Origin of the sequence: Corynebacterium incognita (genome assembly GCF_014217255.1) — a bacterium.
In the GTDB taxonomy this organism is placed as follows: Bacteria; Actinomycetota; Actinomycetes; order Mycobacteriales; family Mycobacteriaceae; genus Corynebacterium; species Corynebacterium incognitum.
The window spans coordinates 344,197-401,867 of the sequence record NZ_CP059404.1 but is presented as its reverse complement, the minus strand read 5'-3'; the positions used below and the strand labels follow the sequence as shown (position 1 = coordinate 401,867).

Genomic DNA, 57,671 nt, shown 5'->3' with positions numbered 1-57,671 from the left:
CGACGTCCGCAGCTACAAAATCCGCGGCGCACTGTATTCCATCGGCAACCTCAGCGAAGAGGCCAAGGCTGCGGGCATCGTCACGGCGTCGGCCGGCAACCACGCCCAAGGCGTGGCCTATGCCTGCAACACCATGGGGATCCGCGGCAAGATCTTCGTGCCCGGCCCTACGCCGAAACAAAAGCGCGACCGGATCCGTGCCCACGGCCGCAACGCCATCGAGCTCGTCGTGACCGGCTCCAACTTCGATGACGCCGCCCGCGCCGCCCATGAAGAAGCCACCCGCACCGGCGCGACGTTCATCGAGCCTTTCGACGCCCCCGACACCGTCACTGGCCAGGGCACCGTTGGCGCCGAAATCTATTCCCACATCCAGGCGCACAACCTCGCGGTGGAGCACGTGGTGGTGCCCGTCGGCGGTGGGGGACTGCTCTCCGGGATCGCCTCATATTTCGCCGAGGTCTCGCCCGCGACGCGGTTGCTCGGCGTCGAACCCGCGGGGGCGGCATCGCTCAGCGCGGCCTTCGCCGCCGGCGAGCCGGTGGCCCTCGACGCCGTGGACCCCTTCGTCGACGGTGCCGCCGTAGGCACGATCGGTGCATTGCCCTTTGAGATCCTCTCCGAGCTCAAACGCCGCAACCCCGCCATGCTGTCCACTAAAGTCATCTCCGAGGGTGCGGTGTGTACTGCGCTGCTGGACCTCTATCAAAACGAAGGCATCATCACCGAGCCCGCCGGGGCGCTGTCCGTGGCCGGTCTCGCGCACCTGGATGCGGCGCCCGGTTCCGTGGTCGTGTGTGTCATCTCCGGCGGCAACAATGACGTCCTGCGCTACGCCGAAATCATGGAGCGCTCCCTGGTACACCGCGGCCTCAAACACTACTTCCTCGTGGACTTCCCGCAGGAACCTGGGCAGCTGCGCCACTTCGTCGAGGACATCCTGGGTCCCGATGATGACATCACGCTGTTCGAGTATCTCAAGCGCAACAACCGGGAGACGGGAACCGCATTGGTGGGCATCGAGCTTGGCACGGCCAGTGACCTCGCCCCGCTGCTCGATCGCATGGCAGGTTCCGCCATCGCCACCCAGCGCCTGCGTCCAGGAACCCCGGAGTACCAGTACCTCGTGGCCTAAATCCCGCATCCGGTAAGGTTAAGCGGCGTTATGCCTGATAGTTACCAGTTGCCGCCCGCGGGCCGCACCTTCATGTACGAGGAAGAGATCAAGCGCTCGCGGTTTATCGCCCTGGCGCGCCGGGCTCACGATGAGGGGCAGGCGCGCGCCTTCATCGACGAGATGCGGGCGGGCTATCCGGACGCGCGTCATCATTGCTCGGCATACTACTTTCAGGTGCCCGGGTCGAACCCCGTGGAGCGCTCCTCAGATGATGGTGAACCTTCCGGTACGGCGGGCAAACCCATGCTGGACGTCGTGAAAGGTTCGGGGCTTTCCGACGTCGTGGTGGTGGTCGTCCGCTATTTCGGCGGCGTCAAGTTGGGTGCCGGCGGGCTCGTGCATGCGTATTCGGGCGCGACCTCGGGCGTGCTCGACACCATCGTTCCGGTCACCCGCAGCCTCAGGGAGCTATACGCCGTCGAGGTCCCGCACGCGGAGGCGGGAAAGGTGGAGGCGGAACTGCGCAACCGCGGGGTCGTGGTAGTGGATACCGCCTACGCGGCGGCCGTGACACTGACGGTGGCAGTGGCCCCAGGGGGCGTCGACAAGCTCAAGGACACTCTTGCTGCGCTGACCCAGGGGCGAGTGGAAGCCCGCCGCGCGGGGGAGTCCTGGATCGAAAGCGATAAACTACAATAATCCCCATGAGCATGCAACGACGCCCCAATAACCCTATCGAGGTGCGCAAACAGCAGGTGCGCACGTATTCCCGCAACGCCGTGGTCTGGACCGCCGGTGGCGTACTGGGTGGCCTGGCGGCGGGCCTGTTGTTGGAGGGCTTCGCGCTCTACCTCATCATCGGCCTCGTGGTGGCGGTGGCCGGCGGCGGTTACAACTACATGAAGGTGCAGCAGATCGTTAACCACAAGGACGAGTACTAGTTAAATTTATGGCAGGTGCAGGTTCCGGCCCGCAGCCCGACGGGCGTCCCGTCCGCATTGACGCCTGGGTGTGGGCCGTGCGCATTTACAAGACCCGCAACGACGCCGCGGACGCGGTCAAGGCGGGGCACGTCAAGCTCAATGGGGAATCGGTGAAGCCCTCGCAACAGGTCGTTCCTGGCGACCGGGTGCGGGTGTGGAAGAACCACCACGAGCATGACTTCGAGGTGCTGGCCACTGTGCGCAAGCGGGTGGGCGCACCGGTGGCGCGCACGTGCTATCGCGACCACGCGCCGCCCCCGCCGCCGCGGGAGCTCATCCCCGTGTGGGGCCAGCGCGACCGCGGGGCCGGGCGGCCCACGAAAAAGGAGCGCCGCCAGATGGAGAAATTCCGCCGAATGAACTAGCGGGGTCGCTAGGAATTCCCGGACTTCCGGTGATCCTGCATCATTATCAGGCGCTTCTTGAGCCGTCTTGGACGGTCCGCGCGGTCGCCGGAATCCCCAGTCAGTTCAATGTGCTTTTTGCCGAACTTGCACAAGAGCAGGTCGTCGATGAGGCGGACTTGGCCGGGGCGGAAGCGGTAACTCATCGCGCCGTGCACGAAGGCGATGGCACCTTCGTCCAGCAGCTCCTCGAGCTGGCTCATGGTGGTGACGCCGTGGGCGTCGAGAAGCTCCATGAGCCACCGGTGATGCTCCACGCGGGAGCGCGGGAAGCGATCCCCGAGCGACACGGCGAGCACGCCCGGAAGGGTCTCGGCGGTCAAGGTGACATCCGAACCCGCGTCCGTGTGCGGGTCCTTGAGAGCGGCGATCTCATCGAATTGCTGATCCGCGAGTTCGATGAGGCCGGCGGCCAGGGTGAACAAACGATCCACCTGGGGGTCTAGCGGGTTGCCGCCCTGTTTGTAGCGGATATCATGCTCGAATTCCGCCCAGGCGTGCTGCAGGACGGTGCGGATCTGAACCTCGAAGGTCATGCCCGTGAAATCGTGCAGCTCTTCAATAGCCTCGGTAACGCGCAGCACCAGGTGGTGCGAGCCGTAGCCGAAGCCGCCGGAAATACGAGTCTCAGCCGCCTTGTCCACGGATCGCACGACGTCAAAGGACTCGCCCAGAACCTCGATGGCCTGCGGAATATCCGTGGAGTGGAACACCGTAATGCGCACGCCGATCAGATCGTTGATGTCATTCCACGGATCGGGGTACATCGGCTCGCCGTTCGGGCGGCGCTTCTTCGCCTTGGCCTTATACGAGGGCCAGCCTTTGACCCGCGAAGCTACGCGGTCAAAGATCACGCCGGCGTCATTGAGAAGGTCCTCGATTTCGTCGCCAAAAGTCGTCGCCGCATCCGGGTAGGTGCGCACCCATTCGTGGTAGCGGTTGCTCAACTTTGCCATGGGGGAACCGGCCATGGGGTGCCTCCTTTCGCAGTGAGACGACAATGTATGCGGCGCTAACCAGTAGCGCGCGGGTTAAAGGTTACGAACAAATCCGTTGTCCAATAGTAGCGGGGTTGCGCTCAATGGTGGGTACCCTGCGCGGAATTGTCGTGCCGCAACGCGTGCCCAGCGCGACGCATTGATAGCGGAATCGTCAGGGAGCGCGAGGAGCACCCCGGGTGCCGGTGCGAGAAAAACTGGATTCTCGGAACCAGTAAGGTTCACGGCACACCGCAGTACGATGTCAGCGGTAAGAGGGTGCGCGAGCCACCCGGTTGCCGCCCCACCGCGCGGCAACAGCTGAACCCCAACGGGGCAGCCTGCTCCCAACACCCACGACGCGGGGCGGCTCAACAACCAATGGTCCCGCCGGCGCCTCCGGGCGTTAGCGATGTGGTTGGCAGCCGCGGCGTCCCATGCCTGCCGGATGCTGAGCCCTGCATGGTCCAAGGCATCAAACGACACAGGTTGCCCGCGGTGCACGAGACCTGCCATCCAGTGGCGGCTGAGCGGCAGCGCCGCCAACTCTCGTGATGGTCGTCCTAGCGTTGCCTCCCCGGGGGCGGCAGCGTTGGCTGGCCGCAGCTGCAGTTCCAGGAGGCTTGTGGCAAGCCACCGCCCCGAGGCAGCTGCACGCGCAGGGGAGCCTTGAGCAGGTGGGGCAAGAACAGGCGAGCTGAGAGTGGGGGTACTGAGCGCGAGAGTCATATCTCATTGGACTCTCACTTACCCCGGTTCGGTTCCTTGTCAGCAAGCAGGAAAGCATAGCTGCAGAGAAGGTTGGTGCCCGCCGCAACGGGGAGAGAACTAGAACGGCGGCTGCTCGTCCAAGCCCACAGCGGAGTAGAGCTGCGCTGCGGGCCAGATCTGGATCTCTTGTCCCTTGTCTCGCAGCTCCTCGGCGCGCTTTTCCTTGGACGTCTTCGTAGCCCACGTGCCGGTGACCAAGACGGTGGTCTTCTTGGTGACGTTCTTGCCCACCGTAGCGCCGCGGGAAGCGATGAGATCCCACAGCTGTCCCTTGTCGTAGGGCTCAAAATCCCCGGTGAGGGTGACATTGTGCCCGAACAGCGGGTTGTTTGGATCCGCGCCTTCGTTCGTCACGGGGACGGCATCCGGAGTCGCCACCGCCTGCCACGGCGCAGCGGCGCCGGGCTTCTGCCCGGCCTTATTCTGCCCGGCCTTATTTTGCTTAGTCTGCGTCTGCTCGCCAGTCTTCTTGGCGCGGGTCGCACCGCGGGAGACTGCGGATTCTCCGTAGATGGCCAAGATGGGAACGACGCTATCGGAAGACATGGTCGAGGTATGGAAACCTCTGGAGGTGCACAATTCGCTAGCGCTTCCTTCGACGCCGTGCACGCGGGCGAGTTGTGCCGCGATGATTCCCGCCGCGCGGGCGTCAGCACCGGCGTCGTGGTGGCTATCAAGCGAAAAGCCCAGTGCCTGCGCTACGGTCGGGAGGCGGTGGTTGCGGGTGGACAGTACGCCGCTGCGGGAGGCCTCGCGGGCCAGGGCGAGGGTGCAGATAAACGTCCACGTCGGCACCTCGGCTCCGGCGGCGCGTGCGGCGTAGCGCAACGCGGAGGCGTCGAATTTAGCGTTGTGGGCAACCAGGGCGTCCGCGCCCACGAAGTCGCGGAACTCAGCGAAAGCCGTAGCGAACTCCGGTGCCGAAGCCACGTCTGCGGCGGTGATGCCGTGGATGGACACGTTGTGCGGGGCGAAACTATCCAGCCCGGCCGGCGGGCGGCACAACCACGTGCGGTGTTCGGTCTCGATCCCGGCGACGAAACGCACGGCGCCGATCTGGCACACCGAGCCCCAGTTGTCGTTGGCGGTTTCCACGTCGACGGCCACGAAATTCAGTCCCGTCACTGGAGTACTCGCATCTGGCGCCGTGGATGGAATTGCTGTGGGCGCCGCGCCGAAGTCGTGGGTGAGCTCTCCTGCGCGGGCGGCCTCCAGGGCGTCGAGAAGCTCCGAGTCAACGCTGCGCGAAGGCGCTAGGGGGATGGTGATCGCTGGGGCGCCGCCACGCAGCACGCGCAAGGAACCCGGCAACGTTGCGGTGGGGTGCACCACCTCAATGTCGGTGATGTCCGCCACCGGGATGGGGCTGGTAGCGGCGTTGCCGAGGGAGGCGCCGAGGAAGGAAGGGGTGATGGTGACCTCCGTTGCAGTCACCGAAACCTGCATAGCGTTTGCGTTCACCAACAACCCTTTCCTACGTCGATCCGACGTTACTTAAGCCGCGTCATCGAACTCCGGCGGCTCTACCTGCTTGAGCACCATGGTGGTGCGTCCTGGAACAGTAATGGTACCCGCCGCGTCAATAAAGGTTTCCTCGGTGGGGTAGCCGTCCTTGTCCGCGGTATCGATGAGCAGCTTCCAACGCTTGCCCAGATCCTTGGTGGGCAACGTGAATTCGATGCCTTCGCTGTGCGCGTTGAACATCATGATGAACGAGTCGTCGCGGATCTCCTCGCCGCGCTCGTTGACCTCGGTGATGGCGTTGCCGTTGAGGTAGACCATCAAGGACTTGCCGAAGTCGTCGTCCCAGTTGTCCTGGGTCATCAGTTTGCCGGACGGGACCAGCCAGGCGATGTCACGATCGCGGACATCGGACCCCAGCGGGCCACCGGCAAGGAAGCGCTCGCGGCGGAATACCGGATGCCGGTGGCGGATGTTGATGAGGCGCTTGGTAAAGCCGTGCAACGAAGGGTTCTTCTCCAGCAGGCTCCAGTCCATCCACGCAATCTCATTGTCCTGGCAGTAGACGTTATTGTTACCGCCCTGGGTGCGCCCGAACTCGTCGCCGTGCGCGATCATCGGGGTGCCCTGGGACAGCAGCAAGGTGGTGAGGAAGTTGCGCTGCTGGCGGAAACGCAGCTTGAGAATATCTTCGTTGTCCGTCGGACCTTCCTCGCCGTGGTTCCAGGAGCGGTTGAAGGACTCACCGTCGCGGTTGTCCTCGCCGTTGGCCTCGTTGTGCTTGTCGTTGTAGCTCACCAGGTCGGCCAGAGTGAAGCCATCGTGGGCGGTGATGAAGTTGACCGAGGCAGTGGGGCGGCGGTCGTTGTTGGCATAAAGATCCGAGGAGCCGGTGAGGCGGGAGGCGAACTCGCCCAGGGTGGCGGGCTCGCCGCGCCAGAAGTCGCGAACCGTGTCGCGGTACTTGCCGTTCCACTCCATCCAGATCGGCGGGAAGTTACCCACCTGGTAACCATTGTGTCCGACGTCCCACGGCTCGGCGATGAGCTTGACCTGGCTGACCACCGGGTCCTGCTGTACGAGGTCGAAGAAGGTGGCGAGCTTATCGACGTCGTCGAGCTCGCGCGCCAGCGTGGACGCGAGGTCGAAGCGGAAACCGTCCACGCGCATCTCCGTCACCCAGTAGCGCAGCGAGTCCATGATGAGCTGCAGGGAGTGCGGGTGGCGCACGTTCAGCGAGTTGCCCGTGCCCGTGTAGTCCATGTAGTGCATCGGCTCGTCATCGACCAAGCGGTAGTACGCGCCGTTATCGATGCCGCGGAAGGCGAACGTTGGTCCCATGTGGTTACCTTCGGCGGTGTGGTTGTACACCACATCCAGGATGATTTCGATACCCGCGGCATGGTAGGCGCGCACCATAGCCTTGAACTCGTTGACGGCGTCGCCCGTGTGGGTGGCCGCGGCGTAGTCGCGGTGCGGCGCGAAGAAGCCGAAGGTGTTGTAGCCCCAGTAGTTACGCAGCCCCAGTTCCTGCAGACGGAAGTCCTGCAAGAACTGGTGGACCGGCAGCAGCTCCACTGCGGTGACGCCCAGATCTTTGAAGTAGTCGATGATGACCGGGTGCGCCATGCCGGCGTAGGTGCCGCGCAGCTCCTCCGGAACCCCGGGGTGGGTCATGGTCATGCCCTTAACGTGGGCCTCGTAGATAACCGTTTCGTTGTCCGGGGTGTGCGGGCGACGGTCGCGTTGCCAGTCGAAGTAAGGGTTGACCACGACAGACAGCATCGTGTGGCCGAGCGAGTCCTCCTCGTTGCGGCCGGTACCGGGTTCGTCGGCGTTGATGTCGTAAGAGTACGTGGAGGCGTGTCCATCGAAATCGCCGTCGAAGATGCGGGCGTAGGGATCGACGAGGATCTTGTTGGGATCGCAGCGCAGGCCCTGCGCCGGATCGTAGGGGCCGTGGACTCGGTAGCCGTAGCGCTGGCGCGGACCAACTTCGGGGAGGTAGCAGTGCCAGACGTGAGCGTGAACTTCGGTAAGCTCAATGCGTTCTTCTTCGCCGTGGCGGTTGATGAGGCACAGCTCAACTTTTTCCGCCACATCAGAGAAGATGGCGAAGTTGGTGCCGGAGCCGTCGTAGTGCGAACCAAGCGGATAAGGCTTGCCCGGCCATACTCGACGCGGTCGATCGGAGGAGGATGCAGGCTGTGCGGACTCAGGATGAAGTTCAGGGCTCATAGCTAGACAGCTTAGTGAAAACCTGGACATCTCACCGCGCAAGAAGATTCGGTGAGAATTTCTCCCTGGCCCCGGGGCGCTCGTGCAGAGAACGCCTGTCTCGCGCGGTGGGCACTGGTAATCTACTCGGGACTATTGAAGCCGCGGAGGATCATCGCCACGCCTTCAGTAATGATGGAGTGTGACCCAGGCGCCGCGTCGGCGGGGGCTGCGTCGGAATCGCCAAGAGCCGTTGCCGCGGCGAACTGCGTGCGGGATTGTTCAAGCATCGTGGCTCCCAGAATGAAATGCACGACTGTCTCGGCAGCCACGTCGGCTTCACGCTCGTCGGAGGCGTGAGGTGACGTAGAGACAGAAGTGAGGAGTGCGCGGAGATCTGCAAGCAAAGCCGACAACAGCTCGGACCCCGGCTGGGCTAGGGCGGCGGATACCACCTCGGCGCCATCCCGGTGCGCCAGCAGCGTGCGGTGTAAGGCTGCGGCAAAATCTTCTGGAGAGGCAAAGTCGGAGGTATTGTCGCCATCGCCCGGGACGAGCGGGCGGACGATCTCCTCGGCGATGGCGTGAATGAGTGCCTGTTTATTGGCCACATGCCAATACAGTGCGCCGGGCGCAACCGACAACGAAGTGGCGACACGACGCATGGTCATATCCGCGAGGCCGTAGCGATCGAGGATATCGAGTGCGGCGGAGATAATCGAGGGGCGACTTAGTTGCACAAGCTCAGAGTCTAGCGTGACGGGCAGACACAGAATGGAGCGGGGGAGCGCAGCGCTATACCTCACAGCTTTTTACAAGGACTCATTTATCTTGTGGGAACCTCCCACCTGATAGGATCGTCATGCTGTTATAACGACAAGCCTGCGGGTGAACTTCGCCCGAGGTGGCTAACGCGACAGGAGCCTTGATGACACAGCCGAGAACCCTTTCGAAGACTTGCATGGCCGCGCTGCTGGTGCTTCCACTGGCATTGACAGCCTGTGGGCCACAATCTGAAGAGGCCCCGGAGGGTGCAGAAGCAACCCCTTCGGTCTCTGGTGCATCCAAGAGCACTACCTCTGCGGACGACGAGGATGCCAAGGAGAGTGCCTCGGAGACGGAGACCTCCAAGAAGAAGGACTCCAACAAGAAGTCCGATTCTGACAAAGATGATGGTAAAAAGGTTGAGGCTAAGGAAGGTTCCGATAAGTCCGGTTCCGACAAATCCGGCTCCGATAAGTCTTCCGACGGTGGCAACAGTGCTGGAGGGGCAGGCGCTGCAGGTGGGGCCGCCGCCGGCGATGAGCAGCTGGAGGAGCAGCTGAGCCAGCCAACGCCGACACAGGCGGATCTGACTGAGGTTGCTGACGGTAAGGGTGCTGACGCTGCCACCAAGAAAGAAATCAAGGCTTTGGTGAACGGTCTGTACCAGACCAAGACGGTGCGCGACTTGGTGACCTACATACCAGACCACACCTGCAAATCCGTGGTGGATCAGCAGGGCGGTAAGGCCGCAATGGACGTTGGTGGCATGCAGGACCCTGTCTTGGATATGCCAGCTGAGACCATGATTGGCGACAACGGCGTCAAGTCCATCAAGGACATCAAGGTCAACGGCAACAAGGCTTCCGCGGTGGTGACTGTTTCCACCGCCAACGGTGATGACACCAAGGTGCAGCAGTACCTCAAGGAAAACGGTGCCTGGACCTTCTGTGCGTTCTAGTTCTTCCTCACAGCCCGCCCGCTCAGCCCCGCAGGTCTCGAGTGAGGCGGGCTTAGTCGCGGCTGAGCCGTCCAAGCCGTCCAAGTCGGCCAAGTCTGTCCGATTCCCCCGGATCAGTCCGGTGGTGGGACATGTCGCGGGGTATGTGGCCGTATCGATTGCCGTCTTTGCAGTAGCCGGTGCGCTCTGGGGCTGGTGGCGCCCCATGGTCGCGGGGGTGGTCAGCGAGGGCGGACTAAAGTTGGATTCTTTGTCTACTGCGGCCGCCGATTCTTATTTCAGCTTCGCCGCGTGGACCGCGGTGTTGGCACTGCCGTTGTCGTTGCGTTTCTTTCACAAATTCCCTACACCTGACCCGGGGATAGGCGCCATCATGGGTGCGGGAGTCGGCGCCGGGGTGGGATCCATTGCGTTTTATCTGGCTGGCGCCGCGGTGGCGGGGTTCCGGGGAACTCGAGATTTTCACGCCGCTGAGCTGGGGCAGCGCATTGAGCTGGTGCCGCCGTTGGAGCCGGGCCTCGGGTTCACGATGGCGCCGTTGATTGCAACGATGGCTGTGTGGGCAGCCGTATTTGTCTATGGAACGTTGCCCGACGAGGCGTCGGAAAGCGAAGGCGTGGACTCGTAGAAAATGCCGTGTGCCTCAAGCGTGTGGGGTCCCTCTCGTACATCCGGCATAAAATGTGAGGAAAAACCCGTGTTAATAAATTGAACATCGGGGTGCCATTGGGAATACTAATTCGTATAGCGCTTTTAGCTCACACACGCTCGTTCTCACATGAAATGAGGCACCACAATGCAACCAATGGACTTTGTTGTCGCCATGGGCGACAACCCCGACTTCCCGCTCTGGCTGCGTGCCACGCACCTCATCAACTTCATCCTCATCGGCATGCTCCTGCGCTCCGGCGTGGAGATGCTCGCTTCCATGCCACGGCTGTGGTGGCGCAATGACTGCGCCCCCGGCTCGGAGTGGCTGAAGTTTACTAAGCGTGAGCTTCCCAAGGAGCGTGGCGTATATACCTCATTGATGGATGAGCTCTCCGTGAGCCCAGTCCTGGCGCTCCCAGGCCGCGAAAATATTGGCCTCGCCCGCCACTGGCACGGCGCTACAGTGATGTTCTGGGTGCTCAACGGCCTCGTCTACGTCGTGTTGCTGTTCGCCACCGGCCTGTGGCGCCGCATTGTCCCCACCAGCTGGGATGTCTTCGCCGAGGCATGGGAGTCCGCCAAGATCTACATGGGCTTCGGCGTGCCAGGCATTGAGCACTTCACACCCTACGACGCGCTGCAACAGTTGGCATATTCCTTCGTCATCTTCATCCTGGCCCCGTTCATGATGCTCACCGGCGTGGCCATGGCCCCAGCCGTGCGCGTGCGGTTCCCGCGCTTGGTGAAGATCCTCGGCGGCCACCAAGGCGCGCGTTCCCTGCACTTCATCGGCATGGTGCTCATGTCCGGATTCATCGTCATCCACGTCTTCCTTGTCTTCTTCGTCCACCGCGAACACAACATGGTGCACATGGTCTTCGGCGACGTGGAGACCACTCGCTACGCCCAGGCCTTCATCATCATGGTGACCACCGTCGTAGTGGTCCTCGTCCTTTGGATTGCGCTGTCCTACTGGTCCCTGTCCGACCGCGCCCGCACACATCGAATTCTGGTGGCCATCACCGAGGTTGGCCGCAAGATCTTCCTCAACTGGATGCGCCCGGTGCCCAAGACCCAGGAGGTCTACACCGACAAGGACCTCTCCGACTGGCACTGGACCAATGGTCTGCCGCCGACCGCGGACGAGTCCCCGGAGTGGACCGACTTTGCCAAGAACGACTTCGCCGATTACACGATCCGCGTCATCGACGACATCAACGGTGTGGAAAAGACCATCACCTTGGACGATCTGAAGAAGCTGCCGCAGCGCTCGTTCATTGCCACCCATACCTGCATGCAGGGTTGGTCCGCCACCTCGCGCTGGTCCGGCCCCGCGCTTGTCGACGTCCTGGGGCTGCTCGGCCCGCGCCCGGAAGGCGCCAACTACGTCATGATCGAGTCTTATGGCTTGGCACAGAAGATGTACGACAACCGCCCGCGCGAGCCGTTCTACGCCTGCTTCGACGTAGAAACCGCCGAAGAGGAGCAGTCCATCCTGGCGCTGCAGCGCAATGACCACGACATTGAGAGCTACCTCGGCGCCCCCGTTCGTGCTCGCGTCGAATCCAACCACGGTTATAAGGCCGTGAAGTGGGTATCCACCATCCGCTGGATTCACGACTATGCGGACTACGGCGACGGCCGCGGCGGAACGCGCGAAGATTCCGCGCTGCAGGCTTTCAACGGTCGCATTTAGTTCCTGCCCCCCATCTCTACTACCAAGACGCCCCCTGGCTCCAGCTGCTGAAGTGCAGCACAGGCCAGGGGGTAGACTTTTGCCCATGACTATTTTGGTTTCCACGAAGTACCACGTCCGCGGCGTGAAAGACGACAACGACGTCCGCAAGGCACTGCAAGCGTTGTTCGACATCTTCGCCTCGGAAGGAATTGGCCAGGCCACGTTCGAAATCACGGAACCTGACGTCGCCGATCTCTTCGTTAAACACAAGGACGACGTGATCCCCAGCGTGGAGAAGATGAACGCGGCGCTGGCCACGGCGGGCCCCTACGAGATCGTCGAGTAACCCATGAATTTCTTCGTCGTCGTGATGTTCCTCGTCGCGGGCCTCTTGGTGGGCGGCGCGTACGCGGCCTACCAGGCAGCGAACAAACTGGCCTTCTGGGTACTGGCGGCGCTGGCAATTATTTCCTTGGCTGCCGCCGTCGCGTGGTTGATAAGCGGCATCCAAAGTGTTTAGGTAGAGGGGTTGTAGTGCAGTTCTAAAACTTAGCGTGGTGTATGCCGGACGGTATCGGTCTGTTTGGTGTGGGAAGAAGGGGTGATTCACGGTGTCGAAGTCGGTAGATAAATTCAGCCTGAAGGAGACACCGGGGTTTATCCCGACGATGGTGGCTGTGGCCTCTGCCTTCGGCGCCTGGTCTATTCTCTTGCCGGTGGTCCCACTATTTGTGATGGACTCCGGCGGTTCACCATCCCTGGCGGGCTGGTCCACGGGTGCCTTTATGGCCGCCACCGTGGCCACTCAGATCATGACGCCGCGCATGCTGCGCGCCTGGGGCTACCGGCCCGTCATGGCGGTCGCGGCGTTCATGCTCGGTATTCCCGCCTTAGGGCACATGTTGGGCGCTGAGGCGTGGGTGACCATTCTGTTTTCTGCGCTGCGCGGCATTGGCTTTGGAGCGATCTGCGTCGCCGAATCTGCCCTGATCGCTGAGCTCGTCCCGCAACGCGCCCTGGGCCGCGCAACGGCCATGCTTGGCGTGGCCGTCGGCGTCGCGCAGATGCTCTTCCTGCCGGCTGGCCTGGCTCTGGCGGGCGCTACTAGCTTCAACGTCGTCTTCATCACCGCGGCGGTGATCGCGCTGATCGCGGCAATCATGTGCCTGCGCATCCCGAGCGTGTCAGCGGACGCGGCAGCAGATAGCGCGGATGATGACGTCCAGCGCGCCGCCATGTGGAAGCTCGTCCTGGTCCCCGCGTTGGCGCTGACCACAATCTCCATGAGCTTCGGCGTGGTTTCCTCCTTCCTTCCCGCCACTGTGCGGGAAACGGATCCGGAAACCGGGGCGCTGTTGGGTGGCATCATGCTGTCTTTGGTGGGCGGCGCCTGTATCGTCGGTCGTTACTTCGCGGGATCCATCGCTGACCGTACCGGCGTGGCCGGCGCGATGATGATCCCGTCCCAGCTCTTCGCTTTCTTCGGCATTGCGCTCATCACCTTCGGCATCATGTGGCAGTGGCCCGTGTGGGTATTTGTTCTCGGCGCCATCGTCTTTGGCCTCGGCTTCGGCTCGGTACAAAACGAATCCCTCCTGAGCATGTTTTCCCGCCTGCCGCGACGTCGGGTCTCGGAGGCCTCGGCAGTATGGAACATCTTCTACGACGGCGGCACCGGCATCGGTTCAGTGCTGTTGGGGTCCCTGGTTTCGGGCTATGGCTACGCGGGCGCTTATGGCGCGGGTGCTGGCGTTATCATCGCCGGCGTGTTCATGACCGCCATGGACTGGAGCCTCGGCCGCAACCGCGTCAGCGAATTCGATAACATCAAGACCCGACTCAAGAGGCTGCGCAAGGTCTAGACGGCTGCGGAAGTTTAATGCGAACCAGCGCTCAAAACGATAGGCACTAGTGGTGTATGAATAAGGACGGTAACCAGGCAATGCACGCGGCAGACAACGGCGCCCCGACGGTAGTGGTATTCGCGCCAGGCGATAAACTCCCGGCCTCCTCGGCGGCGGCGCGGGGCACGGTCGACGCCTTGGAGAAGGCGAGGGTACCTGCGGTGTTGAGCCGCGACCCCCAGGAAGCGGCCGAGGCCGCAGCGTTCGTCGTGGTGAGCGACGATCCTTTCGCGGAGTTTATGGCCGACTTCCAAGCGTCTTTCGGCCCTCGCGTGATTGGGCAGCGGCTTTCCGGCGGCCGCCCGGTGTTGGCGTTGGGCACCGCCTTCGCCGCGCTTTTCGACGCCGCGATCGTGGACGGCCGCGAGATCCCCGGCTGTGGGGAGTGGCCCGGCACCGTCGGCCGCATGAGCGCGTCGTCGACGGCGATCACCACCTACGCGACGGTGACTCCCGCGGAAGGTCATCGCTTAGCTTTCCTGCCGGACGAGGCACGGTTTGCCTTCACCGTCACCGAGGCGGCCACGGGCTTTGCCCTCACTGACTCCGAGATCACCCAGCCACCACAGGTGGCGTGGGCGAATATCGGCGCCGCGACCATCGTGGCGGCCGTGGACAACGGCCCGCTGTGCGGCTGCGCGTTCTTGCCGCATGACTCCCGTGACGCCGGGATTGCGCTTCTTCAGCGCTGGGCAGAAGGTATCATCTAGGCCATGACTTTTAACGTGGTGGAGGCAGTAGCTACAGATCAACGCGCGGTCGCTAGCTTTGATCAAGTCCAGGAGCTCCTGGCGTCTGGCGCGCCGCGGGCCATTGCGGTACCGGGCGTTTGGCCCATCGCTGACTTGACCGCTGCGATTGCCGAAGCGCAGGACGCCGACGCGGCGGCTGCAGGCAGCGCCGTCGAGAAGCTGTGGGTGGCGTTACCCGTCGTCGATAACGGCGATGTGCAGACCCTGGGCCACACCGATGGCGAGGACCTGTGGGAGACGCTGGAGGCGCTCGACGAGGCCGGGGTACAGCGAATTCTCGTGGCGTTCGTCGCGGGCGAGGGGACCAGCGGTGCAGCGGCACCCGCCATGGGGCCGATCGATATGGAACTGCTGCGTGAGATTTCCGCCGCCACCGATGCCGACGTGGCCGTCGCCGGTAAGTTCACGGCACCGGAGCAAGTAGCGGAGGTCGCCTCCTACCAGGTAGAGGGGATCGATACCATGCTCCTCGGGTGGCAAGGCGCTCCGGCGCTGCCCGTTGATGAAGCACAAACGGCCGCAGACGGCGCCGAGCAGGCCGCCGACGCCGCGCCCTTTGACGGCACCGAAATTTCGGCCGCCGACGAGGATTTGTAGGCGGAGTAGATGGCATCTGTTGGTGAGTTGCTCCCGGTGGCTGAAGCCGTGGTGGACGAGGCGGAAGCGATTTTTCACGCGGGCTTCGGGGCACCGGACCTGGCCCTGCACGACAAGGGCAACGGTGACTTTGCCACCACCGCTGATCTCGCGATTGAGCAGCGGGTACGCCAGCTGCTGGTGCAGATGACCGGCGTCGAGGTCTACGGCGAAGAAAGTACTCACGCTTCCGCTTCCTCGACCGGACGCAGCGAGCTGCCCCGCACCGGTGCGGTGTGGGTCGTGGACCCGATTGACGGCACGAGCAACTTCGCGGCCCAGAACCCCAACTGCGGGATCCTCGTGGCGTTGGTGCACGATCTCCAGCCGGTGGCGGCAGTGGTGTCGTTTCCGAAGCTGAGGCTGCGCATGGCCGCAACCGACGGCGGCGGGGTACGCGGACTTCCTGCCACGGCTCCGCATCCGCAGCGCCACGTTGGCGTCTTTTCGCAGACCCGACCGGAACTCTACACAGCGATTCGCCACCGCGGGCTGCGCCCCCGAGTGTCGGGTTCCGTGGGCCTGGACCTCGCTTATGCCGCGCGCGGCGTGCTCAGCGGGGCTATCAATTATTCGCCGCACCCATGGGACAACGCAGCTGGGGCGTTGCTCGTCCGCGAAGCCGGGGGTACTGTGACTACCCCAGAAGGTGACGACTGGGACTGCACAAGCCGCGGCATCATCGTTGGTGACGCCGCCACGCACGCTCAGCTGCTGGGTGCAGCGCAGTCTTTGAACCGTAAGATATAGGAGCTTTTGGGTGTCCACACCGCATTCCACGCACAACCCGCACACCCCTGATGCGCCGGACCAGGCGGCGGGGTCGAAGAAGCACTCGCGTCTGGCCGCGCTGGGTCTCGCGCTGAGCTCGCTGATTTTGTGGCTGGCTGGGCGCATGTCCTGGGTGACGGCGGTGAGTGAGGACGACAAGGCCGGCCGCGCGATCAACGACGTTCCGGGCGCGACGTGGTCGGTCGAACTCATCGCGCTGGCCGCCGCATTCCTGGCCGGTGCCTTGGCAGTGCTAGTGCTGCGCCGCCAGGCCCGCCGTATCATCGGCGTGGTGTGTGCGATAGCCGCGATTGCAGGCAGCATTGGTCCGACACTGTTGCTAGTCCAGGGCGCGGACCCAGAGCGCGCGAAGGCTTTGCTGACCGCTGGCGCGACGAGCGGCAAGGCGAACGCGCCGGTGTCCATCAGTGAGTGGGCCGTCGTGACGGAGGCGACCGTTAACCCACTCGGAGTGGCCCTCGCGTTGCTGGGCTTCGCCGTCGCGTTAGTGGCGGCGGTGGTGGTCGTCATTCGCCCGGGCCATGATTCGCCGCGGGTCTCGAAATACGAGCGGGCCGCCACCCGGCGGGAGAAGCTGGAGGAAGAGCTGGAGACCAGCCCGGACTCCCAGCGGGTGATGTGGGATGCGTTGGACGCCGGCCTGGACCCCACCGACTCAGGGGAGAAGGGGCGTCGCTAAGCCACCTCGGCGCAGGTAGTGGACGTAGCACCTAAAATTGCGATTTTCTTTTGAATCCGCCTTAGCGGTATTCTATGCAGTGTCACTCAAGCATTACAGAGTTCGACCATGAGCAATTCGGAGCCCCTATGGAAGCGACCTTCGCCGTAGACCACATCGTCAACGGTGTATTAGAGGACGTCGCCGTACGTGAGGCCCAGGTCTCCTTTAAGGAAGTCAAAGCCCGCTCGCGCGCGATGGATGCTCCGCGTGACGTTTGCGCCGCGCTAGTGCGCACTGGCTGCTCCGTCATCACCGAGATCAAACGCGCCACGCCGATTCAAGGGCCCGTCACCGAGCTCGTCGGGCCGGACGCGGTGGCGGCGATGGCGCGCAACCTCGAAGCCTCCGGCGTGCATCTCATGGCCGTGCAAACCGAGGCACGACGTTTCCGCGGGTCGTTGGATGATATGCAGGCCGCGCGGGAGGCCACCGCGGTGCCCATGATCTGCCGCGACATCATCGTGGATCCGTACCAGATCCACGAGGCGCGCTGCTACGGCGCTGACATGGTGCCGCTACAGGTCGAACTGCTAGACAACGCCCGCATGGCGGCGCTGCTGGATCGTATCGAGTCCCTCGGGATGACCGCGCTCGCCGAGGTCCGCACCCCGGAGGAAGCGGACCGCGCGCTCAAGGTCGGCGCCAAGGTCATCGGCGTCAACGCCTGGTCCTTGGCCAGCGACACCATCAACCGCGACGCCTTCCACGACATCGTGCCGGGCCTGCCCACGGAAGTCCTGCGCATCGCAGTAGGAGGCGTGGCTAACCCGCGTAACGTGCTCGCCTTCGCCTCCGCGGGGGCTGATGCCGTGCTCATCGGTCAATCGGTCATGTCCACCGCAGACCCAGCCGCCGCCACCCGCAGGTTCGTGGCTGCGGGCCAGCACCCCGCCTGCCCGTCGCGAAAGCACTAGCGCACCCCGGTAGGATTGGCCGGGTGCATGAGATGATTCTGGCTACTATCCCGTCCCCACCCCAAGGCGTGTGGCACCTCGGCCCCATCCCGATCCGCGCCTACGCCCTGTGCATCGTCACCGGTATCTTGGTGGCGCTGTGGATGACCATGAAGCGCTACACCGCGCGCGGCGGCAACCCGGACACGGTCTGGGACGCCGCCATCGTCATCATCCCGGCCGGCATCATCGGCGGTCGTTTGTACCACGTGGCCACGGACTACGACAAGTACTTCTGCGAAACCTGCAACCCGGCCGACGCGCTGAAGATATCCAACGGTGGCCTCGGCATCTGGGGCGCGGTGGCTCTCGGCGCGTTCGCCATTTGGATCATGTTCAAGGTGAAGAAGATCCCCATGGGGCCCTTCGCCGACGCCGTCGCGCCCGGCCTCATTCTGGCACAGGCCATCGGTCGCCTGGGCAACTGGTTCAACCAGGAGCTATACGGTCGGCCCACTGACGTGCCGTGGGCACTCGACATCTTCTACCGTGTGGACGGCAACGGCGAGTTTGCACCCATCTCCGGCACCTCCACCGGCGAGGTCATCACCTCCGTGCACCCGACCTTCCTTTACGAGCTGCTGTGGAACGTACTGGTCTGCTTGTTCCTCCTGTGGGCACAGCGCGCCTGGAAGCTAGGCTACGGACGCGTGTTCGCACTCTATGTGGCGGGCTATACCGCGGGCCGGTTCTGGATCGAGCAGATGCGCGCGGACGAGGCCACCATGGTCTTTGGCATGCGCATCAATGTCATTGTCTCCGCAGTGGTTTTCCTCATCGCCCTCCTCGTATTCTTCCGCCTCCGCAAGGGACAGGAAACCCCGGAGGAAGTCGATCCGCAATACCACGCAGCGGTGGCTGAAGAATCCCGTGGCGAGTAGGTTGGGAGACGATCCGCAACAAACAATTTGAGTAGGCTGGTGAACCGTGGATAGAAGAACAAAAATCGTCTGTACTCTCGGTCCTGCAGTAGCAAGCAAGGACAAAATTCTAGGCCTCGTCCGTGACGGAATGGACGTGGCGCGTTTGAACTTCTCTCATGGTGAGCACGCCGACCACGAGCAGAACTACAACTGGGTCCGCGAGGCCACTGACGAGTCCGGCCGCGCCGTCGGCGTGCTTGCCGACCTCCAGGGCCCGAAGATCCGCCTGGGCCGCTTCAAGGAGGACAAGACCTACTGGGAGACCGGTGAGGTTGTCCGCATCACCGTCGACGACTGCGAGGGCACCCACGACCGCGTCTCCACCACCTACAAGGGCCTGGCGCGCGATGCGAAGCCGGGCGACCGCCTGCTCGTCGACGACGGCAAGGTAGCCCTGGTGTGCAAGGACGTCGAAGGCAGCGACGTCATCTGTGAGGTCACCGAAGGCGGCCCGGTGTCCAACAACAAGGGCGTGTCTCTGCCGGGCATGGACATCTCCGTGCCGGCGCTGTCTGAAAAGGACATCGCGGACCTGCGCTTCGCGCTGCGCCTGGGCGTGGACTTCATCGCGCTGTCGTTCGTGCGTTCCCCGGCGGATATCGACCTGGTGCACGAGGTTATGGACGAGGTCGGCCGCCGCGTGCCGGTCATCGCCAAGCTGGAGAAGCCGGAGGCCGTGGACGCGCTCGAGTCCATCATCCTGGCTTTCGACGCCGTCATGGTCGCCCGCGGCGACCTCGGCGTCGAAGTTGAGCTGGAGCAGGTGCCGCTGGTGCAGAAGCGCGCGGTACAGATTGCCCGCGAGAACGCCAAGCCGGTCATCGTGGCCACCCAGATGCTGGACTCCATGATTGAGAACTCCCGACCGACACGCGCAGAGGCCTCCGACGTGGCCAACGCGGTGCTCGACGGCGCGGACGCTGTCATGCTTTCCGGTGAGACCTCCGTGGGCGTGGATCCGCACAACGTGGTGCGCACCATGTCGCGCATCGTCTCCCGCGCGGAGTCTGAGGGCACCGTTCCGCCGCTGGCGCACATCCCGCGCACCAAGCGTGGCGTGATTTCCTATTCCGCTCGCGACATCGCGGAGCGCCTGCACGCCAAGGCCCTGGTGGCGTTCACCACCTCCGGCGACACGGCTAAGCGCATGGCTCGCCTGCACTCCTCGCTGCCACTGCTGGTGTTCACCCCGAACCAGGCCGTGCGTTCCCAGTTGGCGCTGACGTGGGGTGCGCGCACTTTCCTCTGCACAGAGGTGCAATCCACCGATGACATGATGCGTGTGCTCGACCAGCAGCTCCTCAATCTCCCCGAGTACGAAGAGGGTGACATGGTCGTCGTCGTCGCCGGCACTCCACCGGGAATCTCCGGCAACACCAACATGATCCAGGTCCACCGCATCGGCGAGTCCAACCAGGGCTAGCACGAGGACGTCGCCACGGCGAAACGCCGTAACGTCGCACTAAGGCGCCCGCTGCCTCCACGAGGAAGGCAGCGGGCGCCTTTGGTATTACCGCTAAGGTGAGGGGGTTAGAGGGCGTCGTCCACGGAGTGGTCGGTCACCGGGGTGGGCTCGATTTTCCATACGTCGTGGGCGTAGTCGGCGATGGTGCGGTCGGAGGAGAAGCGGCCGGAGTAGCAAATGTTGTACCAGCACTTGCGGGCCCAGTTGAGCTCGGAGTCCATGTAGTCCTGTGCCATGCGGTCGCGGGCCTCGCGGTAGGAGGCGAAGTCGCCGAGGACGTAGTAGGTGTCGTTGGCGTGCTCGCCGTAGCCGTCGACCAGCGAGGAGCGCAGGTCGCCGAATATGTGGTTGTTCTCCTGGCCCAGCAGCCCGGAGGTCATGGCGTCCAGCACGCGGCGAAGCCCCGGCACGGTCTGGGCGAGCTCGCCCGGGTTGTAGTGTGCGCGCAGCTCCGGCAGCTCTTCTTCCTTGGCGCCGAAGATGTAGGCGTTGTCCTCGCCAACGGCCTCAACGATTTCCACGTTGGCGCCGTCCAGGGTACCCAGGGTCAGCGCGCCGTTCATCATGAACTTCATGTTGGAGGTGCCAGAGGCCTCCTTACCGGCCACGGAGATCTGCTCCGAGACGTCGGCCGCCGGGATGATGTGCTCAGCGGGGGAGACGTTGTAGTTCTCCACGAAGACCACGCGGATGGTGTCCCTGGTATCCGGGTGGTTGTTCACCAGATCGCCCACGGAGTTGATGAATTTGATGATCGCCTTCGCGCGCGTGTAGCCCGGCGCGGCCTTCGCACCAAAGATGAAGGTGCGCGGCGGCACCTTCTCGCCGTCCTCTGTGATGCGGAAGTACAGGTCCAGGATGTAGAGCGCGTTGAGCAGCTGGCGCTTGTACTCGTGCAGGCGCTTGATCTGAACGTCGAAGATGGAGTTCGGGTCCACCTTGGCGCCCTGATGCGCGTCGATCCATTCGGCGAAGGCCTTCTTGTTGGCGTACTTGATGTCCATGAGCTCACGCATGACGGTGGCGTCCTTGGCCAGCGGTGCCAGCGACTTGAGCTGGGAGAGGTCCGTCACCCAGGCGTCGGAGCCGAGCTTGGCGGTGAGCAGGCCGGACAGCTGCGGGTTGCACATCTTCAGCCAGCGGCGCGGGGTGACGCCGTTGGTCTTATTGTTGAACTTCTCCGGCCACAGCTCAAACCAGTCGCGTAGGGTCTCGCGCTTGATGATCTCCGTGTGCAGCGCAGCCACGCCGTTGATGGAGTACGCGGCGTAGCAGGCGATCCACGCCATGTGGACGCGGCCGTCGTGGACCGGGGACATGTAGTTCACGCGGGACTCGTCTAGCCCACGGGCGAACATGTCCTCGCGGAAGCGGCGGTTGATCTCTTCCACGATCTCCCAGATGCGCCAAAACAGCTGCTGGAAGATGGACACGTCCCACTGCTCCAGGGCCTCGGCCAGCACGGTGTGGTTGGTGTAGGCGAAGGTTTCGCAGGTGACCTTCCAAGCCTCGTCCCAGCCGAAGCCGTGCTCGTCGAGCAGGATGCGCATGAGTTCCGGGATGGCCAGCACCGGGTGGGTGTCGTTGAGCTGGATGCTGTTGTACTCGGCGAAGCCGCGCAGGTCGTCGCCGTGGTTGGCGAGGTAGTTGTCCACCATCATCTGCAGGGAAGCGGAGACGAAGAAGTACTGCTGGCGAACGCGCAGTACCTTGCCCTCGTAGGTGGTGTCATTCGGGTAAAGCACGCGGCAGATGTCCATGACTCGCTCGCGGTTGATGATGGCTTCGGTGAAGCGCTGTGAGTTGAACGCGTCGTAGTCGAAGTCCTCGATGGGCTCGGACTTCCACAGGCGCAGCGTGCCCACGTTATCGGTGCCGTAGCCGACGATCGGCATGTCATAAGGGATGGCGCGCACGTCCATGTCGTCGAAGTGAACGCGGCGCTGCTCACCGGCATGGCGGACAACGAACGGGTAGCCGTTTTCCATCCACGGGTCCGGCTTCTCGTGCTGGTGGCCCTCCCAGAAAAACTGGCGGAACAGGCCGTAGCGGTAGAGCAGGCCGTAGCCGGTGACGGGGTAGTTCTGCGTCACGGCAGAGTCGAGGAAACACGCTGCCAGGCGGCCCAGGCCACCGTTACCCAGTGCGGCGTCGTGTTCTTCGTCCAGGACGTCGACAAGCTCGCGGCCGCTGTCCTGAGACACTGCCTGTGCCTCTTCCACCAGGTCCAGGTTGGTGAGGTTGTTCAGCAGGGCACGGCCCATGAGGAATTCCGCGGAGAAGTAGTGCTGCTGGCGGGTCGCGTTGTACGCGTCTTCGGTGGCCTGCCACCGGTCCGCGATCTGCTCCATGACGGCCGTTGACAGGCCGTACCAGAACTTGCGGTCGGTGGCCGCGGTGGGGGTGGTGCCAGACGCGGCGCGGACGTGGCCCGGAACGGTGGATTCAAAGGGGTGACGCGTGCTGCTTGCCATGATGAAAAGACTTATCCTCGTGTGTTTTTTGTGCCCGGGTGAAGCCCCGGGCGCTCGCGATTAAAGCGGTTCCCAGCATAGCCCGGCACGCCGATTGCTGCCGGGTAGAACGATGCTGTGCCGAGGAGGAGCGATGCTGCATCGCGGATTCGGGAGAGTGCGCGCCCCTAGGCGGTGCGTGGCGACGTCGCGTGTGCCTTGCGCAGGTAGGTCAACGCGGCCGCGGCGCCGGCGCGGGTGGCGGCGTCCACGGTGGGCGCGTAGTCCGGAAGGAAGTTGGGCTGGTGGTTGACCGGCGGGTTGTCCAGCAGCGCGTCCGGGGTGGAGCCGATGAACCAGAACAGGTACGGCACGCCGAAGGCCTGCGGGATATAGCAAAAGTCCTCCGAGGCGGTCGAGCGCTCGGCGTCGATGGAGGCGTCGCCGAAGACAGCGTCGAAATGCTCGCGCACGGTGTCGAAGGCGACTGGGTCGTTGTCTATTACCTCGCCGTGGGCGAAGAACTCAAAGGTGGGCTCGAGCGGGGAGCCGGACGCGGCACATTCGGCGTCGACTACCTTGCGCACGGAGGCGTAGACCTGGTCCGCCAGTTCCGGCTTATAGAAGCGGGTGTTGAGCACAATCTCGGCGGAGGAAGGGATGATGTTGTTTTTGTCTCCGGAATGCAGCTCGCCGACGGAGATGACGAAGAAGTCCTCCGGGGAGACCTCGCGGCCCACGATGGCCTGGAGGCGCACCACGATCATCGCCGCGATGAATGTGGGGTCAATGGCGCGGTGCGGCATGGAGGCGTGTGCCCCGGAGCCGTGGACGGTAATGCGCAGGGAGTCGCAGCCGGCCATAATCGCCCCGGCCTTAGTGGCCACGGTTCCCGCCTTGCCCGGCATAACGTGCTGCCCCAGACAGATATCCGGTGTGGGGATGCGGTTGACTAGGTCGTTGGCCAGCATGTACTTCGCGCCCACCGAGGTTTCCTCCGCGGGCTGGAACAGCGCGATAAAGGTCCCGGTCCACTCATCACGGGTGGCGCCGAGGATATCCAGGGCGCCGAGTAACGCAGTGGCGTGCATGTCGTGGCCACAGGCATGCATCTTCCCGTTGGTCGCGGCGAAGCTCGCACCGGATTCGTCGGCCATCGGCAGGGCATCGAAGTCCGCGCGCATCAACACCGTGGGGCCCGCGTCTTGATGAGGGTCCGTGTCCGCAGGGGTGGTTGCGCTGTTGCGCAGCGTGGCGACGATCCCGTGCCCGCCAATGCCGGTCTGGATCTCCAGGGCGGTGGCGTAGCGCTCCTCCCACGCGTGGAGAGCCTCGAGGATCTTCGCGGCTGTGCGCTCCTCTTCGTGGGAGAGCTCCGGGTGTCGGTGCAGGTCCTCGTAGAAGTCCTGCTGCCAGGACAGGTCGGCGCCGTGGCGGGAAAGGATGTCAGCCACAGGAGAGGTGGACAAGGTAGGGGCTCCTTCAGCGGTACACTATCGGGCATGCCGATGATCACTTTTGATGTTCTTGTGCCTCATGATAACGCCGACCGTGTGGCCGAAGTCTTCACTACCGCCGTGGACAAACTTGTGGCTGCGAGCAAGCTGAGCGCTGCTACCGTGCACCACGACGCCGCGCCGAAGGTCATGGAAGGGCTCGAGGAACAGCTGCGCCAGACCTACCGGGACGAGCACGAGGAGCGCGAGCTCGAGGACGCCGGGGTGCATCGCTACGCCATCTCGGTCGAGGGCGTTACTGGCTCCGTCAACGACCTCACCATGACGCTCGGACGCCTGCTCACGCCGCATTCCGCTCTGCCCAAGGACCACGTATTGCTCGAAGATGAGCGCAGCTTCGAGGTGCCGGCGATCTACCCGTGGGCCGTGGATGTTCGGCCTTAAAACTGGGCGCGAATCCTAGGCCGGGCGCGCCGGGGGTACCGGGCGAATACTGACCCGGGAGCCGTCGCCGTGGAGCAGCGTGGACAGCCAGGTTAGCGCCATGGGGACGCCGCCGCCTGCGCCGCAGAACTCGGCGTGGGGATCTGAATGAAAAACGTCCGCCGCGCGCAGCATGGCGCCCGTGAGCAGTGCGGTATGTTCTGCTGACAGCTCCAGGCTGGTCGACGCCGCGGACGGTGCCGCGGCCGGGGTGGGGGCGCTGTCCGGATCCACGACGAGCACCCAGTTGAGGGCCGCGGCCGGGATGTTGAGCTGTGCCGTGTCCACCTGGTCGAGGGCGACGAGCGGCGCGCCGCCTTTGGGCAGGGCGAAGCCGCGGGCGTCGTACGGTGCCGCGCCAAGTGCGACGAGGATGCCCATACCGGCGTCGAGCGCGACGATGTCGTCCGTACCGCCGAGGTCCAGCACCACCGTGGTCGCGCCCTTAGTCTGCGCATCCGCGATGAGCACACCGGTGCCGTAACTATCGCCGTGCAGGACGTCCCACGCGCCGTCGGCACGCACGGGGCCTGGGATATAGGCGACCTCGCCGTCCAAGTAGTACTGCAGATCCACCAACCTGCCCGCCACGTCGGTGGACGGCAACGTGATGGCGGTGGCGGATTTGCTGGGGGTCAGCTCGGGAGCAGGATCGGAGGCTGGGGGCGGTGTGTGCATGGATGTAGATTCTACTGCCCGGCACGTCGTCGGCGGGCGTGGAGTGTAATTGTGGGGCGTTTAAGGGGGCGGCGTTTGGGGGAAGGCCGTGACGCACAGAGGTGGGGCGGCAGTGTACCGTGGTGATTCGTGACGGGGGCTAGGTGGGATTAGCTTTAGTGACCTGGATAATATTATATTTTTCATGGAGGTTAACAATATGAACGTAGATGCCCAGATTTCTGAATATTATGACAAGCTCCTCAAGCGCAACGCCGGAGAACCGGAGTTCCACCAGGCGGTGGCAGAGATTCTGCACTCGCTGAGGTTCGTGCTGGAGAAGGACCCGCACTACGCGGACTTTGGCCTTATCGAGCGCCTCTGCGAGCCTGAGCGCCAGCTCATCTTCCGAGTGCCGTGGATTGCTGACGGCGGTGAGATCCGCGTCAACCGCGGCTTTCGCGTGCAGTTCAACTCGGCGCTGGGGCCGTACAAGGGTGGCTTGCGTTTCCACCCCTCGGTCAACCTGGGCATCATTAAATTCTTGGGCTTCGAGCAGATCTTCAAAAACTCGCTGACCGGCTTGCCCATCGGCGGCGGCAAGGGCGGTTCGGACTTCGACCCCAAGGGTAAGTCCGAGGGCGAGATCATGCGCTTTTGCCAGTCGTTTATGACTGAGCTGCACCGCCACATCGGCGAATACCGCGACGTTCCCGCCGGTGACATCGGCGTGGGTGGGCGCGAGATCGGCTTCCTGTTTGGTCAGTACCGCCGCCTGACGGATAACCACGAGTCCGGCGTTCTTACTGGCAAGGGGCTGGCGTGGGGCGGCTCCCTGGTGCGCAAGGAGGCCACTGGCTTCGGCTCGGTGTATATCACCGAGGAGATGATGGCCTCGCAGGGTGAGTCCCTCTCCGGCGCCAAGGTTATCGTCTCCGGCTCCGGCAACGTGGCCATCTACGCCGCGCACAAGGCGCAGGAGCTTGGCGCGACCGTGGTTGCCATGAGCGACTCATCGGGCTACGTCCACACGCCGCAGGGCGTGGACATTGAACTATTGCGCGACGTCAAGGAGGTGCGCCGCGAGCGCATGTCCACCTACGCCGCTGAGGCGGGCGAGGGCGTTTCTTACGTCGACGGCGGCAATATCTGGGAGGTGGCTGCGGACGTCGCGCTGCCGTGCGCGACCCAGAACGAGCTCGACGGCGAATCCGCGCAGCTGCTCGTGGACAATGGTTTGCGCTATGTGGCAGAAGGGGCCAACATGCCGTCCACTCCGGAAGCCATCCGGGTATTCGAGCAGTCCGGCGTGCACTTCGCCCCAGGTAAGGCAGCCAACGCAGGTGGCGTGGCCACCTCCGCGCTGGAGATGCAGCAGAACGCCTCGCGTGATTCCTGGTCCTTCGACTACACCGACGAGCGGCTGCGCACCATCATGAGCAACATTTTCAAAAACGTGGACGCCACTGCCAAGGAGTACGGCCGCGAAGGGGACTACGTCCTCGGCGCCAACATCCACGGCTTCAAGAAGGTCGCCGACGCGATGCTGGCGCAGGGAGTGATTTAGTTTCCTTGCTTGGCACGTCGGTAGTGGACATTGCGGGAGGTTAAGGTCTAGGGCGCTCGATAACCTGCGTCCATGAGCGCAGAGAATCGGATTCAGCCACCTCGTATCCGCCTCCCGTTGTCTACCGACGGTGCAGTGTATTTCCTCGATGAGGCTGGAAGTAAGGGGACCTTAGGCAAATATTGTGTGACCGGTGGGGTGCGCACCAGTAATCCTGACACACTATCTCGAGCGATAAAGTCTTGTAGAGAGTGCAACAGTTTCACCGAAGCGGATGAGAGCAGGTTTTCAAGGACCAACAAAAATTCGGCACCTGTTTTAGCGGAAATTTTCTCTGAAGCGGTGTCTGTACTTATCACGACGCCCCGTTGTGACGGGGTGTTTGCATGAGCTGCTCAAGGGGAGACCTCCTCATGCTCATGCCTGCAACACTCCCTTTTTAGCTGATGAAATTTTTGCAGGTAGCAATGTAACCTGAAGTCATGTATCGCGTCTTTGAATCCTTAGATGACCTCGTCCGTAACGTTGAACAGGGCTATGGCGTGCCCATGACGTCGAATTGTATGGTGCCGCGCAATGAGATGCTGGCGCTCTTAGACGATCTGCGCAATGCGCTGCCCGTAGAGATTGATGATGCGCAGGACGTCCTGGACAAGCAGGACGAGATTATCCGGGGTGCTGAGGAACGCGCGGACCAGACCATCGCGGACGCGGACGTCGAGGCCAACGACATTGTGGCCCGCGCCCAGGCGGAGGCGGACCGTATTATCCACGACGCCGAGGCCCGCGCCGACGAGACCTTGGCACGTGCTGACGCCGATGCCACGGCAATGGTAGATAGCGCGCGTTCGGAGTCGGACCGCACCATCGCGTCCGCCAACGAGACCTACGAGCGCACCGTGGCCGAGGGGCAGGCAGAGCAGGACCGCCTTGTATCCGAATCTGAGGTGGTGCGCCGTGCCAACGACGAAGCGCACCGCATCGTCGATACCGCGCACGCGGAGTCCACGAAGCTGCGCACGGACTGCGACGAGTTCGTTGACGGCAAGCTTGGTGAGTTTGAGGAGACGCTGTCCACGGTCCTGCGCACCATCTCCAGCGACCGTGCCGCGCTGCGCCGCGGCGCGGGCGTGCGGGGTAGTGACCGCGGTGACCGTGGTGAACGCAGCGACTGGGCCGCAGAGGATGAGGGCTACGGCCGTTACCGCGGCTAGGGTCCGATTTGCACCGCAAGGGTAGTGTGGGAGGCGTTATGAATTCTCCTTTTGTATTTAACGTCGCGCAGTTGCTGCGCGGTGAGACCATGCCAGAGCAGCGCACCCAAACCGGGCCAGCGCCCGCGCGTATTGGCGTGGAAATGATCGCCATCAAAAAGGGCGATGACGTCACCGTGGACGCCACGCTGACCCCGCTGGGCACCGGCATCCTGGTGGATGCGGATGTCACCGGCACCCTGACCGGCGAGTGCTCGCGGTGCCTGGCGGAGCTACACCCGCCACTTGACGTGCACGTGAGCCAGTTTTTTGCTGCGGATGAGGACTCCATCACCGGAGATCCCGAGGACGAGGCCGACGCCGGTTCGGGTGACGAGACCCCAATCATCAACATTGATGAGCTGGATCTGCTGCAGACCGTCATTGACGAGGTCGGCCTGACGTTGCCTTTCAACCCCACGTGCGAAGGCGAATGTGTCAACGAGGTACCCACCGCCGAGGGCGTCACCACGGGGATCAGTGGCGAGGAGGAGCGCGTCGATCCGCGATGGAGCGGACTGGAGAAGTTCCTGTGAGTAAGAAGAACAAGCTCACCGGCGAAGAAGCCCTCGCCGCAGAATTTGCGGCCGTCGACCACGCACCGCTTCTCGACGCCCTCGGGGTCCAGCTCAGCGATGAAGGCTTGCGGTTGGCGCTGACGCACCGTTCGTTTGCGAACGAGCATGGTCACCTACCCAACAACGAGCGCCTGGAGTTTTTGGGCGACGCCGTGCTGGGGCTCTCGGTGGCCCATAAGCTGTATGAGGTTTACCCATCGCGCCCAGAGTCTGACATTTCGAAAATGCGCGCGTCCATCGTGTCCCGTTACGGGCTTGCCGACGTCGCCCGTGACATTGGGCTGGGCGAGCACATCTTGCTGGGTAAGGGCGAGATCGCCACGGACGGCCGCAACAAGGACTCGATTCTGGCCGACACTACCGAGGCACTGTTCGGCGCGATCTACCTGGAACACGGCTTCGAGCCGGCGCGTGGGGTGATCCTGCGACTGTTCCAGCACAAGATTGATACCGCGACGGTGACCGGCTTCCACACCGACTGGAAGACGATCCTGCAGGAGCGCTGCGCAGAGCTCAAGGCTGAGATGCCGGTGTACTCCGCGTCCGTGGAGGGCCCGCAACACGACCAAACGTTTACGGCTTTCGTCACGGTGGCAGGCCACGAGCTGGGCAAGGGCGTGGGCCAGAACAAGAAGCTCGCGGAACAACAGGCCGCGCAGGCCGCCATCACTGTGCTGAAAGAAAAACCGCAGCTGGTGGCCAATACCGCCAGCGCGGGCGCGTAACGCGGCGTCGCGATGCCGGAGTTACCTGAAGTCGAGGTGGTGCGCCGCGGGCTCGAGCCCTTCGTCCGCGGCACGACGTTCGGCGCCGTAAACATCCTGCACCCGCGCGCGGCCCGCGGCAACGAGCTTCCTTTAGAGACAGTGCTGCCCGGGCGCACCATCACCGGCGTCTCGCGGCGGGGCAAGTTTATGTGGCTCGACCTTGCGCCAGAACGCGGCGTCGATAAGCACGCCGATCGGCTCTATATCCATCTGGGGATGTCGGGGCAGCTGCGCATCGGTGAGGTCAATTCGCGCCACATCCGTGCCCAGGCGGAGCTGATTCCAGACCCCATAACGGCGGGAGCAGAAAGTGCGGTCTCGGCAGACGCGGCCCCAGCAGATGTGACCTCGGTTGATGTGACCTCGGCCGAGCCGCAGTCGCCTGAGGTGTTGAGCTTCGTGGACCAGCGGACGTTCGGGTATTGGAAACTCGCGGGCGCAGAGCACATTGCGCACATCGCGGCGGACCCGTTGGAGGAGGTTTTTGACGCCGTAGCGACATCGCGGCGCATCCGGGCGAAGAAGGCGCCGATCAAGGCGGTGCTGCTGGACCAGACGGTGGTGTCGGGGGTAGGAAACATTTACGCCGATGAGGCGTTGTGGGCCGCAGGCATCGTACCCTCGCGCCCAGCATCCCGGTTGCGGCACCGGGACGTGCTGCGGCTTCTCGACGCCGCGAGGCAGGTCATGGTGCAGGCGTTACAACAGGGCGGCACCAGTTTCGACGCACTGTACGTGAACGTCAATGGCGAATCCGGCTATTTCTCGCGCTCGCTGCACGTGTACGGCCGCGCGGGACAAGACTGTGACCGCTGCGGCGCTGAGATCCTGCGCACAGTCATCCGCGGGCGCTCTAGTCACCACTGTGCCAACTGCCAGGTGATTTAGCGTGGTTTAAGGATTAATCGCGCCCTCGGAGGTGGCGGGTGGGCGGACGTTGCCGGTGCAAGGCGGCTTAATGTCCGCGTTGTGAGTATGACAAGTCACACTCGTCGCGATAGGGTTACGCGCATGGAATTATTGAATACCGTCGTGGGGACGGTTAATGATTTTTTGTGGACCTAGATTGTCCCGTGGCTGCTGATTGCAGCGGGCGTCTACTTCGGCGGCCGCACTGCGCTGGTGCAGCTGCGCATGGTGCCGGATATGTTCAAGGCCGTCGTCGAGCGACCAAGCGGCAAGGGCCGCGACGAGGACCCCGACTTCGGCGGCATCTCCGCGTTTAAGGCTTTCACAATTTCCGCCGCGTCGCGTGTGGGCACCGGCAACGTTGCCGGCGTGGCCGTGGCAATCTCTGTTGGTGGCCCCGGCGCGGTGTTCTGGATGTGGATCATCGCCCTCCTCGGCGGCGCAACCGCCTTCGTGGAATCCACCCTGGCGCAGCTGTGGAAGGTACGCGACGGCGATTCCTTCCGCGGTGGCCCGGCGTACTACATGCGCCGCGGCCTGGGTTGGACCCCGCTGTCCGTGTTGTTCTCCGTGGCCATCGCGTTTACCTTCGGCTTCGTCTACAACGCCTTCCAGACCAACGCCATCGTGGACTCCCTGGGTACCTCCTTCAATCAAGATTCCATGACGTTCAAGTGGACCGTCTCCGCGATCATCGCGGCGTTCTCTGCAGTGGTGGTGTTTGGTGGCGTTAAGCGCATCGCGAACCTCACCCAGGTCATCGTGCCGTTCATGGCGCTGGCCTACATCTTTATCGGCCTCTGGGTCATCATCGTCAACATCGACGAAGTCCCAGGCATGATTTCCCTGATTGTGAGCCACGCTCTGGGGTTCAAGGAGATTGCCGGTGCCACCGTGGGCATGGCCATGCTCAAGGGCATTCAGCGCGGCCTGTTCTCGAATGAGGCCGGCGAGGGTTCCGCACCGAATGCCGCGGCAACCGCGTCTGTGTCCCACCCGGTCAAGCAGGGCCTGGTGCAGACCCTGGGCGTCTACTTTGACACCCTCGTGGTGTGTACCATCACCGCCTTCATCATCCTGCTCGGCCCGATTACCGAGTTCGGTGTTGAGCCGGAAGGCGTGTCCCTGACTCAGACCGCACTGGCTGACTCCGTGGGTAGCTGGGGTATCCACTTCATCACCTTCATCCTCTTCTTCCTCGCGTTCTCCTCCATCCTGGGTAACTACTACTTGGCGGAAGCCAACGTCACCTACCTGAGCGACAGTAAGCTGTGGCTGACCATCTTCCGCCTCGTCGTTGTGTTCTTCGTGTGGTTCGGTGGCGTGGGCTCCCTGCCGCTGGTTTTCGCACTGGCCGATACCGGCGCCGCGACCATGGTTCTGCTCAACGTTGCCGCCATCGTGCCGCTCGCTGGCGTAGCCATCAAGCTGCTCAAGAACTTCAACGACCAGCGTCGCCAGGGCGTAGACCCGGTCTTCCACCGCGACATGCTGCCGGAGCTGAAGAACGTGGAGTGCTGGGATGGCACGGACCCGGTGACCCGCCGCAGCGACGAAGATCGCCTGCACCTGGACAACACCAACCAGCGCGACATCGCTGTGCTGGAGTCCGACCCGGACGCTGGGGTCTCCGATACTGGCAACAATCCGTGGACCTATCGCTAAGGACCAGCCGCTAAGATAGCGGGGCATGGACCCACAGGATTCGTCGACAAGCGCGGACTCCACCCGCCTCACCGCCTTCGTGCACGGTCACGTGCAAGGCGTGGGGTTTCGGTGGTGGACGCGCTCTCGTGCTTTAGAGCTCGGATTACACGGTCACGCCACTAACTTGTCCGACGGCCGCGTCCAGATCGTTGCCGAGGGACCACCCGAGCACTGCGTGCGTCTGCTGGAGTTATTGGGGGAGCAGCCGAGCAGCGCAGGCCGGCCGGGTGAGGTGACGCTAGTGGTGGAGCAGTGGGCCGAGCCTAAGGGGGAAGGCGGCTTCGTCGAGCGCTAAAAGGCGCGTTAGTTTAGGTCTGCGCACGCAGCCTCGCTACACTGTCACCGATGTATTTGAAATCGCTGACGCTCAAAGGATTCAAGTCCTTCGCGTCTGCGACGACCCTAAAATTTGAACCCGGCATCTGTGCCGTCGTCGGCCCCAACGGCTCCGGAAAGTCCAACGTTGTGGACGCCCTGGCGTGGGTCATGGGTGAGCAAGGCGCAAAGACCCTGCGCGGCGGCAAGATGGAAGATGTCATCTTCGCGGGTGCGGGCGATCGCAAGCCTTTGGGGCGCGCCGAGGTTACGCTGACCATAGACAACGCGGACGGTGCCCTGCCCATCGAATACTCCGAGGTGTCCGTCACCCGCCGCATGTACCGTGACGGCGCGAGCGAATACGAAATCAACGGCGCCAAGGCCCGCCTGATGGATATCCAAGAGCTGCTGTCGGATTCCGGCATCGGCCGCGAGATGCACATCATCGTCGGGCAGGGCAAGCTCGCGGAGATCCTCGAGTCCCGCCCGGAGGACCGGCGCGCCTATATCGAAGAGGCCGCGGGCGTGCTCAAGCACCGCCGCCGCCGGGAGAAAGCGCACCGCAAGCTGGGCGGCATGCAGGCCAACCTGGATCGCCTCACTGACCTCACTGACGAGTTGGGAAAACAGCTCAAACCGCTGGCGCGCCAGGCCGAGGCAGCGCAGCGCGCGGCGACCGTGCAGGCGGACCTGCGCGACGCTCGGTTGCGATTGGCGGGCGACAACATTGTGCGCGTGCGCCGCAAGGCCGAGGAAGCGGAACGGCGCGCGGAGCAGCTGCGGGAGCAGCTCGCCGAGGTCTCGGAGCAGCTGGAAGAAGCCTCCGGCGTGCAGCTGGAGCTTGAAGAGCAGCTAGGGGAGACCGCCCCCGCCGCCGACAAGGCCCAACAGCTGTGGTTTGACTTGTCTAACCTCTCGGAGCGTATCTCAGCCACCGAGCGCATCGCCGCCGAGCGCGCCTCCAACGTGGGCGCCCAAGTGGCGTACACCGGGCAGGACCCTGACGATCTCCTCGCCCGCGCGGCTGCGGCCGACGAGGAAGAAGAGCGCCTGCGGGAAGCCGCTGAGGAAGCCGCGGAACGGCTGGAGGACATCCGTGAGGAGGTGACTGAGCGGCAGGAGGAATTCCAGGCTGCGGAGCGCGAGCACATGGCACAGGTGCGCGCCATCGCGGACCGCCGCGAGGGCGTGGTGCGTCTGCTCGCGTCCGAGGAATCCCTGCGTACCCAGGTCACCGCGGCGGAGGAAGAAATCCAACGCCAGGACGAGGCACTGAACAACTCCAAGCAACGCGCCGTCGCGGCGCGGCAGGAGGCGGCGGATGCGCAGGCGAAGGTGGACGAGCTTACCGCGGAGCGCGCCGATACCGAGGAAGCACACGTCCGTGCGGCCAGCGAGGCCGCGGCCGCAGAGTCGCGCCTCGAACAGCTGCGGGATCAGCAGCGCGAGCTGGAACGCGCCGTCGCCACGCTCGAATCGCGCATTGCCACTTTGCAGGACTCCGCCCCCGATGCCGTGGACCTGGGGCCAGACTTCACACCTCTCGCTGAATTCCTCAGCACCACCGAGGAGTCCGCCGTGGCCGCGGCGCTGGGTCCCTTCGCCGAGGCGCTCTCCACCACGTCCGGCGATGGCTTCGATGCCGCGGCGCTGTCCGAATCCCTGCACAACGCAGCGCGCACGACGGTCATCGGCGCTTCTCTCGGCGGCGGTTCCGCTTCGCGGAACGCCGCCTCCGGTGGCTGGCGTTTGGAAGCGAACTTGCCCGCGGACACCAGTTGGCTGCTCGATCACGTTGAGTGCCAACCGTCCGTGGCTGCCGCGGTAAACCGGGTGCTTGCCGACGTCGTGTTGGTCGCCGACGTTGACACCGCCCGCGCGATTGTAGGGGAGGACCCGCGCCTGCGCGCCGTTACCCGCGGCGGAGTCGTAGTGGGTGAAGGCTGGATGCAGGCCGGCACCGGTGCGCCCACCACGGTCGAGGTCAGCGCGCGCATCGCCGAGGCGGACAAGGAACTGGCCGCCGCGCGCCGAGAACTACAGGAACTCTCTGGCACGTTCGAGGGCGCGAAGATCGCTGCGGAGGAAGCACGAGTGCAGGCGGCGTCGGCGAAGGCTGCGCTGCGCGAGCACGACACCATCGTGGACTCCTGGAAGCGCGACGCACAACGCCTGACCAAGCAATATGAGGCGAACCAGTCCGAGCACGAAAAGGCCGCGGCGCACACTACTGCGGCAGAGGTGCGGCTCAGTGAACTGCGCAAGGAACTCGCGGAGGTCCGCGATCGCCTCTCCCGCGTGGAACGCGACGAGGACGACGCAGAGCCGAACACCGCAGCCCGCGATGCCGCAGCCACTGCGCTGGAGCAGGTCAAGGCAATGGAGATGCAGGCCCAGCTAGCATTGGGCACGGCCCAGGACAAGGTGGGCCACGTGGCCGGGCGCGGCGACGCCCTGCGCCGGCAGGCCGAGCACGAGCGTCAGGCCAAAGCCCGCCACGAGCAGGCCATGCAACGCCGGCGTGCCCAGGCTGTCCTCGCCGCTGCGGTTGATGAGCACGCCCAGAACCTCCGCGCCCGCGCGGCCGAAGTGCTCGAGCGCGTGACCGCGCGGCGCGACCGCCTCACCGAGGAGAAAAACCAGCTCACCGCACAGTTGCAGAATGCGAAGCAGGCGGTGTCCGCGGCGCGCAGTCACGCCGACAGGCTGGGCGTGTCCTCTCATGAAGCGGACATCGCCTACTCGGAGGCACAGGTCCGCGTGGACGAGGCGGAATCAAAGGTGGTGGACCAGCTCGGCATTGCTATCCTGGACCTTCTGCAGGACTACACCCCGGCCCAAGACTTTGACCGCGCTGCGGAAAACCAGCGCCTCAAGCAGGCGGAGCGTGACCTCAACGCGCTTGGCAAGGTCAACCCTTTGGCGTTGGAGGAGTACAAAGCTCTGGAGGAGCGCTATAGCTATCTGTCCACGCAGCTCAATGATGTCATCCAGGCGCGTAAGGACCTCATCGGCGTCATCGAGGACGTGGACGCAAAGATCCTGCAACTGTTCGCCGACGCCTGGAAAGACGTGGAGGCGGAGTTTCCCAAGGTCTTCAACACCTTGTTCCCCGGCGGCGAGGGGCGCCTCATCCTCACCGAGCCGGACAACCTGCTCGCCACCGGCATTGAGGTGGAGGCCCGCCCGCCGGGCAAGAAAGTCAAGCGCTTGTCCTTGCTTTCTGGCGGCGAAAAGTCGCTGACGGCCCTGGCGATGCTGGTGGCCATCTTCCGCGCGCGCCCCAGCCCGTTCTACGTCATGGACGAGGTAGAAGCGGCCCTGGATGACGTCAACCTGCGGCGCCTCATTGCGCTGTTTGAGGAGCTACGCCACGATTCGCAGCTCATCGTCATCACACACCAGAAGCCGACGATGGATGTGGCCAACGTGCTTTACGGCGTGACCATGCGTGGCGATGGTGTGACCCGCGTGCTCAGCCAGCGCATGAACCCGGCCGGCGCGGCACCCGCCACCAAACAGGCGAGCGCGGATGCGGAACGTCTCGGCGTGAACTCTGACGCCTAGCTGCGCCGTACCGCGGCAATGTTTCGCGGAAATTCACCCCCTGAAGGTGTCAACGGACACAAATCCTGACACTATAGAAGGCATGACTGGAAACTTAGCCTTGTGGATCATCATTGGCGTGGCGGTACTTCTGCTGCTGATGGTGATCGCCCTCGTTGTTATTGGTAAGAAGCGCGCCGACGCCAAAAAGGTCTCCTTTGAGAAGAAGGACGAGCCCAAGGAACTCACGCGCGAGGAGAAGTCAGGAAATTACCAGGCCAAGGGTGGGTTTAACTTCGCCCCGGCCGGTTCTTCTCCCGCCGAGAAGGAGAAGGAGGCGGTTCCCGCAACTCCTCAGGCCGACTCCACCAAGGCGACGTCGACTAAAGCAACGTCGACCCAGGCAACCTCGACGAAGGCCTCCACTCTCAAGGATGGCACCAACAACTCCCAGGTAGCCGCCGCCAAGTCCTCCGACAGCACATCCTCTGCGGCCAAGGCTGTGGCACCAAAGGCCGGTCCCACGCCGGAAGCGAAGCCCCAGGACAGCGCTCCCACCAAGGCCGAGGAGAAATCCTCCCAGGCGAAGGCCTCTGAGGCGAAGGCGGCTGCGCCCAAGGCTGATGAGAAGACCGTTGATGCGGGCGACAAGAAGCCGTCTGGCAAGGCCGGTGACAAGGGCACCGATAAGGAGCGCCTGGGTGCGACCTCCGCGGCCGTAGCCGGGGGAGTAGGCGGCGCGGCCATCGCTGGCGCTACCGCTGCCTCGGGCAAGAAGGAACAGACCGAGAAGGCCGACGCAGAAAAGAAGGGCGACGCCAAGCCTCACGCGGGCGTCGACAAGCAGGACGCTGCCGGCACCCAGGACAAAAATCAAGCCCAGCACGCCCCCGAGGTCGCTGCGCAGCCAAAGGACGCCAAGGTTGAAGAGCGCAAGGAAGATAAGGCGCAGGCAACGGAGGCCAAGAGCGACGAGCCCAAGACTGAGACGTCCAAGGCCGAGCAAACTAAGAACGAGGAAGCCAAGGCCGAGGAAGCAGCGGTAGCGGCCGGGGTGACGGCGGCGTCGGCAGCAGCTGCGCGTGACGAGGCAAAGCCTGCCGCTTCTGCGGAGGCCGCGGCGACGGATTCGGCGGTGAAGGATTCCGTGATCGCCGATGGTGGCCAGCAGACAGAAGAGATCGCACCGGCTGCCGGCCGTATTGGCCGCCTGCGTGGCCGGCTGTCCCGCTCGCAGAACGCGATTGGCAAGGGCCTACTGGGAATTCTGTCCGAGGGTGACCTGGATGAGGACGCCTGGGAGGACGTGGAAGACACCCTCATCATGGCGGACCTGGGCACCAAGTCCACGCTGAAGGTCACCGAGGCGCTGCGCGAGCGCATCGCGGAGCGCGGCGTTGCCAACGAGGCAGAGGCCCGCGCGATGCTGCGCGAGGTGCTCATTGAGGCTGGTAAGCCGGAGATGGACCGCTCCATCAAGGCGATGCCGAACAACGGCAAGCCGGCTGTGGTGATGGTCGTTGGCGTCAACGGCACGGGCAAGACCACCACCACCGGCAAGCTGGCGCGTGTGCTCGTGTCCATGGGGCACAACGTGTTGCTCGGTGCGGCGGATACCTTCCGTGCCGCGGCGGCGGACCAGCTGGAAACCTGGGGACGCCGCGTGGGCGCCTCCACCGTGCGCGGCAAGGAAGGCGCGGACCCCGCAGCGGTGGCATTCGATGCCGTGGCTGCCGGCGTGGAGCAGGGCGTCGACGTCGTGCTCATCGACACCGCAGGCCGCCTGCACACGTCCGTGGGCTTGATGGACCAGCTGGGTAAGGTTAAGCGCGTAGTGGAAAAGAAGACCGACGTGGACGAGGTTTTGTTGGTCGTCGACGCCACCGTGGGACAGAACGGCCTGATGCAGGCGCGCAAGTTCCGCGACATTGTGGACATCACCGGTTTGGTGCTCACCAAGCTGGACGGCACCGCGAAGGGAGGCATCGTCTTCCAGGTCCAAGAAGAGCTGGGCGTACCGGTGAAGCTCGTAGGTTTGGGTGAGGGTGCCGATGATTTGGCTCCGTTTGAGATTGAGGGCTTCGTGGATGCCCTCCTGGGTCCTGCGTCACAGTAGAAATTAATGTTGGCGGGGCGACCATGATAATCTTGGGAAATCATGATGCTCACGAAAAATCCCAACACCCGTGGTGTGGCGCACTGCGGCACCAATGGATACGTGACGTCGTGGGGACCCCACTTGTCAGGGATTGAGCCCTAAAACTCTGTATGAAAGCGCGCTGTCTAAGCGCGCTTTTGCTATTTCAGTCGAACTACATCCCTTCACCTCACAGGATTAATTTTTGACGATGATTGCTTCACTCATGGTGTTGCTCGGTCTGACACTGGCGGCGGTCCCGCTGGCCTCGCGACTTTTGCGTCGCGATGCCGGTTGGTTGCTGGCGCTTCCCCTGCTCGTCGCGGCAGGGCTTGCCATCAGTGTCTATTCAGGCAGCGCGATTCACACTGAAACCTATGCTTGGATCCCATCCTTGGGCGCGGACTTAGACTTCCGATTGGATGGCTTGTCCATGGTGTTCCTCATGCTGGTGCTGCTCATCGGCGCTGGCGTGCTGATGTATTCCACGCGCTACCTGCACCACAGGGATGGGACCTTCTACTTCTTCATTTGTGGCTTTGCCGCGGCCATGGCCATGTTGGTCACCACCAACGACCTCGTAGTGTTCTACGTGTCGTGGGAGTTGACCACGCTGTGCTCGTACTTCCTAATCGCCAGTTCAGGTGAGAAAGGGCGCCGCCCCGCGATTCGCACGCTGCTGGTCACGGTGTTCGGCGGCTTGCTCCTGCTCACCGCCACCGTGGTCATGGCGGTGTCCACTGGCACGATGAAGATCGACGAGATCATTGCCCACGGTTATTGGGCCGAGCACCCTGGGGTGCTCACCTTGGTGGCCGTCCTGCTGGCGGGGGCGGCGTTTACTAAGTCTGCGCAGTTCCCGTTCCAGGCCTGGCTGCCGGATTCCATGGTTGCTATCGCTCCGGTCTCGGCGTATCTGCACGCGGCAGCGATGGTGAAAGCGGGCATCTATTTGATCTTGCGCTACTCGCCGCTCGTGCACGAGGTGCAGGTGTGGAATGTTCTGCTCATCGCCTGTGGCGGTTTCACTGCGTTGTTCGGCGCGATGACGGCCGTGCGTCGCGATGACCTCAAGGAGCTGCTGGCCTATTCCACCATGTCGCAGCTTGGTTTGCTGGTGCTCACAGTAGGCATTGGCTCCGAGGCCGCGATCATGGCTGCGGTGGTGCACACCATCGCGCACGCGTGCTTCAAGGCGGCGCTGTTTATGTCCGTGGGCATTGTCGAGCACGAGGCCGGTACCCGCAAGTACTCCGAGCTGCGCACTATGCGCATTGACATGCTTGCCACCAAGATCATCGTGGCGATCTCCGCGACCTCGATGGCGGGCGTGCCCCTGTTGTTCGGCTTCGTGTCTAAGGAAGGCCTGATTACGGCAATCTACGAGGCCCCGCTGCCGGACACTGTGGTGACCATGGTGCTTGCCGTGGTTGTGGTGACGTCGATGTTCACCTTCGCCTACTCCTTCCGCTACATCCTTGGCGTTTTTGGTGCTCCTGCAGGTGCACTGGAAGACCGCGAGAAGGCGGGGGAGAAGGTCACCACCATCAAGGAAGCATCAGCGGCATTCTGGTTCGTGCCGGGCATCCTGAGTATCGTCACCCTTGTCGGTGGCTTGGCACCCGCGCTTTTCGACGCCCTGGTGTCTCACGCCGCCACGGCTGCCACCGGTGCCGAGCAGCACGCGCACCTCGCCATCTTCCACGGCATCAACATCCCGCTGGGGCTGTCCGCGCTGATTATCACCGCCGGCATCGTGCTGGTGATGTACCAGCGTCATCTGGTCAACACCTTGGCTGCTTTCAATGCCCCGATTCAGGGCACCTGGGTGGTGGACTTCCTGCGTGAGCAGATCACGGAGTTCGGCGAGAAGTACGTGGCACGCGCTTCCGGTACTACCTCGATGCGCCGCCACCTCGCCCTGCCGATGATCGCGATTATGGCGCTCGGCGTGGTCGGTCTATTCACGCTGGGGGACATCCCGCCAGTACCGGCCGAACGTTCGGAGAACGTGGACTGGATTTACACCTTGCTCATCGCGCTGGGCGTCGTGGCCACCGTTAAGGCCCGCTCCCGCCTGACCACTGTGGTGGTTATCTCCGTGGTGGGATTTGGCATGATCTTGTGGTTCTTCGCACTGGGCGCCGCGGATGTTGCCATGACCCAGCTGATGGTGGAGTTCCTGACAGTCTGCATTATGGTGCTCATCCTGCACCGCCTGCCGGATTACTACACCCCGGAGAAGGGGGCGGGCCAATTCTGGTCCATGGTGCTGGCCGGCGGCATGGGCATCACCACGATGTTGGGTGTGCTGGCGTTGTCTGGCCACCGCGAGAAGACCGACCTGGCCGAGTACTTCCTAGAGAACACCTACAAGGAAACCGGCGGACACAACATCGTCAACGTCATCCTCGTGGACTTCCGAGCCTTCGATACGATGGGCGAGCTCACCGTGCTGGGCATGGCCGGTCTGGCCATCGCGAGCTTGCTGTACACCAACAAAATGTTGCCCATTCGTCAGAACCTGCTGGACGCGGCGTCGCCGGTCATTAGCGGACGTCTGAACTCGGTGTTCCTGCGCGTGACTGCCAAGGTTGTGGGCCCCATCATCATCGTGATGTCGTTGGCGCTGTTCTTCCGTGGCCACATGGAACCCGGTGGTGGCTTCATCGCGGCACTGGTCGGTGCTTCTGGCTTCGCGCTGCTCTATCTGGCCGCCCCGGCTAACAACGAAGCGAGAATCAAGTTCCATTACTTCACGCTCATTGGTCTGGGCATTTTCGTGGGGGCGGTGACCGGCTTGGTCGGCTACTTCCAGGGCTCGTTCCTCACTTCCATCGACTTTGAGATCTTTGGCATGCACCAGTCCTCGGCGATCTTCTTCGACCTCGGCGTGTACCTATCCGTCATGGGTGTCATCTTGGGCGCCCTCAACATGTTGGGTCTTCCCCAGTCAGACGAGGAGGAAGTGGTGCAGCTCGATGAGCACCGCGAAGCCCGCCTCGAGGCGATGTCCCGGGCAGAAAGGAACTAGGACGATGACTCTGGCAATTTCTGCAGGCCTGCTTATGGCAGGAGCCGTATACCTGATGATGCAGCGGGACATGCTGCGCATCGCGCTCGGTTTCACGCTGTTGGGGCACGCCGCTAACTTGATTTTGATGTCTGCCGGCGGCACCGCGTGGCGCGAGGAACCTTTTGGGGAATACGCCCCGGGGGAGATGGGAGCCGTCGCCGACCCGGTCCCGCAGGCATTCGTATTGACCTCCATCGTGATTTCCTTTTCCTTGTCCATCCTCATGCTGGTGACAGCAGCGGTGGGCAAGAAAGACGACTACACCCGTCCGGGCCGCGATCCCTTGGAAGAGGATCCGGCGGACAAGAGCATTGATGAGGACGTAGACGTGAGCTTTGCCCACGACAGCAACGACCGCCCTGTAGACGCTGGTGACGCCGCAGAAAACGCGGGCGCCGCCGGCACGGCGGAGGTGAAAGAGTAGTGGATTTCGGAATTTCTCACGAGACTTTGGCGTCGCTCCTGCAGCTCTACGTCGCCATTCCGTTGGTCGCTGCTGGCCTGCTCACTGCGCTACGTAAGGTGCAGTGGCTCCAAGACGTTGTGCTGAGCGTGGTGCTGTTAGCTGCGCTGGGTGGTGCGGGCGCACTGATTGCTATCACTAGTGACGGTGACGTTCTGGCGCACGGCACAGGTGGCTGGGCCCCGGGCGTAGCCATTCCGTTTGCGGCGGATATGTTCTCCGCGCTAATGCTGACCATCGTGTCAGTGCTGGCATTGGCTTGCGTGTGGTTCGCAACCGCATCGGGCTATAGCCGCGAGCCCTTCTTCGCACCGTTCATTCTGGTGCTCATGACGGGTGTGTTTGGCACCTTGCTCACGGCGGATATCTTCAACTTCTTCGTGTTCATTGAGGTCATGCTGTTGCCGTCTTACGGTCTGTACGCCATGACCATTCATCGCCGCGGCGGTAGCCTGCGAGTGGCAGGGTTGCGTCTCTACATTGGCGCCAACCTGTTTGCCTCCACGCTGCTGTTGGTATCGGCGGGCCTCATTTATGCCACCGCGGGTGCGGTGAACCTGGGGCAGCTGGCCGGCGCGGCCAAGGAAGATCCAGCTGTGGCCATCGCCTCCGGTCTGGCGCTGCTGTCGATGATGATTAAGGCCTCGGTGGTGCCTACGCACTCCTGGCTCTCTCGCAGCTACCCGTACACCTCCCCGGCAATCACGACGCTGTTTTCCGGCCTGCACACTAAGGTGGCCATCTACGCCATCTACCGCTGGTATGCCGTGCTTTTCGACGGCGACTCCCGCTGGCTGTGGATCGGCATCGTCCTGTTCTCGCTGACCATGCTCATCGGCGTGCTCGGTGCAGTGGGAGAAAACACCACGCGCGAAATCCTGACCTTCCACATGGTCTCGCACATCGGCTACATCCTGCTGGGTGTCGCAATGTTCACCGAACTGGGCATGACAGCAGGCATCTTCTACCTGATCCACCACATGGTGGTGAAGACCTCGTTGTTCATGTCCACCGGTGCTATCGAGGTCAAGTACGGCACCGGCGAGCTGGGCAAGGCCACCAACATGATGAAGCGCGAACCTGTCCTGGGCGTCGCTTTCTTCGCCGCCGCGCTCTCGCTCGTAGGCATCCCGCCGTTCTCCGGCTTCGTGGCCAAGTTCGGGCTCATGCTTGCGGCGTGGGAAGCAACCGAATACGTCGCGATGATCATGATGGTCGTCGTCTCCCTGCTCACGCTGGTGGCGATGCTCAAGATTTGGAACGGCGTGTTCTGGGGCGATACGAAGCAGCCAGCGCCGGACCCCGCGGCGGGGCAGGACCCGGACGGCGAGGGCGCGACCCTCGGCGGCGGTGTGGCTATCTACCCGGAGTCCGACGGGACGTCGGAAAGCACGTCGACCGCAGTGTCTGCGACGGGCACGGCCACGGCGACGGAACCACACGACACTGAATACAAGGATTCCCACCGCGTCGGCGGCTGGCTGGCGGCGCCCGCAGTGGCACTCGCCGTTCTGTCGCTGGCCATCGGTGTTGGTGCTGAGGTCCTCATGAATTGGTCCGAGGTCGCAGCCCAGGGTCTAATGGATACCAGTTCCTATGTTGAGGCGGTGAACAACCACTAATGAATAGCGTATTGTCATTTCCCCTGCGTTTTATCGGTTTTTGGCTGTGGTACATCAAGGAATTCATCTCCGCTAACTGGGCGGTGCTCCACGACCTCATTACGGTGGGGCATGACTCCACCCCGGGTATCGCGCGGTATGTGTCGCTGTCCGAATCAGAAAACCACTACGTCCTCTTCGCGGCGTTGGTGACCATCACCCCGGGCACCCTCGTGGTTGGCGCCAGTGAGAACAACGAGCACGGGCAACGCGTGATGTACGTCCACGGCATGTACAACAAGGACGCCGACGAACTGCGAGCTGACCTGGAAGACATGGAACGCCGCATGCTCAAAGGCGTCATGCTGCGGCCGACGTTCAACGAGCCGGCGGGCTCGATTGGCAAAGGAGCATAACCTGACATGATTGTTATTGACATTGCCATCGTGGTCATCGCGTTGTGCGCGCTGCCTGCGATTTACCGCATCTTGGTCGGCCCCAACCGCGTGGATCGCGTCTCCGCGGCCGACATGCTCATGTTCATCCTGATCCCCGAAATCGCGCTACTAGGCTTCCGCGGGGGCTCCCACTACGCCTACGACCTCGTGCTCGTGGCGGCGGTGGTGGGCTTTCTGTCCGCGGCATCCCTGTCCCGCGCGCTTATGCGAGGTGCCCGCTAATGCCTATCCTGCACATTATTGGAGCCATCTTTATCATCTTTGGCACCATCAACTTCGCGGTCTGTGCCTCCGGCATGCTGTACTTCCGCGACGTCTATGCCCGCATCTCGGTGCTGGGCACCACGTCAGGTTTTGGCGTGACCTTCGTCCTGTTCGGTGTGGTGCTGTACGACCCCACCTGGCGTAACTTCATCCTCTGCGTAGCGGCGATCGTCATCTTGTTGGGTACGTCGTCGATGGGTACGCTCTTGGTGGCGCGCTCCGCCTTGCTGCGCCGCACCGCGGTGGTGGGTGCCGTATACAACGAGGCCGACATCTTGCAACCGGAGGTCCCCGCGCCGGAGGGCGCGGACGCCGAAGAAGTGAACAAGTCCATCACGCTGCTGGAAAAACTCAACCGCACCGAAGAGGACCTCCAAGGGCCGCTCTCGTTCTAACCGCGGTGGCGATGTGCTGTTCGCGGAGGCGTCCGACTAGGCTGGGACGGAACCAACTTCTAGTTACGGAGATATAAATTCGTGTTTGAATCACTATCCGATCGCTTGCAAAGCGCGCTGGGCGGCCTGCGTGGCAAGGGCAAGCTGACTGAAGCTGACATCAACGCCACGGCGCGCGAGATCCGTCTGGCGCTGCTGGAGGCGGACGTCTCACTGACCGTGGTGCGTGCCTTCATCAAGCGCATCAAGGAGCGCGCGGCGGGCGCGGAAGTTTCTGAGGCGCTCAACCCGGCGCAGCAGGTGGTCAAGATTGTCAACGAGGAGCTCATTGAGATCCTCGGCGGTGAGACCCGCCGCCTCAACCTGTCCAAGACCCCGCCGACGGTCATCATGCTCGCCGGCCTGCAGGGTGCGGGTAAGACCACCTTGGCCGGTAAGCTGGCGCGCCATCTGGAAAAGCAGGGTCACGCGCCGATGCTGGTCGCGTGTGACCTGCAGCGCCCGGGCGCTGTGCAGCAGCTGCAAATCGTTGGCGAGCGCGCGGGGGTGAAGACCTTCGCACCGGATCCCGGTACTTCCATCGACTCCCACGAGCACGAGATGGGCACCTCCCACGGCGATCCCGTCGCGGTTGCTCAGGCCGGTATTGAAGAAGCCAAGCACGCGCAGCACGACGTCGTCATCATCGATACCGCGGGCCGCTTGGGTATCGACGAAACGCTGATGACCCAGGCCCGCAACATCCGTGATGCGGTCAACCCTGACGAAGTTTTGTTCGTTATTGACTCCATGATTGGTCAGGACGCGGTCCAGACCGCCGAGGCTTTCCGCGACGGCGTGGACTTCACCGGCGTTGTGCTGACCAAGCTGGACGGTGACGCCCGCGGCGGTGCGGCGTTGTCCATTCGTGAGGTCACCGGCAAGCCGATCCTTTATGCCTCCACGGGTGAGAAGCTCGAAGACTTTGACATCTTCCACCCCGAGCGCATGGCGTCGCGCATCCTGGGCATGGGCGACCTGCTGACCCTCATCGAACAGGCTGAAGCCACGATGGACCAGCAGAAGGCCGAGGAAGCCGCCGCGAAGATCGGCTCCGGCGAGCTGACGCTGGAGGACTTCCTGGACCAGCTTCTCATGATTCGCCGCATGGGCCCCATCGGCAATCTGCTGAAGATGATGCCCGGCGGCAAGCAGATGAACGAGATGGCCGACATGGTGGACGAGAAGCATCTCGACCGCATCCAGGCCATCATCCGCGGTATGACCCCGGCCGAGCGCGAAGATCCGAAGATTCTTAACGCTTCGCGCCGTAAGCGCATCGCCAACGGCTCCGGTGTGGAGGTCGCGGACGTCAACCAGCTCGTCGAGCGCTTCTTCGAAGCCAAGAAGATGATGAGCAAGATGGCTGGCCAGTTCGGCATGGGTGGAATGGGCGGCCGTTCTGCCACCAAGAAGAAGCCGAAGGGACGCAAGGGCAAGAACGGCAAGCGCAAGAAGGGCAAGGGCGGCGGCTACAAGCCCAAGGGCCCGGGTATGGGCGGTATGCCAGGAATGCCGGGCATGCCTGGCGGCGGCCAGATGCCGTCCCCGCAGGAGCTGGAGCAGCTGCAAAAGCAGATGGGCGCCGGCGGCGGTATGCCGGGTATGGGCGGATTCCCTGGCATGGGGAAGCTGCCCAAGGGCATGGAGAACATCGACCTGAACAACCTGGACTTCGGCAAAGGGAAGAAGTAGGGGCGCCCGACTAGGCTCACGCAATAAATACGGCTATTATCGAATTAATAGCCGTATTTTTTGATCCCGGGAGGCTGCAGCCACCATGAAATCCACACCGCTCGTGCGCACCGTGCGTCATGACATTGGCACCAAGCCATTCATCGTCATCTGGGAAGTGACCCGGGCCTGCCAGCTGGTGTGCCAACACTGCCGTGCCGACGCCCAGCACGACCCGGCCCCGGGGCAGCTGACCACCGCAGAGGGCAAGGCGCTGCTCGACTCGATTGCCACGTACCCGAAGCCTTATCCGCTGGTGGTGCTCACCGGCGGTGACCCCTTTGAGCGCGGGGACCTGGAGGAGCTGACCGAATACGGGACGTCGCTAGGGCTCAATGTGTCTTTGTCCCCGTCGGTGACCCCACGGCTCACCCGTGAGCGCCTGGAGGGTCTTCGAGAGGCTGGCGGATCGGCGCTGTCGCTGTCCCTTGACGGCGCCGTAGCCGAGACCCACGACTACTTTCGTGGGTTTTCCGGAACGTTCGCTGCCACAGTGGACGCCGCGGAAATGGTCACCGACATTGGCTACCGGCTGCAGATCAACTCCACCATTACCTCAAACAACGCCAAGGAGGCCCCGGCGCTGTTGCAGCGCGTCATTAGTATGGGCGCCAAGTTGTGGTCCGTATTCTTCCTCGTTCCTACCGGCCGCGGAACCGGCCTGGGTGCGCTGAGCCCCGACGAGCGCGAAGACATGCTGCATTGGCTGTACGACGTCTCGGACCGCGTGGCCATCAAGACCACCGAGGCGCCGCAATATCGGCGCGTGGTGCTCCAGCGCACCGCGGCGAAGGAGCAGGGTAAGCCGGGGTACAGCGGCGGTGAGCTCTACCGCTATTTGACCGCTGAGACCACAAGGTTGCTCGGAGAGGTTCCCGCCCAGCCGCGGCGCCCGCGCCCGCCCATGGCCATCAACGCGGGTAGCGGCTTCGTGTTCATCGACCACATCGGCGACGTCTATCCCAACGGTTTCCTCCCGCTGCACTGTGGCAACGTGAAGCAGCAGGCGCTGCCGGAGATTTACGAACACTCGCCGGTGTTCCGGGATCTCCGCAACCCGTCCCGCTGGTCCGGCAAGTGTTCGGTCTGCGAATTCGCGGACGTCTGCGGAGGGTCGCGTTCCACGGCCTACGCCGTCACCGGCGATCCCCTGGCGTCGGATCCGACCTGCTCGTACGTTCCTAAGGCGTGGCTGGAGCTGCAGGCGCAGCAGGCTGGGCGGGCTGAGTCGGCTGAGCAGGAACGGGCTCGTCCGTAAGTACTTCCTGCGGAGCGTCCGGGCGCACGGCGGCGGGCTCACCCGGCTGCGGTGTGGCCGGGGCGGGCACACCCGGGGTGTTCGGGAAGGTCGGCCCCGGGGTTGGGGAGTAGCTTTCAGCCAGGAACGGCGCGATCTCTTTCTCCAGCAGCGGCATCGCGGAGTCCGCGAAGGCGTTGGAGATATGGTGCATGTCGCGGTAGACCAAAATATTGCCGATGACTACCGGGCAGTCGGTCTCCTCGCAGAACCAGTCCGAGGTGTCAATACCCTTCATGTTGGGCAGCTGATCCAGGAAGTGCTTGGACGGATCCTTAGGCAAGTAGACCTGGTCGCGCTTCATACCGCAGCCCACGGCGTCGCCCTTGGCCACATAGCACTCGTCAAATTCGCGGCTTTGGCCCTGCTCGTCAAAGCCCCACGGGTTATCGCGCAGGCCGAGGAACGGAATCTGGGCGTCGGCAAGCGCCTGCCAGAAGCCGATGTAACCGGCCGGCACGTAGTCGGGGCCGGTGCCGATCTCTCCCTGCGGGCGAGTGGTGTTGGAGATGACCAGATCCGGCTTGGCATCGACGACCTTCTGCACCGCCAGCTGCGTCCACTGCTGGCACTCCGGGCTCAAGTCGTAGTAGTCGCCCAGTTGCAGCGGGCAGTCCTGCCGCAGCAGCGGAACGAGCTTGAATCCCATCTTCTTGCCCAGCTTGTCCAGGCCAGAAGACCACTGTTCGGCGTGGGAGCCACCAACGAGGTAGACGGTTTTCTCGCCATGAGGATCGCCGTAGACGCAGGGGTTGCCGTCCTTGGTGACCACGTGGAAGCTGTCGCCAGGCGCGGCCTTCGGTACGAAGCAGTGGTCCGTAGACACAGGTGGCATGATGCCGCCCACCAGTACGGGATCTGGCTCCACCGGCAGGTTCGCTGGCGCCTCGGCGCCAAAGTGCGCCATCACGCCCGGGTACTGCTCGGCGTTAAGCGTATCGGTGCGGGCATCCTCCACCGTGGAATCCCACCACGGCGTAATAGCGAGCAACGCCACCGCAGCAGCCGCAGTCACCACGCCGCCGACGCCGCGCCAGGCGCCCGCGGTCTGGCGCAGGGAAGCCAACCCATCGCGTACGGGGTGCTCGCCCGCGAGCGGGCGCTTGCGGCGCTGGCGCAGGGGCGCTTCAACGAAGCGGTGCGTGAGATCCGCAAGCACCAGGGACAGCGCGATAATGGTTAGCCCCAGCCACCACGGCGGCGTGTCGAACTGGAAATACGACGTGGAGAGAATCAGCAGCGGCCAGTGCCAGAGGTAGAGCGAGTAGGCGACGTCGCCAAGCCAACGCATGGACTTCGATGCCATCGCGTTGGCCACCTTGCCCTCGCCGCCAATGATGATGAAGATGGCGCCGCCCAGCGGGATCAACGACAGCGGGCCGGGGTAGGCGGTGACGTTCGCGATGAACATGCCCGTGGAGGCCAGCAAGATCAGTCCGACTACCGCAAGAATGTCAGCCAAGCGTGCGGGTAGTTTGATCTTGGCTCCGTAGATGGCCAGCACTGCGCCCAGGGTGAGCTCCCAGGTACGGGAGAAGGTGGAATAGTAGTTCTCCGGGGTGCCAAATAGGCCGTGGCGGGAGGCGTACAAGAAGGACGCGATGGTGACAATCACCAACACTGGGCCGGCGATACCGAAGACGAAGCCGCGGCCGTCGAACTCGCCTGCGGAGATGCGATTGCTTGTCGACGGCCCGTGCGCCGCGCGGCGCCACTTGGCTAGCGCCGCGAGGACGATGGCGAAGGCGATGCCCAGGATATAGAACTGTCCCTGGACCGACATGGACCACATGTGCTGCAGGGGAGAAGTTTCTGCAGACGCGGCGGCGTAGTCGGCGTTTTGGGCCGCGAGCTCCCAGTTTTGGTAGTAGAGCACCGTGGCGGTGATCTGTCGAGTGAGCTCGGTGCGCATGAGCTCGGGCGTGAACATCTGGATGAGGATGAACGTGACGCCGACGGTGAGCATCAGTGCGGGCGCGAGGCGCCGCAGCATGCGCCAGATGGGCCACCACGGATTGAGCGACGCGTCGGGTTTGCCGGCGTAGCGCAACTGCGAACCAAGGAAGAAGTAGCCGGACAGCAACAGGAACACGTCCACACCGCCCGAAACCCGACCGACAAACACGTGGTAGATGACCACGAGCCCGATCGCGATACCGCGGAGACCATCAAGGTCATAGCGGTATTGGAAGGATTTGGAAGATTCAGCAGACATAGTGATGCAAGCAGCCTTTGACCAACGTCGAGGGTGAATTTTAACGTCTGTAGCCTACCCCGGCGTTGTGGCCAGGGTGCCTTTAGGCACGGCACCCGGGCGGGATTTTTGGGAATAGGCAGGGCAGCTTGTAAAGTATTGAGCGTCTGTGGCCGCAGCGCCGTTTGTTGGCGCCCGGGGCCATGACACTCGTACCTGAAAATTTGATATTTTTCCTGCGTAACACCCTGTGCGTCTACGGTCGTCGGGTAACTGTCACACGCAGGTTAAATCCAAGGGTTGAACCGGCCTGAAGCATCGCGCTTCAAGGCGTCTGAACTGCCCAGTGACTAGAAGTAAAGGAGCCATCCCATGGCTGTAAAGATTAAGCTGCAGCGTACCGGCAAGATCCGTACCCCGCACTACCGCGTGATTATCGCTGATTCCCGCACCCGCCGCGACGGCAAGGTCATCGAGACCATCGGTACCTACGAGCCGAAGCAGAACCCGTCCGTCATCAACATCGACACCGAGCGCGCACAGTACTGGCTGGGCGTCGGCGCACAGCCGACCGAGCCGGTTCTCGCACTGCTCAAGGTGACCGGTGACTGGCAGAAGCACAAGGGCCTGGACGGTGCCGAGGGCACCCTGCAGGTTGCCGAGGAGAAGAAGTCCAAGCTGGATCTCTTCAACGAGGCTCTGGCTGAGGCTAACAACGGCCCATCCATCGAGGCCATCACGCAGAAGAAGCAGAAGGCTAAGGAAGAGGCAGAGGCTAAGGCTGCTGCTGAGAAGGAAGCCGCCGAGAAGGCTGCCGCCGAGGCTGAGGCAGCAGAGGCTGCTGAGTCCGAGACCGAGGCAGAGACCGAGTCCGAGGCCGAGGCTCCGGCTGAGGAGTCCGCTGAATAGGTCGTAAAGACTTTGAATGCTCAACCGCCTGGCAACGTTTACGTTGTCAGGCGGTTTCTTTTGTCGTAAGGGGCGCTAGTCGCTGTGGTGTGGTTCGGTCACCTCGTCCAAGGAGATGCCGCGGAGAGCGTTGGCGATGACCGCGAAGGCAATCATTGCTTTCTTCTCGTCGCCGTATACGTCAAAATATCCGTTGTTAAGAAGTACAGCGAGGCCGTGGACGGCCGACCACACGGCGACGAAGGCGGCGTCGACATGCGAGATTTCGGCGGTCGTTCCTTGTTCTTTGGCGATGTCGTAGATGAGATCGGCAAAGGCTGTGTAGGTGGGCACCTCAGAGTTACCAACAGTGCCTGGGGTAGCGATAGTGGATTCGGGAATGTCAAAAACATGGGTCAGTCCGAATTCCTTTGAGGCGATGATGCAGTCGAAGAAGTTTTTGTTAGCGGTGGCAAAGTCCACATAGGTTTCGCGACAAGCCATGAGCTTGTGGCGGGCGGATTCCGCGGCGTTGCGTACCAGGGTGTCGTCGAATGCTGCCTGTAGTTCAGGCCCCCGACGGCGGCGACGGCACTAGTGTGAACTTTTTATGGTGCTTGAGCTGCCGAAACGGTTAGTGTTTATTGGGAACTTCCCCGGTGTGCATCATAAGGAGCAGAATGTTGTCCGTGGGCGGGGCAGTCCGTTCGGGGCAGTCGACACGGTGTGGGAGGTAGGCGGGCAGGTGGAGCACCATTCCTGGGCGCAGGTGAACGGTCTTATCCTCGCAGGTGAAGTCCAGGCTGCCGGACAGGCACTGTACCGTGATGGGGTGCGCAGCCTTGTGATCGGGGAGGTCTTGGCCGGGGGCGAAATTGAAGGCGATGACGTTGACACCGTCGGCCTGTGCGAGGCGCTGGACCGCCGGGCGGGGTCGGCCGGGCTGGGGTGAGGGGGCGTCGGCAAGCATGTCGATGATGGTCATCTCCTCGGCGCCAGCATTGGTGTTCGCGGCGCCAAAGGTATTGGGGGAGTTGATGGGCAGTTCGGTCATGGTAGGGGACTTTCTGGCTAGGCGGGCTAATTAATACTGAGTTTACCGTTTTATTTCTGGGTTGGGAATACCGTTAAGCTGGAGCCCATGGAACTGCTCATTGGGCGCGTCATTAAGGCGCATGGAATCCGCGGCGAGGTCGCGGTGGAACCGACCACAGACGAACCTGAGATTCGCTTCGCCGTAGGTGAGGTGCTCCACGGCACACAGGGAAAAAAGGAACACACCCTGACGGTGAGGTCCGTGCGCCCGCACCAGGGGCGGCTGCTCGTGACTTTTGAGGAAATCCCGGATCGCACCGCCGCGGAGTCCCTGCGCGCCACCAAGTTCTTTGCCGCGCCCCTAGAGGCCGAGGACGATGATGAGGGATTCTACGATCACGAACTGGAGGGACTGGGAGTCCTTCACCAGGGCGTGCTCATTGGCAAGGTCACCGGGATTACCCACGGTGTTGCGCAGTCTCTACTCGAGGTCGAGATGGGCGAGGAGGATGACATCCGCACGGTGCTTATCCCGTTCGTTGAGGAGATTGTGCCCGAGGTAGACCTGGAAGCGGGGACCGTGGAGATCACCCCGCCGGAGGGGTTGTTGGAGCTGTGATGCGTCTCGACGTCCTGACGATCTTCCCGGAGTACTTGGAACCCTTGCGCCACGCGCTGCTGGGCAAGGCGATTGAAAAGGGGCTACTAGCCGTGGGGGTTCACGACTTGCGGCAGTGGGCCACCGACGTGCACAAGTCCGTGGATGATTCCCCGTTCGGCGGCGGGCCCGGCATGGTGATGAAACCAGAGGTCTGGGGGCCCGCGCTTGACGACGTCGCGGCGGGCACCGGCCCCGCGACAGCTGCGCAGGAGCTGGCTTCGGCTGCGCCCCACGTGGATCGAGCGCGCCACGATGAGTTGCACGGGCGCGAGGTTGCGGGATACGACGGCCGCGACGTCCGCGAGGGCGAGGACCCGGAGGCGCCGCTGCTGATTGTGCCGACTCCCGCGGGCGTGCCTTTCGCGCAGCCGCAGGCCCGCGCCTGGTCCAACGAGGACCACATTGTGTTTGCGTGTGGGCGCTACGAGGGCATTGACCAGCGCGTGGTGGACGACGCCGCGCACCGCTACCGGGTGCGAGAGGTCTCTATCGGCGATTATGTGCTCATCGGCGGCGAGGTGGCTGTGTTGGTCATGGCCGAGGCCGTGGTGCGGCTTGTGCCGGGCGTGCTGGGCAACGCAGCCTCGCACGAGGAGGACTCGTTTTCGGACGGGCTGTTGGAAGGCCCGAGCTACACCAAACCCCGCGAGTGGCGGGGGTTGGAAGTGCCTGAGGTGCTCACCTCCGGCAACCACGGCGCGGTGGATCGCTGGCGACGGGAGCAATCCTTGCGCAGGACACTTGAGCGCCGCCCCGAGCTGCTGGAGGCCGCGGAGTTGAGCAAGCAGGACCGCGCTTTCCTGGAGCAGATCCGCGCCGACTAAAGTGGGTGCAATGATCGCAGCAACCATCGCTTCAGAAATTGGTGTCCAGCAATCGCAGGTAGAAACCGCTCTCAAGCTTCTGGCTGAGGGCAATACCGTGCCGTTCATCGCGCGTTATCGCAAGGAGATGACCGGCGGGCTGGATGATAGCCAGCTGCGCGTGATTGAAGAACGCGCCACCTACCTTCGCGAACTCGAGGAACGCAAGGAGACCATCCTGGCAACCATCGAGGAGCAAGGCAAGCTTGACGACGCCCTGCGTCAGCGCATCCTCGACTGCGACACCAAGGCCCGGCTGGAAGACCTGTACCTACCGTATAAAAAGCGCCGCAAGACGAAGGCGGACAAGGCGCGCGAGGCGGGCCTGGAGCCGCTGGTGGACAAGCTCATCGCGGAGCCTGGGGTCGATGCGGATTCCGCTGCCGCGGGATTTGTCACGGAGGGCTACACGGACGCCAAGGCGGTGCTGGAGGGCGCGCGGGTGATCCTCGTCGACCGCTTCGCCATGGACGCCGACCTGGTGGGCCAGGTGCGCGAAAAGATGTTTGACACCGGAACGATGACCGCGGGCGTCGTCGCGGGCAAGGAACAAGAAGGCGCAAAGTACAAGGACTACTTCGACTTCTCCGAATCGTTCCACTCCCTGCCGTCGCACCGTATCCTGGCGCTGCTGCGCGGCGAGGCGGAGGGCGTGCTGAGCCTTAATCTCGATGCGGGCGAGGACGAGGACTACGAGGCGTTGATCGCCAACCGTTTCGAACTAGACCGCAGTTCCTCGACGTGGCTGAACAACGCGGTGCACTGGGGCTGGCGGACCAAACTGCTCATTTCTTCCGGCTTGGACGTACGGCTGCGGCTGAAAGAGATAGCGGAGCGCGGCGCGCTGGGCGTGTTTGCCACCAACCTGCGCGACGTCCTGCTCGCCGCCCCGGCCGGCCAGCGCGCCACGCTCGGACTGGACCCTGGCTACCGCAACGGCGTGAAGTGCGCGGTGGTGGATCCCACGGGCAAGGTCATGGATACCGCCATCGTGTACCCGCACCAGCCACAGAACCAGTGGACCCAGTCGGTGCAGGTGCTCGCGGGGCTATGCGCGGAACACGGCGTGGACCTGCTGGCCATCGGCAATGGCACGGCTTCCCGAGAGACAGAGAAGTTGAGCCAGGAGATCGCGGATCTGTTGGCGCAGGCGGGCGGCAAGCGGCCCACCCCGGTGGTGGTGTCCGAGTCCGGAGCGTCAGTGTATTCGGCGTCGGTGCTCGCCGCCGAGGAGTTCCCCGACATGGACGTCTCCCTGCGCGGCGCCGTGTCCATCGCGCGCCGGTTGCAGGATCCGCTGGCGGAGCTGGTCAAGATTGATCCCAAGGCCATCGGAGTCGGGCAGTACCAGCACGACGTTAACCAGACCGCGCTGGCCCGCACGCTGGACGGTGTGGTCGAAGACGCCGTCAACGGTGTGGGCGTGGACCTCAACACCGCCTCCGTGCCACTGTTGGAGCGCGTGGCGGGCATCAACTCCACCATCGCGGGCAACATCGTGGCCTACCGCGACGACAACGGCGTGTTTAGTTCGCGCAAGGAACTTAAGAAGGTGCCGCGCCTGGGCCCGAAGGCCTTTGAGCAGTCCGCGGGCTTCCTGCGGATTAACGGGGGCACAGACCCGTTGGACGCCTCCGCGGTGCACCCGGAGGCGTACCCGGTGGTGGCGAAGATTGCCGCGGCGACGGGCCTGGCGGTCTCTGAACTCATCGGCAACGAACGCGTGTTGGCTGGGCTGCATCCGAAGGACTTCGCGGACGATACCTTCGGCGTGCCGACGGTCACCGACATCATCGCCGAGCTCACCAAGCCCGGCCGTGACCCACGTCCGGAGTTTAAGACCGCCACCTTCAAAGAAGGCGTGAACAAGGTTTCAGACTTGACCCCGGGAATGATCTTGGAAGGCACCGTCACCAACGTCGCGGCATTCGGCGCGTTCGTCGACGTCGGCGTGCACCAGGACGGCCTCGTGCACGTCTCGGCGATGAGCCACAAGTTTGTCTCCGATCCACACGAGGTCGTGCGCTCGGGACAAGTGGTGAAGGTCAAGGTCATGGAGGTGGACGTCGAGCGCCAGCGGATCAGCCTGTCCCTGCGTCTCGACGACGAGCCCGGCAAGCCCGCGCCGAAGCAGCGTTCCCGCGGCGGCAATGCGGGAGGCGGCCAGAAGGGGCGCCAGCGTCCGCGCGGTGGAAAGCCCGCGGCACAGCCCGGAGGTTCGATGGCAGATGCGCTCAAAAAGGCTGGCTTCGGTCACTAAACAGCGCGCGGCGCGCAAGCCGGTGGTGCTTGTGCCCGCGACGTGGAGGACGCGCTCGTCGTGGTCTCCATCTTCGTCAACCCTTTGCAGTTCGGCGAGGGCGAGGACTTAGACGCCTACCCGCGCAGACACCGCCAGGCCCGCGGCCTTGAGCGCGCGGATGCGCGGGGCGATGCGGGTGCCGCCCTCGAGTTTGACTACATGCGCCCCCGTGCGGGAGATGAGCTCGGTGGCTGAGCGCACCGACTGTTCGTCGGATGCCTCGTAGGAACCGAAGGGAAGATCCACGACCACGAGCGCCTTGCCCGCTCCGCGCACGACGGCGGCGGCGAGCACGGCCACCTCGTCCAAGCTAATGCGGTTGGTGGTCTCGTAACCCAGCACGACGTTTGCCGCAGAATCGCCCACGAGCAGACATTCGATGCCCGCCGCGGAGAACAGGGAAGCGGTGGCGTAGTCGTACGCGCTGAGCATCGCTCAGGGTTGCTGACCCTTGCGGTCATGGAGGTCGCTTAAGCGCACTTGGGAGGTCGGGACGAGATAGCCTTCAGACATGATGCGATCCTAGTGAGAATTGAGAGCGTTGAGGCCGCCGACCAGGCTTTCCAATCGGAGACCGGGGAGAGCGGCGGCGTAGTCACGGACGAAGTTCGCGGAGCGCTTGCCGGAGGCGCATGCCACGACGACGTGCGTAGTGGGAACGTCGCTTAACGCCTCGGCCACGTCGGCAGCGTCGTTGACAGTGCTCAGCGGCAGGCGCCGTGGTCGCAGCTCAGCAGGGAAGTCGGCGAGGAGGACCTCGTGGGGTTCGCGGATGTCCAGCAGCGTTGCCTCGCCGTCGGTGACGGCTGTGAGGACGGTGGCATTGTCCTCTTGCGGGGCGGGGGCACCGTCGTAGGACTCGGCGAGGGCCGTGGCCAGGCGACGCGCGGGGTCGGCCACCGCCTGCACGCTGCGCATCTGCGCAGGGATGGCGTCGTAGCTGGTGATGCGGCCGACGGTGCGGTCGAGTCCGGTCAGCCAGGCGATGGCGGCGGTGGACATGAGCCCGCCGATGACAGATGTGGTCACGCCCAAGACACCGGCGGTAGCGCAGTCCGGGACGGCGTCGGCGGGCAACTGGTGCGGGAATACGTCGCGCAGCCCGACGCCGTCGAGGCCCTGGCCCGAGTGCCATACGGCAACATCGCCGTGGAAACGCAGCACCGTGCCCCAGACCAGAGGCGTGCCGGTGATTTCGCAGGCGTCCGCCACCAGATACTTGGTGGCAAAGGAATCAGAACCATCGAGCACCAGGTCCACGTCGGCGATGAGCTCCACCGCGTTGGCGGTGTCCAGGCGGGTGCGCAGCGCGTTCACGGTAATGCCAGGTTGGAGGGCCCGGGCACGCTCGACGGCAACGTCTACCTTGGGCTTTCCGACGTCCTGTGCCCCAAACAGGATCTGCCGGTGGATGTTGGTGAGATCCACAGTGTCATCGTCGACGAGGGTGACCTCGCCAACCCCGCCGGCAGCGAGCTGCTGGAGGATGGGGCAGCCCAAACCCCCGGCGCCGACGATGAGGACGTGGGCATCATGGAGCCGTTCTTGTTGCTCGAGGCCGAAGCCGGGAAGGGACAGGTGGCGCGCGACGCGGCGCAGCTCTGCGTCAGGAAGGCTCGTCATCTATAGCACCTGCTCCGACCAGGAGGCCAGTCCTTCGAACGAGGACGAGGCTTGGGCGTGCTCCCGTTTGGGGATGCGCCCAGCATCGCGCGCGGCGGCGCCGGCCTCGACGGCGAGACGCATAGCGCGGGCCATCGCCACTGGGTCTTGGCAGCGGTTGACCGCGCTGGCCAAGAGCACGCCGTCGCAGCCGAGCTCCATGGCGAGCGCGGCGTCCGAGGCGGTGCCCAGGCCGGCGTCGATGAGGATGGGCACGCCCGCGCGCGAGCAGATGAGCTCGATGTTATGCGGGTTCAGGATCCCTAAGCCCGTGCCGATGGGGGAGCCGAGCGGCATGACGGCGGCGGCACCGACATCCTCTAGGCGGCGGGCGGCCACCGGATCGTCGCTGGTATAAGCTAGCACCTCGAAGCCCTCGGCGACGAGCAGCTCGGTGGCCTCAAGGGTCTCCACGACGTCGGGCAGCAGGGTGTGCTCGTCCTCGATGACCTCAACCTTCACCCACGTGGTGCCCAGGGCCTCGCGAGCTAACTGGGCGGTGAGGACGGCGTCGCGGGCGGTGCGGCACCCGGCAGTATTGGGCAGCGGCGCGATGCCGAGGCGCCGCAGGAGATCGAACACGGTCTCGCCGCCGCGGTTATTCGCGCTAAAACGTCGCATGGCCACCGTGGTCAGCTGCGTCCCGGATTCCACGAGGGCCTGCTCCAGCAGCTCTTGGGAGCTGGCGCCGCCGGTGCCCATGATGAGGCGGGAGCTGAAGCTCTTGTCAGCGATAGTGAGCACTTAGCCTCCTTGAACCGCGGTGAGGACGTCGACGC

52 protein-coding genes and 2 pseudogenes (2 of these 54 only partly in view) are annotated in these 57,671 nt (G+C 63.5%); 40 read left to right on the top strand and 14 right to left on the bottom strand.

Translation table 11 applies throughout. From position 1 onward, the window contains the following. The 4 genes in view from ilvA to H0194_RS01910 are tightly spaced (at most 30 nt apart) and all read left to right on the top strand, a layout consistent with a single transcriptional unit that may run on beyond the window. A protein-coding gene (gene ilvA, locus H0194_RS01925) for a threonine ammonia-lyase IlvA (RefSeq protein WP_185176208.1) crosses the window boundary here: on the top strand, positions 1-1,135 show its 3' portion. Its footprint begins 182 nt before the window's first position; the window shows 1,135 of its 1,317 coding nt (coding positions 183-1,317); its start codon lies beyond the left edge, outside the window; the stop codon is at positions 1,133-1,135. Positions 1,136-1,165: 30 nt separating this feature from the next. Continuing rightward, positions 1,166-1,816, top strand: coding sequence for an IMPACT family protein (locus tag H0194_RS01920; RefSeq protein WP_185176207.1), 651 nt, complete (start codon positions 1,166-1,168; stop codon positions 1,814-1,816). Between the two features lie 5 nt (positions 1,817-1,821). Then, positions 1,822-2,058, top strand: coding sequence for a hypothetical protein (locus H0194_RS01915; RefSeq protein ID WP_185176206.1), 237 nt, complete (start codon positions 1,822-1,824; stop codon positions 2,056-2,058). Between the two features lie 8 nt (positions 2,059-2,066). After that, the gene (locus H0194_RS01910; protein WP_185176205.1) at positions 2,067-2,465 is read left to right on the top strand and encodes an RNA-binding S4 domain-containing protein; all 399 of its coding nucleotides are present in this window, start codon (positions 2,067-2,069) and stop codon (positions 2,463-2,465) included. Positions 2,466-2,473: 8 nt separating this feature from the next. Here H0194_RS01910 and H0194_RS01905 read toward each other — a convergent pair whose 3' ends face one another. The 4 genes from H0194_RS01905 to H0194_RS01890 form a co-directional block, all read right to left on the bottom strand. Then, positions 2,474-3,475: a GTP pyrophosphokinase gene (locus H0194_RS01905; protein ID WP_185176204.1), complete on the bottom strand. Its 1,002-nt coding sequence runs from the start codon at positions 3,473-3,475 to the stop codon at positions 2,474-2,476. 834 nt (positions 3,476-4,309) lie between these two features. Further along, the gene (locus H0194_RS01900; RefSeq protein ID WP_343061321.1) at positions 4,310-5,713 is read right to left on the bottom strand and encodes an exonuclease domain-containing protein; all 1,404 of its coding nucleotides are present in this window, start codon (positions 5,711-5,713) and stop codon (positions 4,310-4,312) included. 33 nt (positions 5,714-5,746) lie between these two features. After that, complete coding sequence (gene glgX / locus H0194_RS01895; RefSeq protein ID WP_185176202.1) at positions 5,747-7,951, bottom strand: glycogen debranching protein GlgX; 2,205 nt, start codon at positions 7,949-7,951, stop codon at positions 5,747-5,749. Positions 7,952-8,073: 122 nt separating this feature from the next. After that, positions 8,074-8,670 (bottom strand): TetR family transcriptional regulator, encoded by a 597-nt coding sequence (locus tag H0194_RS01890; RefSeq protein WP_246389000.1) that lies wholly within the window; start codon positions 8,668-8,670, stop codon positions 8,074-8,076. A gap of 188 nt (positions 8,671-8,858) precedes the next feature. Here H0194_RS01890 and H0194_RS01885 point away from each other — a divergent pair, with 188 nt between their 5' ends. The 13 genes from H0194_RS01885 (at position 8,859) to pyk (ending at position 20,086) form a co-directional block, all read left to right on the top strand. Then, positions 8,859-9,653 (top strand): hypothetical protein, encoded by a 795-nt coding sequence (locus tag H0194_RS01885; RefSeq protein ID WP_185176201.1) that lies wholly within the window; start codon positions 8,859-8,861, stop codon positions 9,651-9,653. Beyond that, positions 9,628-10,281 carry a hypothetical protein gene (locus H0194_RS01880; protein ID WP_185176200.1) on the top strand — a complete coding sequence of 218 codons (654 nt, stop codon included), beginning with the start codon at positions 9,628-9,630 and terminating at the stop codon, positions 10,279-10,281. Before H0194_RS01885 ends, H0194_RS01880 begins: the two co-directional genes overlap by 26 nt. 177 nt (positions 10,282-10,458) lie before the next feature. Beyond that, positions 10,459-12,000, top strand: coding sequence for a molybdopterin-dependent oxidoreductase (locus tag H0194_RS01875; RefSeq protein WP_185176199.1), 1,542 nt, complete (start codon positions 10,459-10,461; stop codon positions 11,998-12,000). A gap of 85 nt (positions 12,001-12,085) precedes the next feature. After that, a complete protein-coding gene (locus tag H0194_RS01870) occupies positions 12,086-12,328 on the top strand; it encodes a hypothetical protein (RefSeq protein ID WP_185176198.1) in 243 nt (80 codons plus the stop codon). 3 nt (positions 12,329-12,331) lie between these two features. Continuing rightward, positions 12,332-12,502, top strand: a complete 171-nt coding sequence (locus H0194_RS01865) for a hypothetical protein (protein ID WP_185176197.1) — start codon at positions 12,332-12,334, stop codon at positions 12,500-12,502. A 148-nt stretch (positions 12,503-12,650) separates the two neighbouring features. Next, positions 12,651-13,844, top strand: a complete 1,194-nt coding sequence (locus H0194_RS01860; protein ID WP_185176814.1) for an MFS transporter — start codon at positions 12,651-12,653, stop codon at positions 13,842-13,844. Positions 13,845-13,900: 56 nt separating this feature from the next. Beyond that, a complete protein-coding gene (locus H0194_RS01855; RefSeq protein WP_185176196.1) occupies positions 13,901-14,596 on the top strand; it encodes a type 1 glutamine amidotransferase family protein in 696 nt (231 codons plus the stop codon). Positions 14,597-14,599: 3 nt separating this feature from the next. After that, positions 14,600-15,235, top strand: coding sequence for a beta/alpha barrel domain-containing protein (locus H0194_RS01850; protein ID WP_185176195.1), 636 nt, complete (start codon positions 14,600-14,602; stop codon positions 15,233-15,235). A gap of 9 nt (positions 15,236-15,244) precedes the next feature. Then, complete coding sequence (locus H0194_RS01845; protein ID WP_185176194.1) at positions 15,245-16,024, top strand: inositol monophosphatase family protein; 780 nt, start codon at positions 15,245-15,247, stop codon at positions 16,022-16,024. 10 nt (positions 16,025-16,034) lie between these two features. Beyond that, positions 16,035-16,745, top strand: coding sequence for a TIGR02234 family membrane protein (locus H0194_RS01840; protein WP_185176193.1), 711 nt, complete (start codon positions 16,035-16,037; stop codon positions 16,743-16,745). Positions 16,746-16,873: 128 nt separating this feature from the next. Continuing rightward, on the top strand, positions 16,874-17,701 hold the full coding sequence (locus H0194_RS01835; protein ID WP_185176192.1) for an indole-3-glycerol phosphate synthase TrpC: 828 nt from the start codon (positions 16,874-16,876) through the stop codon (positions 17,699-17,701). 32 nt (positions 17,702-17,733) lie between these two features. Further along, positions 17,734-18,621 (top strand): prolipoprotein diacylglyceryl transferase, encoded by an 888-nt coding sequence (gene lgt / locus H0194_RS01830; protein WP_185176813.1) that lies wholly within the window; start codon positions 17,734-17,736, stop codon positions 18,619-18,621. Between the two features lie 46 nt (positions 18,622-18,667). Beyond that, positions 18,668-20,086: a pyruvate kinase gene (gene pyk / locus H0194_RS01825; protein ID WP_185176191.1), complete on the top strand. Its 1,419-nt coding sequence runs from the start codon at positions 18,668-18,670 to the stop codon at positions 20,084-20,086. A 107-nt stretch (positions 20,087-20,193) separates the two neighbouring features. Here pyk and H0194_RS01820 read toward each other — a convergent pair whose 3' ends face one another. Together H0194_RS01820 and H0194_RS01815 are read right to left on the bottom strand one after the other, a co-directional pair. Next, positions 20,194-22,602 (bottom strand): glycogen/starch/alpha-glucan phosphorylase, encoded by a 2,409-nt coding sequence (locus H0194_RS01820; RefSeq protein ID WP_185176190.1) that lies wholly within the window; start codon positions 22,600-22,602, stop codon positions 20,194-20,196. 167 nt (positions 22,603-22,769) lie between these two features. Next, complete coding sequence (locus H0194_RS01815) at positions 22,770-24,050, bottom strand: amidohydrolase (protein ID WP_185176189.1); 1,281 nt, start codon at positions 24,048-24,050, stop codon at positions 22,770-22,772. A 33-nt stretch (positions 24,051-24,083) separates the two neighbouring features. Between H0194_RS01815 and H0194_RS01810 the strand changes: the two genes are divergently transcribed. Continuing rightward, positions 24,084-24,482: a hypothetical protein gene (locus H0194_RS01810; RefSeq protein ID WP_185176188.1), complete on the top strand. Its 399-nt coding sequence runs from the start codon at positions 24,084-24,086 to the stop codon at positions 24,480-24,482. Positions 24,483-24,497: 15 nt separating this feature from the next. Here the strand turns inward: H0194_RS01810 and H0194_RS01805 are convergent, their stop codons facing one another. Beyond that, on the bottom strand, positions 24,498-25,199 hold the full coding sequence (locus H0194_RS01805) for a glycerate kinase (RefSeq protein ID WP_185176187.1): 702 nt from the start codon (positions 25,197-25,199) through the stop codon (positions 24,498-24,500). 199 nt (positions 25,200-25,398) lie between these two features. Here H0194_RS01805 and gdhA point away from each other — a divergent pair, with 199 nt between their 5' ends. The 17 genes from gdhA (at position 25,399) to H0194_RS01720 (ending at position 47,248) form a co-directional block, all read left to right on the top strand. Continuing rightward, positions 25,399-26,745 carry an NADP-specific glutamate dehydrogenase gene (gene gdhA / locus H0194_RS01800; protein ID WP_185176812.1) on the top strand — a complete coding sequence of 449 codons (1,347 nt, stop codon included), beginning with the start codon at positions 25,399-25,401 and terminating at the stop codon, positions 26,743-26,745. A 482-nt stretch (positions 26,746-27,227) separates the two neighbouring features. Then, positions 27,228-27,959, top strand: coding sequence for an SPFH domain-containing protein (locus tag H0194_RS01795; protein WP_185176186.1), 732 nt, complete (start codon positions 27,228-27,230; stop codon positions 27,957-27,959). Positions 27,960-27,997: 38 nt separating this feature from the next. Continuing rightward, positions 27,998-28,534: a YceD family protein gene (locus tag H0194_RS01790; protein WP_185176185.1), complete on the top strand. Its 537-nt coding sequence runs from the start codon at positions 27,998-28,000 to the stop codon at positions 28,532-28,534. Beyond that, positions 28,531-29,301: a ribonuclease III gene (gene rnc / locus H0194_RS01785; RefSeq protein WP_425486440.1), complete on the top strand. Its 771-nt coding sequence runs from the start codon at positions 28,531-28,533 to the stop codon at positions 29,299-29,301. The genes H0194_RS01790 and rnc overlap by 4 nt, the downstream gene beginning before the upstream one ends. Before the next feature lie 12 nt (positions 29,302-29,313). Further along, positions 29,314-30,231 (top strand): bifunctional DNA-formamidopyrimidine glycosylase/DNA-(apurinic or apyrimidinic site) lyase, encoded by a 918-nt coding sequence (gene mutM / locus H0194_RS01780; RefSeq protein WP_185176183.1) that lies wholly within the window; start codon positions 29,314-29,316, stop codon positions 30,229-30,231. A 177-nt stretch (positions 30,232-30,408) separates the two neighbouring features. After that, positions 30,409-31,917: an alanine/glycine:cation symporter family protein gene (locus H0194_RS01775; RefSeq protein ID WP_246389101.1), complete on the top strand. Its 1,509-nt coding sequence runs from the start codon at positions 30,409-30,411 to the stop codon at positions 31,915-31,917. A 25-nt stretch (positions 31,918-31,942) separates the two neighbouring features. Then, complete coding sequence (locus H0194_RS01770; protein WP_185176182.1) at positions 31,943-32,254, top strand: acylphosphatase; 312 nt, start codon at positions 31,943-31,945, stop codon at positions 32,252-32,254. A gap of 50 nt (positions 32,255-32,304) precedes the next feature. Then, positions 32,305-35,844, top strand: coding sequence for a chromosome segregation protein SMC (smc, locus tag H0194_RS01765; protein ID WP_185176181.1), 3,540 nt, complete (start codon positions 32,305-32,307; stop codon positions 35,842-35,844). An 82-nt stretch (positions 35,845-35,926) separates the two neighbouring features. Next, positions 35,927-37,939 carry a signal recognition particle-docking protein FtsY gene (ftsY, locus tag H0194_RS01760; RefSeq protein ID WP_185176180.1) on the top strand — a complete coding sequence of 671 codons (2,013 nt, stop codon included), beginning with the start codon at positions 35,927-35,929 and terminating at the stop codon, positions 37,937-37,939. Positions 37,940-38,171: 232 nt separating this feature from the next. Then, entirely contained in the window at positions 38,172-40,994 is a 2,823-nt protein-coding gene (locus H0194_RS01755; RefSeq protein ID WP_185176179.1) for a DUF4040 family protein, read from the top strand. A gap of 4 nt (positions 40,995-40,998) precedes the next feature. Continuing rightward, complete coding sequence (locus tag H0194_RS01750) at positions 40,999-41,460, top strand: sodium:proton antiporter (RefSeq protein ID WP_185176178.1); 462 nt, start codon at positions 40,999-41,001, stop codon at positions 41,458-41,460. Continuing rightward, on the top strand, positions 41,460-43,121 hold the full coding sequence (locus H0194_RS01745) for a monovalent cation/H+ antiporter subunit D family protein (protein ID WP_185176177.1): 1,662 nt from the start codon (positions 41,460-41,462) through the stop codon (positions 43,119-43,121). Before H0194_RS01750 ends, H0194_RS01745 begins: the two co-directional genes overlap by 1 nt. Further along, positions 43,121-43,516, top strand: coding sequence for a Na+/H+ antiporter subunit E (locus H0194_RS01740; protein WP_185176176.1), 396 nt, complete (start codon positions 43,121-43,123; stop codon positions 43,514-43,516). The genes H0194_RS01745 and H0194_RS01740 overlap by 1 nt, the downstream gene beginning before the upstream one ends. Before the next feature lie 6 nt (positions 43,517-43,522). Beyond that, positions 43,523-43,780 (top strand): MrpF/PhaF family protein, encoded by a 258-nt coding sequence (locus tag H0194_RS01735; RefSeq protein ID WP_185176175.1) that lies wholly within the window; start codon positions 43,523-43,525, stop codon positions 43,778-43,780. Beyond that, complete coding sequence (locus H0194_RS01730; RefSeq protein WP_185176174.1) at positions 43,780-44,217, top strand: cation:proton antiporter; 438 nt, start codon at positions 43,780-43,782, stop codon at positions 44,215-44,217. Before H0194_RS01735 ends, H0194_RS01730 begins: the two co-directional genes overlap by 1 nt. Before the next feature lie 81 nt (positions 44,218-44,298). Then, entirely contained in the window at positions 44,299-45,951 is a 1,653-nt protein-coding gene (gene ffh / locus H0194_RS01725; protein ID WP_185176173.1) for a signal recognition particle protein, read from the top strand. A gap of 85 nt (positions 45,952-46,036) precedes the next feature. Further along, entirely contained in the window at positions 46,037-47,248 is a 1,212-nt protein-coding gene (locus H0194_RS01720) for a TIGR04053 family radical SAM/SPASM domain-containing protein (RefSeq protein ID WP_185176172.1), read from the top strand. Here the strand turns inward: H0194_RS01720 and H0194_RS01715 are convergent. Continuing rightward, on the bottom strand, positions 47,172-49,502 hold the full coding sequence (locus H0194_RS01715; protein WP_185176171.1) for an acyltransferase family protein: 2,331 nt from the start codon (positions 49,500-49,502) through the stop codon (positions 47,172-47,174). The two genes, H0194_RS01720 and H0194_RS01715, sit on opposite strands and share 77 nt — an antisense overlap. Before the next feature lie 351 nt (positions 49,503-49,853). On the opposite strand from H0194_RS01715, the gene rpsP reads away from it, so the two are divergent. Next, positions 49,854-50,390, top strand: coding sequence for a 30S ribosomal protein S16 (gene rpsP / locus H0194_RS01710; RefSeq protein ID WP_185176170.1), 537 nt, complete (start codon positions 49,854-49,856; stop codon positions 50,388-50,390). 75 nt (positions 50,391-50,465) lie between these two features. Here the strand turns inward: rpsP and H0194_RS01705 are convergent, their stop codons facing one another. Continuing rightward, on the bottom strand, positions 50,466-50,873 hold the full coding sequence (locus H0194_RS01705) for a TetR-like C-terminal domain-containing protein (protein ID WP_185176169.1): 408 nt from the start codon (positions 50,871-50,873) through the stop codon (positions 50,466-50,468). A 130-nt stretch (positions 50,874-51,003) separates the two neighbouring features. Then, complete coding sequence (locus tag H0194_RS01700; protein ID WP_185176168.1) at positions 51,004-51,423, bottom strand: cupin domain-containing protein; 420 nt, start codon at positions 51,421-51,423, stop codon at positions 51,004-51,006. Between the two features lie 87 nt (positions 51,424-51,510). Here H0194_RS01700 and rimM point away from each other — a divergent pair, with 87 nt between their 5' ends. The 4 genes and pseudogenes from rimM to H0194_RS01680 all read left to right on the top strand — a co-directional run. Then, positions 51,511-52,023, top strand: a complete 513-nt coding sequence (gene rimM / locus H0194_RS01695) for a ribosome maturation factor RimM (RefSeq protein WP_185176167.1) — start codon at positions 51,511-51,513, stop codon at positions 52,021-52,023. Next, a complete protein-coding gene (gene trmD, locus H0194_RS01690) occupies positions 52,023-52,889 on the top strand; it encodes a tRNA (guanosine(37)-N1)-methyltransferase TrmD (RefSeq protein WP_185176166.1) in 867 nt (288 codons plus the stop codon). Before rimM ends, trmD begins: the two co-directional genes overlap by 1 nt. Positions 52,890-52,899: 10 nt before the next feature. Beyond that, on the top strand, positions 52,900-55,188 hold the full coding sequence (locus H0194_RS01685) for a Tex family protein (RefSeq protein ID WP_185176165.1): 2,289 nt from the start codon (positions 52,900-52,902) through the stop codon (positions 55,186-55,188). Positions 55,189-55,236: 48 nt separating this feature from the next. Then, positions 55,237-55,314: pseudogene (locus tag H0194_RS01680) on the top strand (pantoate--beta-alanine ligase); the annotation flags it as partial. On the opposite strand, the pseudogene H0194_RS01675 reads toward H0194_RS01680, so the two are convergent. The 4 genes and pseudogenes from H0194_RS01675 to thiS all read right to left on the bottom strand — a co-directional run. Then, positions 55,303-55,662 (bottom strand): annotated as a pseudogene (locus tag H0194_RS01675) (3-methyl-2-oxobutanoate hydroxymethyltransferase); the annotation flags it as partial. The pseudogenes H0194_RS01680 and H0194_RS01675 sit on opposite strands and share 12 nt — an antisense overlap. 90 nt (positions 55,663-55,752) lie before the next feature. Further along, positions 55,753-56,853: a ThiF family adenylyltransferase gene (locus H0194_RS01670; protein ID WP_185176164.1), complete on the bottom strand. Its 1,101-nt coding sequence runs from the start codon at positions 56,851-56,853 to the stop codon at positions 55,753-55,755. Further along, positions 56,854-57,636, bottom strand: a complete 783-nt coding sequence (locus H0194_RS01665) for a thiazole synthase (protein WP_185176163.1) — start codon at positions 57,634-57,636, stop codon at positions 56,854-56,856. Beyond that, positions 57,637-57,671, bottom strand: partial view of a sulfur carrier protein ThiS gene (thiS, locus tag H0194_RS01660; protein ID WP_343061318.1) — the 3' portion only. The gene runs 175 nt beyond the window's last position; only the last 35 of its 210 coding nucleotides appear in the window; its start codon lies beyond the right edge, outside the window; its stop codon occupies positions 57,637-57,639.

Coding starts and splice junctions, on each gene's coding strand:
- H0194_RS01715 (WP_185176171.1), bottom strand. CDS start 49,502: ATGTCTGCTGAATCTTCCAAATCCTTCCAATACCGCTATGACCTTGAT.
- rpsP (WP_185176170.1), top strand. CDS start 49,854: ATGGCTGTAAAGATTAAGCTGCAGCGTACCGGCAAGATCCGTACCCCG.
- H0194_RS01860 (WP_185176814.1), top strand. CDS start 12,651: ATGGTGGCTGTGGCCTCTGCCTTCGGCGCCTGGTCTATTCTCTTGCCG.
- lgt (WP_185176813.1), top strand. CDS start 17,734: ATGATTCTGGCTACTATCCCGTCCCCACCCCAAGGCGTGTGGCACCTC.
- H0194_RS01810 (WP_185176188.1), top strand. CDS start 24,084: ATGCCGATGATCACTTTTGATGTTCTTGTGCCTCATGATAACGCCGAC.
- H0194_RS01855 (WP_185176196.1), top strand. CDS start 13,901: ATGAATAAGGACGGTAACCAGGCAATGCACGCGGCAGACAACGGCGCC.
- H0194_RS01770 (WP_185176182.1), top strand. CDS start 31,943: ATGGACCCACAGGATTCGTCGACAAGCGCGGACTCCACCCGCCTCACC.
- H0194_RS01915 (WP_185176206.1), top strand. CDS start 1,822: ATGAGCATGCAACGACGCCCCAATAACCCTATCGAGGTGCGCAAACAG.
- H0194_RS01705 (WP_185176169.1), bottom strand. CDS start 50,873: ATGGCTTGTCGCGAAACCTATGTGGACTTTGCCACCGCTAACAAAAAC.
- H0194_RS01805 (WP_185176187.1), bottom strand. CDS start 25,199: ATGCACACACCGCCCCCAGCCTCCGATCCTGCTCCCGAGCTGACCCCC.
- H0194_RS01905 (WP_185176204.1), bottom strand. CDS start 3,475: ATGGCCGGTTCCCCCATGGCAAAGTTGAGCAACCGCTACCACGAATGG.
- H0194_RS01795 (WP_185176186.1), top strand. CDS start 27,228: ATGTATCGCGTCTTTGAATCCTTAGATGACCTCGTCCGTAACGTTGAA.
- trmD (WP_185176166.1), top strand. CDS start 52,023: ATGCGTCTCGACGTCCTGACGATCTTCCCGGAGTACTTGGAACCCTTG.
- H0194_RS01820 (WP_185176190.1), bottom strand. CDS start 22,602: ATGGCAAGCAGCACGCGTCACCCCTTTGAATCCACCGTTCCGGGCCAC.
- smc (WP_185176181.1), top strand. CDS start 32,305: ATGTATTTGAAATCGCTGACGCTCAAAGGATTCAAGTCCTTCGCGTCT.
- H0194_RS01835 (WP_185176192.1), top strand. CDS start 16,874: ATGGAAGCGACCTTCGCCGTAGACCACATCGTCAACGGTGTATTAGAG.
- rimM (WP_185176167.1), top strand. CDS start 51,511: ATGGAACTGCTCATTGGGCGCGTCATTAAGGCGCATGGAATCCGCGGC.
- H0194_RS01750 (WP_185176178.1), top strand. CDS start 40,999: ATGACTCTGGCAATTTCTGCAGGCCTGCTTATGGCAGGAGCCGTATAC.
- H0194_RS01870 (WP_185176198.1), top strand. CDS start 12,086: ATGACTATTTTGGTTTCCACGAAGTACCACGTCCGCGGCGTGAAAGAC.
- H0194_RS01700 (WP_185176168.1), bottom strand. CDS start 51,423: ATGACCGAACTGCCCATCAACTCCCCCAATACCTTTGGCGCCGCGAAC.
- ftsY (WP_185176180.1), top strand. CDS start 35,927: ATGACTGGAAACTTAGCCTTGTGGATCATCATTGGCGTGGCGGTACTT.
- H0194_RS01850 (WP_185176195.1), top strand. CDS start 14,600: ATGACTTTTAACGTGGTGGAGGCAGTAGCTACAGATCAACGCGCGGTC.
- glgX (WP_185176202.1), bottom strand. CDS start 7,951: ATGAGCCCTGAACTTCATCCTGAGTCCGCACAGCCTGCATCCTCCTCC.
- H0194_RS01670 (WP_185176164.1), bottom strand. CDS start 56,853: ATGACGAGCCTTCCTGACGCAGAGCTGCGCCGCGTCGCGCGCCACCTG.
- gdhA (WP_185176812.1), top strand. CDS start 25,399: ATGAACGTAGATGCCCAGATTTCTGAATATTATGACAAGCTCCTCAAG.
- H0194_RS01845 (WP_185176194.1), top strand. CDS start 15,245: ATGGCATCTGTTGGTGAGTTGCTCCCGGTGGCTGAAGCCGTGGTGGAC.
- H0194_RS01735 (WP_185176175.1), top strand. CDS start 43,523: ATGATTGTTATTGACATTGCCATCGTGGTCATCGCGTTGTGCGCGCTG.
- H0194_RS01920 (WP_185176207.1), top strand. CDS start 1,166: ATGCCTGATAGTTACCAGTTGCCGCCCGCGGGCCGCACCTTCATGTAC.
- H0194_RS01740 (WP_185176176.1), top strand. CDS start 43,121: ATGAATAGCGTATTGTCATTTCCCCTGCGTTTTATCGGTTTTTGGCTG.
- H0194_RS01865 (WP_185176197.1), top strand. CDS start 12,332: ATGAATTTCTTCGTCGTCGTGATGTTCCTCGTCGCGGGCCTCTTGGTG.
- mutM (WP_185176183.1), top strand. CDS start 29,314: ATGCCGGAGTTACCTGAAGTCGAGGTGGTGCGCCGCGGGCTCGAGCCC.
- H0194_RS01885 (WP_185176201.1), top strand. CDS start 8,859: ATGACACAGCCGAGAACCCTTTCGAAGACTTGCATGGCCGCGCTGCTG.
- H0194_RS01685 (WP_185176165.1), top strand. CDS start 52,900: ATGATCGCAGCAACCATCGCTTCAGAAATTGGTGTCCAGCAATCGCAG.
- H0194_RS01875 (WP_185176199.1), top strand. CDS start 10,459: ATGGACTTTGTTGTCGCCATGGGCGACAACCCCGACTTCCCGCTCTGG.
- H0194_RS01755 (WP_185176179.1), top strand. CDS start 38,172: ATGATTGCTTCACTCATGGTGTTGCTCGGTCTGACACTGGCGGCGGTC.
- H0194_RS01730 (WP_185176174.1), top strand. CDS start 43,780: ATGCCTATCCTGCACATTATTGGAGCCATCTTTATCATCTTTGGCACC.
- H0194_RS01790 (WP_185176185.1), top strand. CDS start 27,998: ATGAATTCTCCTTTTGTATTTAACGTCGCGCAGTTGCTGCGCGGTGAG.
- H0194_RS01910 (WP_185176205.1), top strand. CDS start 2,067: ATGGCAGGTGCAGGTTCCGGCCCGCAGCCCGACGGGCGTCCCGTCCGC.
- H0194_RS01720 (WP_185176172.1), top strand. CDS start 46,037: ATGAAATCCACACCGCTCGTGCGCACCGTGCGTCATGACATTGGCACC.